We start from the raw sequence: 46,335 nt of genomic DNA, 5'->3' as shown, positions 1-46,335 counted from the left end.
CGCCGCACCACCGATAAAGCGGGAATAGCTCAGTGGTAGAGCATCGCCTTGCCAAGGCGAGGGTCGGGAGTTCGAATCTCCTTTCCCGCTCCAATCGGTCACCTGCAATAGGCCAAGGCTCGCGTCAGGAGCTGGATCGCCAGCCCGGTCGAATCTCCTTCCCGCTCCATTCGGTCCCTTCCCCCTATTCGATATCGATGCAGTCTGCCGGTATGCAGGCCATTTCGCGTGCCTGAGATCCGGGTGTGACCCTCGGTGGCTTGAACTCTGGCGGCTTCGTCCCCATATCGTCATGCCTTTGCGGCATGCCCGCACCGAACCCCGAACCGTTCCAAGGATTGCGCATGGCCGAACCGGCTCTGTCCATCCGTGGCCTGACCAAGGTCTACGGCAATGGCTTCCAGGCCCTCAAGGGCATCGATCTCGACGTCGCCGAAGGGGACTTCTTTGCGCTGCTGGGCCCCAATGGTGCCGGCAAGTCCACCACCCTGGGGGTGGTGTCGTCGCTGGTGCAGAAGAGCGCCGGACGGGTGTCGATCTTCGGCATCGACATCGACCACGACTTCGCCCGCGCCAAGTACCACCTCGGCGTGGTGCCCCAGGAGTTCAACTTCAACCAGTTCGAGAAGGTGCTCGACATCGTGCTGGCCCAGGCGGGCTACTACGGCATGTCGCGGCGCCAGGCGCTGCCCCGCGCCGAGGAGCTGCTGCGTGACCTGGGGCTGTGGGACAAGCGCAATGGCAGCGCCCGGATGCTCTCCGGCGGCATGAAGCGCCGGCTGATGATCGCCCGGGCGCTGATGCACCGCCCGAAGCTGCTGATCCTCGACGAGCCTACCGCCGGCGTGGACATCGAGCTGCGCCGCAGCATGTGGGAGTACATGCGCCGCATCAACCGCGAGGAGGGCACCACCATCATCCTCACCACCCACTACCTGGAGGAGGCGGAGAGCCTCTGCCGCAACGTGGCGATCATCAACCACGGGGAGATCATCCGTAACACCAGCGTGCGCGACCTGCTGATGGAGCTGGATACCGAGACCTTCCTGCTCGACCTGGCCCATCCCGTGGAGGCCACCCCCGAGGTCGAGGGCTTCGAGCTCAGCCAGCCGGAGCCCGCCCAGCTGGCGGTGGTGGTGCATCGCGGCCAGCGGCTCAACGACGTCTTCGAGGCGCTCTCGGCACGCGGCATCCAGGTGGTCTCCATGCGCAACCGCGCCAACCGCCTGGAGGAGATGTTCGTCTCCATGGTGGAGCAGGGCAACCAGGCCCTGGACCGGGCCGCCGAAGACAAGGGCAAGGACAAGGAGGCGCGCGCATGAACCCTCGTCAGATCGCCATCGCCCTGTGGACCCTGGTGGTCAAGGAGATCAAGCGCTTCACGCGCATCTGGCCGCAGACCCTGCTGCCGCCGTCGATCACCATGACCATGTACTTCATCATCTTCGGCAACCTGATCGGCTCGCGCATCGGCGAGATGGACGGCTACAGCTACATGGACTTCATCGTCCCCGGGCTGATCATGATGGCGGTGATCACCAACAGCTACTCCAACGTCGCCTCCTCCTTCTTCTCCAACAAGTTCCAGCGCAGCGTGGAGGAGATGATGGTGTCGCCGATGCCGAGCTGGGTGATCCTCTCCGGCTTCGTGCTGGGCGGCATGGCCCGCGGCCTCGGCGTGGGGCTGATCGTCACCATCGTGTCGCTGTTCTTCACCCGTCTCGAGGTGGCCCACCCGGTGCTGACCCTGCTGGTGGTGGTGATGACCGCGGCGCTGTTCGCCATCGGCGGCTTCATCAACGCCCTGTTGGGCAAGAAGTTCGACGACATCTCCATCGTGCCGACCTTCATCCTGACGCCGCTGACCTACCTGGGCGGGGTCTTCTACTCCATCTCGCTGCTGCCGGCGTTCTGGCAGGGGGTGTCGATGCTCAACCCCATCCTCTACATGGTCAACGTCTTCCGCTACGGCTTCCTGGGCGTCTCGGACATCCCGGTGGCCTGGGCGCTGGCCGCCATCCTCGGCTTCATCGCGGTGCTCTTCACCGTCGCCCTGCGCATGCTGGAGCGTGGCCAGGGGATCCGCTCATGAGCCGGCGTCCCGAGACCCTCGCCGACGCCCCCCTGGGGCGCGAGTCCGCCTACCCCGAGCGCTACGATGTCGGGCTGCTCTATCCCATCCCCCGCGCCGCCAACCGCGCGCCGCTGGGCATCGAGGAGGGCGCGCTGCCCTTCGTCGGCGAGGACGAGTGGCACGCCTTCGAGGTCAGCTGGCTCAACGCCCGCGGCAAGCCGGTGGTGGCCGTGGCGCGCTTCCGCCTGCCGGCGGCGTCGCCCTACCTGATCGAGTCCAAGTCCTGGAAGCTCTACCTCAACGGCTTCAACCAGAGCCGCTTTGCCAGCCGTCAGGCGGTCATCGAGACCCTGGAGCGGGACCTGTCGCGGGCCGCCGGGGCCACGGTGTCGGTGGCGCTCTTCGCGGTCGACGACGAGGCGCTCGCGCCGCGCCGGCTGCCCGGCGAGTGCTTGGACGACCTGGATATCGCCATCGACGACTACACCCCGAGTGTCGAACACCTGCGTGTCGGCGACGAGGTGGTGGAGGAGACCCTCCACTCCCACCTGCTCAAGTCCAACTGCCCGGTCACCGGCCAGCCCGACTGGGGCAGCGTGCTGATCCGCTACCGCGGACCGCGCCTCGACCGCGAGGTGTTGCTGCGCTACCTGGTGGGCTATCGCCAGCACCAGGACTTCCACGAGCACTGCGTGGAGCATATCTTCATGGACCTGATGGCCCGTGCCCGGCCCGAGCGGCTGCTGGTGCTGGCGCGCTACGTGCGCCGTGGCGGTCTGGACATCAGTCCCTGGCGCGCCACCCTGGGCGAGCGCCCGCCGGAGCCGCTGCGCCTGGCCCGCCAGTAGCGGCCGGCGAGGCGACGACAGCTGGCCGGCGCACTGGTAGAGTGACGAGAAAGATTCTCGTGGGACGACAGCCAAGGGAGAGACAGCGATGGATGCGATGACGCTGCTGCACGAGCGCAGCTCCATGGGCAAGCTGATGGGGCCGGCGCCGAGCCCCGAGGAGCTCGAGGCCATCTATCGGGCGGCGCTGCGGGCGCCGGACCACAAGGAGCTGCGCCCCTGGCGCTTCATCGAGTTCTCCGGCGAGGGGCGCGAGCGCCTGGGCGAGCTGTTCGCCGAGGCGGACTATCGCGAGGACCCCCACGTCGGCGACGCCGCCCTGGATGCCGCGCGCAAGAAACCCCTGCGCGCCCCCATGGTGATCGCGGTGATCGCCCGGGTCACCCCGGACGTGCCCAAGGTGCCGAAGATGGAGCAGGTGATCTCCGCCGGCTGCGCCGCCCACGCCATCCTGCTCGCCGCCCACGCCCTGGGCCTCGGCGCCATGTGGCGAAGCGGCAAGTACGCCTTCGACCCGGTGGTGCGCAAGGGGCTGGGCCTCGAGGAGGAGGACGAGGTGGTCGCCTTCATCTACCTGGGCCGTCTCGGCGGGCGCCACAAGCCGCTGCCGGAACACGATATCGGATCCTTCGTGGAGCGCTGGCGCTGAGATGCGCGAGGTCGGCATTCCCCATCCGCGACTCCCGCTGCCGTCCCCCGGCAGCGAGGACGACCCTGCGGCCTTCCTGGCCTGGCTCGGCCAGGCGATCCCCACGGTGGCGCATCTCGGCATCCGCGAGATGTACCGCGACGGCGACGCCCTCCACTGGTCGCTGGCCCTCACCCCCAGCCTCAACGACAAGGGCACCGGCTTCGGCGGGGCGCTGGCCGCCCAGACCACCCTGCTGGGGTGGTGCTGGACCACCCTATGGCTGCGCCGTCGCGGGCTCTCCCGCGACGTCGTCGTGGCCGAGGCGACCCAGCGCTTCCTCGCCCCGGTGACCGGCGACTATCGCCTGGAGTGCCTGCCCGAGGAGGCCGCGGGGCCCGAACGCCTCGCCGCCCGCCTGGCCGACAAGGGGCGCGGGCGCATCAGTCTCGTTCAGCGCCTGTGGTGCGGCGATACCCTCTGCCTGGAAGCCCGCGGCGACTATGCGGTATTGCCAGAGACTTGATTCAGATCATGTTGTTTTTATAACCCATTGTGAAACTTTCATGATCTGTGACAAGCTTCTCCCCCGGTTCATCCTGGGGTAATCCTGTTGTCATCCTCCCTGGCCTCCTCCGACGACGCCCCGCTGCGGGTGCTGCGGCGCCGGGCGCTGCTGCTCTACCTTGCCGTGCTGGCGGTCACCGCCCTGGCGATGGGCTGGTCCCTGGCCGAGCGGCGCCAGCAGTTGATCGCCGCCGAGACGCGCCATGCCGCCGCCGCCGCCGAGATGGTACGCGAGTGGGCGGAGGCGAGCTTCTACCAGTCCCGCATGGTGCTGTCGGGGACCGGCCAGTTGGCCCTGGAGGCGCTCACCAGCGGCTCACCCGCGGCACTCGAGGCGCTGCCGGAGAAGCTCGCCCGGCGTGTCGGCTTCACCCAGGTGGTCAGTCGACTGGTGCTGCTCTCGCCCCGGGGCGAGCCGCTGGCCGCGTCACGCAAGCAAGGGCTGGCCGAGCTGCTGGCGCAAGCCGGGCCGTCCCTCGCGGCCATGCGCAGCACTCCGCGGCGTCTGCACCATGTCTCCGGCGTGCTCGGCGACCGGCCGCCGCGGGCGGTGCACCTGCGGCGCCTGCTTGACCGCACGGGGCAGGAGCGGGGTGTCATGCTGGCCGAGCTCGACCTGAGGTACCTCGATGCCGGGCTTGCCCGGGAGACCTTCCCGCTGGGCGACAGCCTGGCACTGCGGGACGAGACCCTGACCCTGGTGGGGCGCTTCCCGCGGGTGCCGGGAGCAAACGTCGGGCTGCCGGTGGACGCCGAACAGCTGCGTGAGGCCCTGGCCCGGGAGGAGAGCCTCGACGGCCTGACGTTCGCCTCGCCGCTGGACGGCACCCCGCGCCTGTTCTCGGCCCGTCGCCTGGAGGGCGCCCCCTACCTGGTGGTGGCCGGCCGCGACCTGCGCCAGGTGCTGGCGCCCTGGTGGCAGCAGCTGGCGATGCTTGCCGCCGGCTGGGGGTTCCTCGCCCTGGTGGGGTTCGTCGCTCTGCGCCGCCACCTGAGCCTGCTGGCCACCAAGCGCCGCCTGCGCGAGGAGGCGAGCCGCCGCGCCGCGGCCCAGCGGCGCCTGGAGGAGAGCGCCGCGGAGCTCAAGATCGCCGCCATGGCCTTCGATACCCACCTCGGCATGTTCATCACCGATGCCCGTGGGCGGGTGCTGCGCGCCAACCGTACCTTCAGCCGTATCACCGGCTTCACCGCCGCGGAGGTCATCGGCCAGAACCCCCGCATGTGGGCCTCGGGCCGTCACGATGCGGCCTTCTATCGGGAGATGTGGCAGACCATCGCCGCCGAGGGCAGCTGGCAGGGCGAGGTGTGGAATCGTCGCAAGAGCGGCGAGGTCTACCCCCAGTGGCTGACCATCAGCGCCATCCACGACGACCACGGTGGGGTCCTGCACTATGTCGCCACCCTCACCGACCTCTCCGCGACCAAGGCGGCGGAGTGCACCATCCAGCGCCTGGCCTTCTACGACCCCTTGACCGGCCTGCCCAATCGCCGCCTGCTGATCGATCGCCTGGGCGAGGTGATCAAGTACACACGGCGGCGGGACCACTACGCCGCCCTGCTGCTGGTGGGGCTGGACAACTTCAAGGCCTACAACAGCACCCTGGGCCACGCCCGCGGCGACACCCTGCTGCGTCACCTGGCGGAGGGGCTGCGCGGTCGCCTGCGCGAGAGCGACACCCTGGCGCGCTGGGGCGGCGACCAGTTCGCCCTGCTGGTCCAGGATCTGGGTGATGAGCCGGCCCAAGCCGCCCGCGGCGCCGAGCGGCTGGGCGACAAGCTGCTTCACGAGGTGGCGCGCCTGGCCGGCGGCGAAGACGTGACCCTCCCCCTCTCGGCCAGCATCGGCATCGCGCTGTTCCACGACGACGAGCTGGACGCCGCCGAGGCGATCCAGCAGGCGGAGCTCGCCATGTACGAGGCCAAGCGGGAGGGCGGGGCGGCGCTGCGCTTCTTCGACCGCGCCATGCAGACCCAGGTGATCGAGCGCGCTCACCTGGAGGCGGACCTAGAGCGCGCCCTCGACGCCGACCAGCTGCGCCTCTTCTATCAGCCCCAGGGTGATGCCGCGGGGGTCACCGTGGGACTGGAGGCGCTGCTGCGCTGGGAGCATCCGGTGCGCGGCATGGTCTCGCCGGGGGTGTTCATCCCCCTGGCCGAGGAGGGCGGGCGCATCGTGGCCATCGGCAATTGGGTGCTGGAGCAGGCCTGCCACCAGCTGGCGCATTGGGCTGACCAGCCGGCGCGATGCGAGCTGACCATCTCGGTGAATGTCAGCCCGGTACAGTTCCGCGAGGCGGGCTTCGTCGACGGGGTTCGCGAGATCCTCGCCGCCACCGGCGCCGACCCGCGGCGGCTGGTGCTGGAGGTGACCGAGTCGCTGTTCCTGCAGGACCCGAAGCTGGCCCGCGAGACCATGCTGGCGCTCAGCGCGCTGGGGGTGCGTTTCGCCCTGGACGACTTCGGCACCGGCTACTCGTCGCTGAGCTACCTCAAGCGCCTGCCCCTGGACGAGCTCAAGATCGACCAGAGCTTCGTGCGCGACCTGTTGGCGAGCCCCGCCGACGCCGCCATCGTCGAGACCATCATCGCCCTGGCCGACCGGCTCTCGCTGTCGGTCACCGCCGAGGGGGTGGAGACCGAGGCCCAGGCGGCCTGGCTACGCGATCACGGTTGCCGCCACTTCCAGGGCTACCTCTTCGCGCGGCCGGCGCCGCTGGTGAGCGGGAAGGAGCCCCTGCCGGGGCTTCCGAGCTGACGCCGTCCCGGCCGATGGCGGCGGCGAGTCAGCGGCCGTAGCGCGACAGCATCACTGCGGGTTCCAGCGGCCGGGCGAACAGGAAGCCCTGCACCTCGTCGATACCCAGCGAGCGTAGCCACTCGGCCTGCTCCGGTTCCTCGACCCCTTCGGCCACCACCGCCAGCCCCAGGTGCCGGGAGAACTGCACCATGGCGGCATAGGCTTCCCGGGCCCGGGGATAGCGGTCGGCGCCCAGCAGTAGACTGCGGTCCATCTTGATCGCCGTGAAGGGCAGACGCTGGATCAGCTGGAAGGAGGTGTTGCCGGTGCCGAAGTCGTCCAGCGCCAGGCGCACGCCGTGGGCCCGCAGGTCGTTCATGTGTCGCTCCACCGCCTCCAGGTCACGGAAGTCGGAGTGTTCGGTGACCTCCAGCTCGATCATCGACGCCGGCAGCGCCAGGGCCTGCAGCCGTTCCAGCAGGCGGCGCCGGAAGGCCGCCTCGGCCAGGGTCGCCAGTTTGACGTTGATGGCCAGGCTGCCGAGCCCTGTCAGCCGTGGCCTGGCGGCGGCCAGCCAGGTGAGGCTCTCCTCCATCACCCAGTGGTCCAGCCGCGAGGCCAGCCCGAGGATCTCCGCCACCGGCAGGAACTCGCCGGGAGAGATCTCGCCCAGCACCGGGTGATGCCAGCGCAGCAGCACCTCGGCGCCGCGCAGCTCGCCGTCGGCCGCGGCCACCTTGGGCTGCAGCACCAGCCGCCATTCGCGGCCGGGGTCGTCGATCAGCTCCTCGAGGGCATCGGAGAGCTGGCGGAAGCGGGTGGCACGCTCCCGGTCGAGCGGCTCGACCCGGATCAGTGGCTGCCGCCAGCCCTGGCGCTCGAGGCGAAACAGCCCGTCGTCCAGGGCCGCGCGGCACTGAGGGAAGTCCGCCTCGCTGCCCGGCAGGCGCAGCAGGCTGGCGTACCAGGCCAGGCGGCGTATGCCGCCCTCGTCGCTGGCATGCCCCAGCGAGGTGAGCATGCGGTCGACCAGGGGCTCGACCTGGTCGCGATCGTGGAGCGGCAGGAAGCCGATCACCCCCAGGTCGGCGTTGAGGTAGAGCCGGCCCGCGCGGGGCAGCAGCCTGCGCAGGGTGGCAAGCTGTTCCCGGAACAGCGCCTGGGCGGCGGGCAGGCCGAGGTGCTGGCGGTAGTCACGCAGCCCCGGCGAGACCAGCGCGAACAGCCAGCCGCCGGCGTGGCGACGGCACAGCCCGGGCAGTTCGTTCTCCAGCACCTGGCGCGTCGGCAGGCCGCTGCCCGGGTCGATGGCCAGCCGGCGCTGGGCGCGCCTGGCGCGGCGCCGCGACAGCCCCATCAGCAGCAGCGCCGCGAGCAGCACGGCGGTGACCGCGCCACCCCCGCGGACCAGCAGCGAGATCCGGCTGTCGGCGTTGGCGATGGTGCCCTCCACCGCCAGCCACTCGATGGTGTCGCGGTAGGCCTCGGGGGCCTGGCGATGGAAGCTGGCGTGCAGTGCGTAGCGCCCCGCCCCGACCTCCTGGATGGCCGGCAGGGCCTCGAAGGCGGGGCTGATCAGCGACTCCACCGCCAGCCGTCCCAGGCGCCGGGTGTCGAGCAGGGCGCCTCCGGCGCACCCCAGCGACACCTGGTAGGGGAGGTGGCAGAACACCCGCACGCCGCGCTCGGCGAGCCGCTCCAGCCACTCCCGGGAGCCGGGATAGAGGTCCTGGGCACCGGTGGTGTGGCCCTCCACGAGGTAGACGCGGGTATCCGCCGGCAGGCGCTCGAGGGCGGCCAGCACGCTCTCCGGGCGCCACTCCCACAGCACCCGGGCGGCCCTGATCCCCGCCTCCTCGGCGATGCTGTCGAGGAAGTGCCGGGTCAGGTAGCGCCCGCTGCCCTGTTCGTCACCCAGCACCAGCAGCGACAGCGGCTCGCCGAAGAGCGCCCGCAGGAAGGCCAGCGACTGGCGCTCCACGCTGCGGGTGACGATCACGCGCACGCCGCGCTCGATGGCCCGGGCGAGCAGCTCGGGGTCGTTGATGCCGATCGCCACCACCCGGGTGGGGTGGTCCAGGGCCGCGGGGTGGCGCAGGTAGAAGCGCAGGGCGGCGTCGTCGATCAGCAGCAGCCGCTCGGCGGGGGCCACGGCACGCCGCTCGGCCAGGCGGCGGCGCTCGATGTCGAAGGCGGTCTCGATGCCCAGGCGGCGGGCATCCAGGTAGTCCACGGCCATGCCATGCGCCCAGTCGAGCTGGGTCACCGCCTGCTGGATGCGCTCGACCAGCTCGTCGGACCAGGGGCTGCCGCGGTGGTAGGAGGCGAGCACCTGGATGGTGTCGCTTGCGGCCTCGGCGGCGGGCTGGGCCTGGGCGCCCGACCCCAGGCTGCCGGCCAGCAGCAGCCAGGGCGCGGCCCAGCAGGCGAGTCGACGCAGGCCCCGGGGCATCAGGCCACCACCAGGCGGTCGCGACCGCTCTCCTTGGCGCGGTAGAGCGCCTCGTCGGCACGCTGCAGGGCGTTGCCCAGGGGCTCGCCGGGCTGCGCCAGGCAGGCGCCCACGCTGACGGTGACGCCGCCACCCGGGTAGTGGGCCTGCTCGGCGATCTCGCGGCGCAGGCGGTGGGCGATGGCGGTGAGCTCGTCGACCTCGCAGGGGGTCAGCAGCACCAGGAACTCGTCGCCGCCCCAGCGAGCCGCGTGGTCGTAGCGGCGCAGGCCGGCCTCCAGCACCCGCGCCACCTCGCACAGCGCCTGGTCGCCGGCGGCATGGCCCGCGCCGTCGTTGATCTCCTTGAAACGGTCCAGGTCGAGCCAGATCAGGCCGAAGGCGAGGTTGTCGCGGGCCGCCCGCGCGGTCTGCTCCTCCAGCAGCAGGGTCATGCCGCGCCGGTTGAGCAGGCCGGTGAGCACGTCGACCCGGGCCAGGCGCTCCAGCTCCTCGGTGCGCTCGCGCACCTTGGCCTCCAGCGCCTCGGTGTGGCGGGTGACCTCGTCGGCCATGTCCCCGAAGTGGCGGATCAGTTGCCCCATCTCGCCGCTGCCGCGGGGCAGGTGCACCTCGCGGCGTCCCTCGCGCAGGGCGCCCATGGCCTGGCGCAGCGCGGCCATGGGGCTCAGCAGCTGGCGATGCAGCACCCAGTAGAAGAGCAGCAGCGCCACCAGCAGGAAGGCGATCAGCAGGCCCAGGGCCGGGGCGAAGCTGGCCACCGGCATCACCTCGTCGAGGTCGAGCAGGGTGATCTCGAACCAGCCGATGCTGGCCAGGTAGGCGATGCCGGCCAGGTGGCGCTGGCCATCCACGGTGACGAAGTCGGTGATCACGCTGGGCTGCTCCAGCGGGGCGTCGCGCAGCCGGCGCATGCGCTCCATCACCCGCTCGCCGTCGGCGGGCAGGTCGAAGAGCAGGTCGAGGGTGCGCTTCTGCCCCTCCGGCTTGACGAAGCTGGCGAAGTCGATGAAGCGCGGGTCGCGGTAGAGCTGGATGGCGCCGTTGACGTCGGCGAACAGGGTGGTGATGCCGCGCTGGTCGATGTCGACGATCTGCTCGAGGATGTTCTCCAGGGCGATGCCGGTGCCCACCACGCCGAGGATCTCGCCCTCGGCGTCGCGCATCAGCACGTCGATCCACAGCTGGGTGATGCCGAGCTCCACGTCGGGGTTGACGTTGAGGTGGAAGTCGCGCCCCTCCTCGATCAGCTGGTAGAACCAGGCATCCGCGGGGCGGCTCTCGCGCAGGTAGTAGCGCAGCGGGTCATCGCCGAAGTCGTTCTCGGCGTTGTTGTGGTAGTAGGCGCCGTTACTGCGCAGGGCGACGAAGTAGTTGCGGTCGATGAAGTTGCGTCGGAAGCTCTCCATCTCGCTGATCGCCTGGGCGCGCAGCAGGGGCGCATCCGGGTTCTCCGCCCAGCGCCTGAGCACCTGGGAGTTGGCGAACTGGTGGGCGAGGGCGATCTCGCGCTCCAGCGGCTGCAGCAGGCGGGCGCTGTCGTACTGCACCTGCACCTCGGCCACGCGGCGCCCCCACTGCTCGACGATCCGCTCCGCCATGTACTGGAAGCTGAACCAGGCCAGCAGCGAGGCGCCCAGCATCAGGGCCGCCGCCACCAGCAGGAAGCGCAGTTTCAGGCTCACGGCGTTCTCCTTCGTTCTCCACCCGCGCCGGCGTGGCGGCGGCGCGGCATGCTCCCAGCTTAACCGCTCTGCCGCGACGAGGTTTCAGCGCTGGGAAGGAGGCTGTCAACGCGAGGCGTGTGTGCCGGCCTCGCGCCGGGCGTCCTGGCCGGCACCGTCGAGCAGGAAGTTTACCGTGGCGGGTGGGGCGCAGCGCCAGCCGGCCAGTCGGGCCTGGTCACGCAGCAGGGCCAGGAAGGCGTCGTGGTCGAGGCGGTCATGGACGCTGGGCCAGCGGCAGCCGAGGAAGAAGTGGGCCACGCAGAAGGCGAGCGCCTCGCGTACCTCCAGATCGGCGGTGTCGCGATAGGCGGCCAGGCGGATGCGCGCCGTGGGGTAGAGGGTCAGCAGCGCCCGGGCCTCCTCCTCGCCGATCAGCAGGCCGCTGATCGCGCTCATGAAGGCGGCGGCATCCTCGATCAGCAGCGTCTCGGGTTCGAGGTCGCGCAGCTCGTAATGGAAGCACGCCGTCTCGCGCCGCAGGCGCAGGCGGAAGGCGGCGTCGTTGCCGCCGGCGAGTTCGGCCAGGCTGGCCAGGTGCAGGATATGACGCGGGGTATCCACATGCATGGGCGTTGCTCCCTCAGCGCTCCTCGAGAATGGCGTGCAGCCCCTCCAGGGACAGCAGGGTCAGTTCGCGGTTGGCCACCTGCACCAGCCCCTGGCGCTGGAAGCGCCCCAGCACCCGGCTTACCGTTTCCAGGGCCAGGCCCAGGTGGCTGCCGATGTCACCGCGTGACATGGCCAGCTGGAAGCGGTAGCGGCTGCAGCCGCGCTGATGGAAGCGCTCGGAGAGGCCCAGCAGGAAACCGGCCAGGCGCTGCTCGGCGGTGCGCCCCGAGAGCAGGCAGAGCTGGCGCTGCTCGCTGCGCAGCTCGCGGCTCATATGGCGCAGCAGCGATTCGTTGAGGGTAGTGTTGTGCTGGCAGAGCTCGCGCAGTCGGGCGTAGGGCAGGGCGCAGACGAAGGCGGTCTCCAGGGCGACCACCGAGGCGGGGCAGGTGCGCTCGCCGATCGCCTCGAGACCCACCGCCTCCCCGGGCAGGTAGAAGCCCACCACGTGCTCGGCCTCGTGACCGAGGGGGCGCGCCACCTGCTTAAGGCTGCCGCTGCGGACCAGGTAGAGGGTGTCGAAGGGCTCGCCCTGGGTCACCAGCGCCTGTCCGCGCTTGAGCGGGCGGGGCTGGTCGAGCAGGGCATCCAGGCTCGCCTGCGTCTCCTCGGGCAGGTCGTGGGTCAGGCACACGCCGTGCAGGCTGCAGGCGTCACAATGGGTCCCTGGCGTCCGGGTGCCGGGAACCTGTTCGCTGGCGGTCATCTTTCATCCTTGGAGGTTGCCGATCGAACCTTGACCCGAGTCAGCCTAGTCCACCGAAGCGAAATTTAATAGGCGGATGCCATGAGGTGCGTCCAGGCCGGGGCCTCACCCGTCAGTGCGTGGGGCGGCCGGAAGGGGGGCATCGCTATCCCCCTTGCGGGCCCGCTTGCGCGTGTACATTTCGGCGTCCGAGAGCTGCAGCAGCGTCATGGCGTCGGTGTCGCTCGGCGTCGAGGTGATCACGCCGACGCTGGCCCCGGTGTAGGGGATGATCTCGCCGCAGACCCGGAACTCGCCGGCGGTCAGCGCCTCCAGCGCCGCCTTGAAGGCGTGGCGCTCGGCCTCGGAGGGTTCGCCGGCATGGCGCACGACCACGAACTCGTCGCCGCCGAAGCGGGCCACCAGGTCGTCCGGCCGGCAGTTGCTCTCCAGGCGGCGTGCCATCTCGATCAGGAAGCGGTCTCCCGCATCGTGGCCGTGGGTGTCGTTGATCTCCTTGAAGCCGTCGAGGTCGATGAAGGCCACGTGCAGGCGAGCGCCGGCACTGGCCGCCTCGCCGAGGCGCCGGGTCAGCTCCTGGAGCAGGGCGCGGCGGTTGGCGATGCCGGTCAGCGGGTCGGTGTTGGCGTGCTGGGCCAGGGTGCGGTTCTCGCTGACCAGCTGGCGCAACAGGCGCTCGCTGTCCACGTAGCGGGCGATCAGCTCGGCGAAGGTGTCCAGCGTCTCCATCGCCTCCGCCGACACCTCGATGGCCTGGTCGCTGGCCGCGCACAGGGTGCCCAGCAGCGTCTCGTCGCCCAGGCATATCGGCTCGCTGAGGTAGGTCTGGAGGCCCAGCGCCCTGGCCGCCTCGGAATCTCCCCAGCAGCTCGCCACGTCGGCGGTGTAGCGCCGTCCCTCGAGGATCGCCCGGCGGCAGAGGGTGTCCTCCCAGGGCACCGACAGGCCCTCGGGAATCTCCAGGCTGCCGCTGTTGCGGGCATACACGATCCGCTGCACGCCGCCGGCCTCGTCGATCAGGGTGAAGTAGGTGGAGTGCAGCCCGGTGACCTCCTCCAGCAGGCGCAACAGCGGGCGAATCACCGCCTCCAGTCGCGCACCGAACACCGGGGCCTGCAGCAGACTCTGCGGATCGGTTGTTTCGTTCATGTCGGCTCCTGCGCATCGTCGAGTGCCTGTTCCAGCCATTGCGCGGCGAAGGCCTCTGCCGGCAGCGGACGGCCGAAGTGGTAGCCCTGGGCCTCGTCGCAGCCCATCTCGGCGAGCGCCGCGACCTGCTCGGCGGTCTCGACCCCTTCCGCCACGGTCTTCATGCCCAGCGCCTGGGCCATGGCGATGATGGTTTCGACGATGGTGCGGTCGTGATGGTTCGCCAGCATATGCCGGACGAAGGACATGTCGATCTTGAGCGCCTGGGCCGAGAAGCGTCGCAGGTAGGCCAGCGACGAGTAGCCGGTGCCGAAGTCGTCGATGGCCAGGGTGAAGCCTGCCTTGCGCAGCGCCCGGGTGATGGTCACCGCCTGCTCGGGGTCGCGCATGAAGTCGCTCTCGGTAAGCTCCAGGGCGATGGCGGTGGCGGAAAGTCCGGCGGTCAGGCGCTGGATATGCTCGGCCAGGTGGGGGTCGGCGAACTGCTGCGCCGAGATGTTGAGCGAGAGCCGACCGGGCAGCGTCAGCTCCTGTTCGCCCCAGCCCAGCAGCTGGCGGGTGGCCTGCTCCAGTACCCGGTCTCCCAGCGCGCGGATCAGGCCGCGCTCCTCGGCCATGGGAATGAACTCGCCGGGACTGACCCAGCCCCAGGTCGCGTCCTGCCAGCGGCACAGCGCCTCGGCGCCGGTCAACCTGCCCGTACGCAGGTCGATCTGGGGCTGGTAGTGCAGTGCCAGGCGGTCCTCGCGGATCGCCTCGCCGAGGCGCTCGGTCATCTGCTGACGACGCTCCAGGGCGCGGTGCATGGAGACGCTGAAGGCGCAGACCCCGTCGTCCTCGCGCTTGGCATGATAGAGCGCGATGCTGGCCGCCTTGAACAGCTCCCCCGGCGTTCGCGCATCGCGTGGGTAGCCTGCCAGGCCGATGGAAACCCGCAGCGAGAAGGCGTGGTGCTCGAGATGGATGGGGCGGGCGATGACCTCGCGCATGCGGGCGACGCACTGCTCGATGCGCTCCGGGGTAGCCTCGGGAACCAGCAGGGCGAACTCATCGCCGGAGAGCCGCGCCAGCGCCTCGCCCGGCGCCACCGAGCGCTGCAGGCGTCGGGCCAGGGTGGCCAGCAGGCTGTCGCCCAGCTGATGGCCGTGGAGGTCGTTGATCTCCTTGAAGCGTCGGATGTCCAGCAGCAGCAGGCCCAGCGGCTTGAGGTCGCGCTCGGCGGCGTCGCGCATCGCCGCCAGGTCCTCCATGAAGCGCACCCGGTTGGCGAGCCCGGTGGTGCCGTCGAAATAGGCGAGCTGGCGCATGCGCCGGTGATCCTGACGACGCTCCACCTCCGCGGCGGCACCGCTGGAGAGAATGCGCAGCACCGCGGAGGCGAAGCCGTTGGTCTCCGGGGGGGCCCGGTAGAGCACCACGATGATGCCCACCGGCTCACCCTGAGTGTTGTCCAGGCGCCGGCCGATCCACGCCGCCTGCGGCGTGGCCAGGCCCGGCCAGCGCAGCGGCGAGTCCACCTGCTCGGCACACTCCGGCGTCGTCATCAGCGCCGCGAAGGGCGAGGTCGACAGGTTGAAGGCGTGCTCCTCCAGGCCCTCGCCATCCCCCACCGCGCTGACGGTGGTGAGGTGGCATGGCGCCACCGAGGCCTCTTCCTGCCATGCGGCACCCTGCTGGGTGAAGGTGGCGATGAAGCCCGCGTCGGCCTCGAGGATCTCCACCAGGTGGCGCACCAGCTGATGGAAGTAGCCGTCGCCGATGCGCGTGGTGATTGCCGCCGCCACCCGCGCCACGGCATCCTGCACCCGCTGGGCCTCGTGCTGCTCGGTGATGTCGCTGATGAACCCTTCCAGCACCTTCACCTCACCCTCGGTGTCGTAGAGCGCCTGGCCCTGCTCCAGCATCCAGCGCCACTGCCCGTCGGCGGTGCGCAGCCGGTAGACGACCCGAAAGGGACTGCGCGCGGCGATGCCCTCCTCGACGGCGGCCTCCACCCGCGCGCGGTCCAGCGGATGGATCAGCGCCGCATAGCTCACCTCGCGGTTGTGCAGCAGCGCCTCGGGCCGGTAGCCGGTCAGGGCCTCGGCGCCCTGGCTGACCACCAGCATGGTCCAGTCGGTATCGTTCAGGCAGCGGTAGGCCATGCCGGGCAGGTGGTTGAGCAGCGTCTCGAGGCGGCGCTCGCTCTCGCGGGCCACCGCCTCGCTCCTCTGCAGTGCCCGGTTGGCCTGGCTGCGCTCGATCTGGGCGCTCGCCTGGGCCGCGGCGATATGCAGGATCTCGGACTCCAGGCCCGCCGGCTGCATGGGGCGGTTGTTGAGCACCGCCAGCAGGCCCAGCGGTCGACCGTCCAGGGCATTGAGTGGCAGGCCCAGGTAGCCCTCCGCCCCGAGCCGTTGCAGCAGCTCGTCGTCGGGAAAGCGCCGCTGCACGCCTGCGGGATAGAGACAGACCTCCCGGCCTGCCACCGTCTCGCAGGGAGTGCCGGCCAGGTCGTAGCTGAGGTTGGGTGCCGGCTCACCCCGCGACCACACCGCCAGGGTATGCGCGCGATGGTCGTCGCCGACCCGGGCCACCAGCACGTGGTCCACATCGAGGATCTCCGCCAGCTTCGCCACCAGGGTGACGAAGAAGGTCTCGCCGGTGGCACGGCTCATCCCGTCTGCCAGTAGCCGGAAGGCGGCTTCGGCGGTCACGCGGGCTTGCATCGCTTCATCCTTGTTCGAATGGCACTCCGGGCACCTGACCACCATAGCATTTCGGCACAGAGAGCAAGGTGAAGCTTACTTCGCCCTGGCGGTGCCCCTTTGCGGCATGGGCCAGCGACCAATGGAGGCCTGGGCGATAGCCGAATGGCGGTCTTGTCTATCTGTCAGTGCCCGTGGATGGCGCTGCCGGCATCGTCCATTGGTCGTAGCTCAGCTAGCCACGCGGGTAGCGATAACCTTCGCCGACGCCGCTTGCGTCTTACCTTCGGCAAGCACGGGTTTATTGTACGCTTGCTAAACAATTGATTGTTATGGCTGCTTGCCAAGCTTTCGATTTTCCCGGGGATGAGCTGGGTATGCCTGCCAACCCCCTCGGTATTGGCCGCACCGTTGAGGCAGGGATCACACTGGCGAGTCTTCTCATCCGGACTCAGGTGAAGGTCATGTCACACGCCAACGCGGCGGCCGAACAGGCGCCCTATACCGAAGCTGCCGCCTTCAAGCCGGTCTCGCTCCTGCTGGGCCTGGTCATCGGCCTGGGGGTCTTCTTCCTGCTGCCCGAGTCGCTGGCCCTGAATGCCCGCATCGTGGCGGCCATCGCCATGCTGATGGCCACCTGGTGGATGACCGAGGCAATCCCCATCCCCGCTACCTCACTGCTGCCGCTGGTGCTGTTTCCCTTCTTCGACATCGCCTCGGTGGGGGCCACGGCCTCCCCCTACGCTCATAGCATCGTCTTCCTGGTGCTGGGCGGGGTGCTGCTGGGGCTAGCCACGCAACGCTGGAACCTGCATCGTCGCTTCGCCCTTCTGACGGTGCTGACCGTGGGCACCAAGCCGGCGCAGATCGTCTTCGGCCTGATGGCCGCCAGCTGGTTCATCACCATGTGGGTCAGCAACACCGCCACCGCGGTGATCATGGTGCCCATCGGCGGCTCCATCATCGCCCTGGTGAAGTCGCTGGGTAACGGCGATGACACGCCCAAGTTCTCGGCCGCCGTGCTGCTGGGTATCGCCTACGCCATCACCATCGGCTCCATGGCGACGCTGATCGGTCAGCCGCCCATGGCGCTGATGCGCGCCTACATGGAAGACACCCATGGCCTCTCCATCGGCTTCGGCCACTGGATGCTGATGGGCGTGCCGTTCTCCGCCACCATGCTGGTACTGGCCTGGTTCGTGCTGAACAAGGTCGTGTTCCGCGCCGAGGTCGAGGACATCAAGGGCGGTCGGAAGATGATCGAGTCCGAGTTCAAGGCCATGGGTAGGCTGACACCGGAAGAAGGGCGGGTGCTGATGGTCTTCGCCGGCGCGGTCTTCTGCTGGGTGTTCCTGCCGCTGATCGCGAAGATCCCGGCGGTGCAGGGCGCGCTGCCGTGGCTTTCCAACATCAACGACACCAGTGTGGCGATCCTGGCCGCGATCCTGATGTTCGTGATTCCCGCCCCCAGGGGGCAGGGCGCGCTGCTGGAGTGGACGGCCACCCGTGACGTCCCCTGGGGCGTGCTGATCCTGTTCGGAGGCGGCCTGACCCTCTCCGCGCAGTTCACCGCCACCGGGCTGAGCGTCTGGATCGGCGAGAGCGTATCGGGCCTGTCGGGGCTTCCGCCGATCCTGATCCTGGCCGTCACCGCCATCGTCATCATCCTGCTCACGGAGCTGACCAGTAACACCGCCACGGCGGCGGCCTTCTTCCCGATCATGGGGGCCATTGCGGTGGGGTTGGGCATCGAGCCCTTCCTGATGACCATCGTGGTGACCTTCGCCGTCAGCTGTGCCTTCATGCTGGCGGTGGCGACACCTTCCAACGCCGTCGCCTTCGCCACCGGGGACCTGCCGATCAAGAACATGTGTCAATGGCCATCAAAACTGACCCACCAGCGGTCAACAAAATTGACCCACCCGTGATCGTCAGCTGAGCGTCTTCTGCTTCAGCCGGTAGCTCTCCCCGCCGAGCAGGTAGAGGTGCGAGTGGTGGATGATCCGGTCGACGATCGGCACCGCCACGTTGTCGTCGTGGAAGAACTCCCCCCAGCTGGTGAAGTCCTTGTTGGTGGTGATGATCAGCGACCGGTGCTCGTAGAACCGGTTGATCAGCTGGAACAGCGCGTAGCGCGCCTGCCGGCTCATCGGCAGGTAGCCCAGCTCATCGATCACCAGGGCGTCGACCTTGGCGAGCTTGTGCAGCGTCTTCTTCAGCTCGCCCTTCATCTCGGCGAGTTCCAGCTCCTCGACCAGGTCCAGGGCGTTGCGGAACAGCACCCGGTAGCCGGCCTCGATGGCCTTCTGGCCGATACCGATGCTTAGATGAGTCTTGCCTACCCCTGGCGGGCCGATGAACACCAGATTCTCGCGGTTATCGAGGAAGGCGAAGTCCAGCAGGGCGTTGATCTGGCGCTTGGTGATGGTGGTCTGGTGCCGGTAGTCGAACCCCTCCAGCCGCTTGTCGCTGGGGAATCCGGCCTGGCGCCGGTAGAGGTCGATACGCTTTGCCTCGCGGGTCTGGCGCTCGTGCTCGACCAGCATGTCGGCGAAGGCCAGGTAGGAGACCTCGTTGGCCTCGGCCTGGGCCAGCAGCTCGGTGAGGCCGCCGGCGATGGCGCCCAGCCGCAGGCTGCGGTAGCGCCCGGCGGTCAGCTCAAGCTGCCCCATGGGTCACCTCCTGCTGGCCGCTGGAGTGGCCAAGCCGGCCGTACTGAGCCAGCTCCGCCGGTGTCGTACAGGGGCCGGCGGCATCACCGTCGTGATCCCAGCCCCGCGCCTTGGCGAGCCGGGCCGCCGCCAACCGTTCCTTGAGGCCAACGGCCGTGAGGCGTTCCCGGGTGACCCAGTCGGCGATCAGCGTCAGGTCCAGCTCGGGCTCGGCCTCCAGCACCTGCCGGGCACCACGCAACTGGTCCTTGTAGTGATACGGCACACTCTGGCGCAGCTTGTCACACAGTTGCCGACCCAGCGTTCTGCCGAGGTGGCGGGCAATGGCCTGCTCCAGGTCGGCCTCCTGCTGGCGGTGATCGCGGTAGTGGTTCTCGTTGCGCGAGGTGTGCCCTTTGCCCAGATGCAGGGCATGGGTAGCGATCTCCTCGCCGCTCTCCAGATCGTGGATCGCCAGGCGGTCGCCCGCTTCCCGGACCCCGACGCGACCCTGCTGGTAGGCCATCGGCACCGAGTACTTGTTGGCCTTCCAGGCGATCAGGCCGGTCTTGTCGACCCGGCGCGGGGCCAGGCCGCCAGCCTCGCGGCCCACGCAGGCCGGGGTCAGGTAGGGGCGCAGGTGGCGCCGTTCTTCGGCGTCACACAGCGCCCTCGGCTGCTGGCCGGTGGTGCCATGAGTGCGCACGTTGGCGACCTCGTCGAGCCACTGCTGCACATGAGCGCGCAGGTCGGCCTCGTTCCGGAACACCTCGCCATAGAAGGCATCCTGCTTGGCGTACTTCACCCCGGCCTCGACCTTGCCCTTGCTCTCCGGATCGTAGCCGCAGCAGGCATGGATCCGGAAGCCGGCGGTGGTGGCGTACTCGTGGAAGTGCTGGTTCACCTCCAGCTCGCGGAACTGCTCGCTGATCACCACCATCTTGGTCTGGTCGTAGACGCACTCCTCCGGCAGGCCGCCGAAGTAGCGGAAGGCCTCATCGTGCAGGCGGATGAAGATGGCGGTATCGAGCGGCGACAGGCTGACGCCGACGTAGGTCAGACGCGAGTAGGAGAGCACGAACACCACGAAGTACAGGGGACGCGGCTCGCCGCCGATCATCACCTCGCGCAGCTCGCCCGGATCCACCTGGCACTGCACGCCAGGCACCATGTCGAGTACCGGCTCGTAGTAGCGCCGCTGCCGGCTGGCCACGGTGCTCCTCACCTGCTGCACGTAGCGACGCAGAGTGCGCTCCGAGACCGCCAGCTCGCCGACCTTCTCGCGCAGCTTACGGGCCACTTTAACGCTGCTCAGCCGAGGAAAGGTGCGCAGCAGGTAGACGATGTAGTCGCGGTGGGCGTCGAGCTTCTTATCGCGATCCCGGTTTGACTGCGCCGCCTCGATGGTGGCCTCGTCCTGGCGCAGGTACTTGCGGACGGTGTTGCGGGAGATGCCCAGCTCCTGGCCGATGGCACGGATCGACAAGCCCTGTCCGTCATCGTGTAACGCTTTGATCTTGTGAATCATTCCCCAGTCCTTCACATCTCCGTCCCGACCCTTGGCTGAGCCGACACGGTAGGTGGATGGTGGCAGCGCCGCCACCTCGGGGGTGGGTCAGAAGCGTTGGCCGATACTGGGTCAATTTACTTGGCCATTAACATCGTGGGCGAAAATCATGCGCTGAATCGGCGCAATGAATCGATCAAGGCCGAACTGGACCGTCGTCGCCGGCTCGGCACTCCCTTCAAGCTGGCCGACATCAGTAGATGCTTAGGATTTAGCGTCGCCACCGTGTCGGGGTATTCGCGCCACTATGTGGCAACATTGGCCGATGAGCTCTTGAGCGCCCCAGTCGACAGTCGTGAGGCCTATGAGGGCTGGCGTCGGGACTTCAACACCTTTCGCTATTCCCTTCCCAATACGCGGCGTTCACGTGAAGTGCTTACGCGGCTCACACGTCTGACCATTGAGCACCTACATAGCGAGGGACATACGGTCGCCTACAGCGAGGTCCTGCGGATCTCCGAGCACAACGATCGTCACATTAAACAAGAAATCCGGCGTTGGGAAGAAGAAACGGGGCATCAGGCCAGGCCGCTGCGAGCATGGAAGGAGATCACGCTGGAGAGGGTGCTCGACAGGGTATCGCCGGCGCTCCATCACCTACCGTTGACCTTTCTGGAATCACCGACCATGGGACGGCCCTTCAATGAATCCCAACGACGGATGATTCACTCCATTTCGCAGCCGAAACTTCGGGATGTGGCATTCTTCGTCATGACCTTCGCCGATGGAAACCGGCCTAACGACATCACTTTCTTTTCCAACATGTCGCGCTATCTGAAACAGTTGAAGCTACCGGATATCGACGCACTTGACCCTGAGGTGTTTTACCAAAGATACCATGATGGTGAGGTGTTGCCGGAAGAAGGCTCCCCCAAACGCGGTCGGTTCCTGCAGACCTATTTTCGCCTGCTGCGCAAACAAGAGGATTACTTGCTTAGACTGACACCCGAGCAGCGCCGGGCCGTGGCGCCCTGGCAGCTCAGTGGATTGAAGGATGACCACTTCTGGCACCGCTCCACTATCCATCGAGACGTGAGAACCGACCAGAGGATGCGTCGCAAGGCAGCGACCGCCGTTGTACATGATCAATTCTATCTGCTTCGTGATGTGGCCGAGCGCCGAAGCATTCAGGTCGAGCGACTGCATACAGCCTTTCAGGACGCCATTGCCCATCATGAACGGGAAGGGGAAGCCCTGCCGATGTCATTCTCGATCACCGATGAAACGGTATCAACATCAGGCCGCACTCGACCGACACAGCAGCATTTCAGGCTCTGGGATTCCGCAACATTGCGTTCTGTGCATGAGCCCGTGGCAGAAGACTTCTATTATCATCAGGATCAGCGTCAGCGTATACGTGCGAAGGTAGGTAACCAGGCACGTTACTTCCTAAGCTATGAGGGTGGCCATGCTCGTGATGATGCCACTTTGATAGAGCCTTACTGGTTCATCGAGCTTTTGCAGGCCAATGTGCTTAAGTCTCAAGTTATCGATTCTGACTTTCTGAGGCATAACGGCTTCTCAAAGGCGGCTTTCCAACTCCCGCCACGATCAACTTGGGGGGTGTCTATATCCCATTGGCTGGAGCGAATCTCACGGGATCTTGACATAACCTTTATTCCACTGGAGGCACTCAGGCTAGCCGCTCTCGTCGGGCATGCGGCCATTCAGATCATGACCAAGACCGGGGCTCGCATGAACGAGTTCCTGCAGATAAGATTGAGTCAAGAGTACTTATCACGAGTGCTTCTCGCCAAAGATCGTGAAGCGATTGCCTTCCGCGCGATCCCCAAGGGACGCCAGGCAGAAGAGCCCTACTATATTGACGAGCGCTGCATGAGGGCACTACACGCCTGGTGGAAGTTCCAGCGTGAGCGAGGACAGTACCTGGAGACCATCCCGCCTACCAGAAGCTTGCGTCACAAACTTCGACCGGCGCCCTACTTATGGCAGCATGCCGGAAGGCATTTCAGTCATAAGGATGTCAATGCGACGATGTCCATCATGTTGCACGGCATCTCGTTGCAAACTGCTACCGGTGAAGCCGTGCGGGTCACTTCCCACCTGCTGCGCCACGGCTTTGCCACGGAAATGCGGGCGTTGAACACGCCCGTGGATGTGATCGCACTCCTCATGAAGCAGCGAGATGTGCGAGTGACCGAGTACTATTCCCAGCCGACGCCGGCCCGGCTAATGGAGTTGCAACAAAAGATCTTTGAAAGTCGTGTGGATCTGTCTCGTACCCATGTGCGATCCCCAGGACAGATCCGACGACAGGTCGAAGCCGCACAGGAGCAGGTGGGCGCACTGATACCGGTTATCGGTGGACGGTGCACCGTGGCCAGTCAGTGTCCCATCAAGTTCGCCTGCATCGGCTGTGCCGGGAATGCGCCCGACTGGCACAAGCGTGACCAAGTCATTGTCTACCGGCAGGCCTGTGCGCAGATGGCGGAGATGGCAGAAGCACAGAACCTGCCCGCCGAAGGGCGCAAGGCAAAGGAAGCCATGGCGAGCTGCGACGATGTATTGGCCGAGATGGAACTGCTGGAACAAGCTGATCAGGCGGCTGCCGATCCCGTCATACTGACCATCGGGAGGGAGGAGAGGTGACACCACAATCCCGTAAGGCGCGTCCAGAGGCGGCAATGGCCGGTTTGAAGCGCAGTCATCAGCAGCGACGCAATCGAAGCGTCACGATCGTGCGTCGAGCGATCAGTCGGTTGCAGGAGATCGGAAGTCCCGTGACGCTGGGACGAATTGCGAGAATATCGCGCGAACTCTCCGACACGGGAATGGGTATCTCCGAGTCCACTATTCTTCGAAATCCTGAATGCCATCAATTATACGAAGAAGCCGCCCAACCCGTTCGCCGGCGGCGTACCGTAGGGCGTCTACTGAATAGCGAGGTGGAAATGCCCACCGACACGGAACGGCGACGCATGCATTACTTGATGCGCTTGACGAAAGCTGAGCTGGGCGCTCGCATTATCGCTGTTGAGCGGGAGCTGGCTTGCTCAGAAAAATCGAATGGAGTCCTTCGCGACCGGATCATCCAGGAAAAACTGGGTCTAAAGTCATCTTTTAAAGAAGATCTAGATATAACAGTTTAGAGCCTTCTAACTATCCAGGAAGTGTTGGGAAATGATGAAACTTCATGCTTTTTCTCAACGCGATGTTACGCACTATTTTATCAGCCTAGTCGGCACCCAGCGCAGAAAGGCCACCATCCCGAGCAGTTCCACCAGCGACTGCAAAACGATCACAACGACCGCTGCGCTCCAGGCCTCAGGCAAGGAGAGTGCCAGTGGCAGCATGACGAAGGAGTTGCGTGTGCCGAGACTGAAGGTGAGCGTGCGGCCCGTGGCAGCAGGAAGCCGGAACACCTGGCTCAACAGCTTGCCGAGGGCCGCCGCGACCATCAGGTAGAGCACGAAAACCGCTACAACCCGCCACAGTAGCATGCCGCTGTCGACCACCAGGCTAACCTGGGAACCGGCAATCAGGAACACCACCAGTGCCAGCAGGGGGATGGGGAGCCAGCCCATCCCATCGACGGCTTCCTCGATGACGATGTGTCGCTCGGCAACCCGTTCGGTCAGCCAGGCCAGTATTAGGGGGGTGACAATCAGGCCTGAGAAGGCCGCCAGCAGGTGGCTGTCGGCTGTCAGTTCGATGGCCAGATCGCCAATCAACCACCAGACATACAGCGGCAGCATCACCAGTTGAACCAGCAGCAGCAACGGGGCGGCTGCAATCGCCCGCGCACTATCTCCTCTACCCAGATGGGCAAAACTGATAAACCAATCCGTGCAGGGGACCAACAGTACCAGGAGCACGCCGAGTCGAATGGCAGGCTGTTCTGGCAACAGCAGCGACAAGGCAGCAACGGCCAGCGGAACCAGCAGAAAATTGCCCACCATTAGCGCCATCATGAATCGCCGGTCGCGAAATGCCCGGGTCAGATGAAGCAGGGGCACCTGGGTGAAGGTGGTATAGAGCAGCACGCCAAGCAGTGGCCAGAGCCATATCTCCCAACGCTGGGTCGTATCCGGCGATCCCCAGCCGATCGCCAGGCCAGCCAGGATCGCGGTGAGATAGATCCAGACCTGATGCTGCTCCAGTGTGGCGCGCATGATGTGAACGGTAGCCTCGTCGCGGACTGAGCTGCTGCAGAAGAGAGCCAGTCACCCTAGGCCTCGCCGGTCAGCCTTTCAAGGTCGGCAACCACGGCCTCCATGGGGTCGCTGTCGCGGATCAGCAGGCGCGCCTCTCCCTGCGCATTGAAGGCGAAGACAGCGCTGGAGTGCGACACATCATAGTTGCCTTCGCTGTCTTCTTCGCCATATCCGTAGGTCACCCGATAGCGGCGTGTCAGCTTATCGAGTGCCGCTTTATCCCCCGTGAGGCCGACGAACTGGGGGCCGAAGGCGTCGGTGTAGCTATCCAGAGTCTCGGCGTCATCGCGGCGAGGATCCACCGAGACGAAGAGCACCTGGATTTCATCGCGCGCGGTCTCATCCATGCGTTGGGTGGCCGCGTCGAGACGCGATAGGGTGGTCGGACAGACATCGGGGCAATGGGTGAAGCCGAAGAACAGCAGCGTCGTCTTGCCGAGGAACTGATCGGCGCTCACCGTATTCCCGTTCTCGTCGATGAGTTCGAACGCCAGGGAAGGCATCAGCCCCGAGATATCCTTGGTCTGCCAGTCTGGATCGCTGCAGCCTGCAATCCATAACGTCACGAATAGTGCCATGATGCATCGGCGCATCCTGCTCCCCTACTGTGCTGTCGGCGCCACGGCGCGGAACGTGACACGCTGTCGCTGATTGCCGGCGAAATGAAGATTCACCTCGACGTCGTCACCAACGGCGAGGGGGCGAGCCCGCTTCATGAGCATGAGATGGTAGCCACCCGGAGCGAATTCGACCTGCTCCCCCGCCGCCAGCTCCAGCTGGGCGACGGGCTCCATGCTGGTGACGCCATCCTGATTGACACTGCGGTGCATCATGACATTACCGAAAGCGGGGCTATCCGCTCCTGTCAGGGTGACGCCCTTTTCGCTGGTATTGATGAGGGTGAAATAGCCTGCCGCGGGCAGGTCCCCGGGCAGGAGCCTAAGACGCGCCTCGCTGACCTCCAGTTCGGCAGCCGCCAGCGTGCCGGACGTCGCGATCAGCAGCAGGAAGGTCGAGCACCAGCGTTTCGCTAGTCGCGTCAGACTAGGGTGTGGCGTGAGAGACATCAGCGGCATCCTCCTTGCGGGCATCACGGAACAGAAAGCTGAGAATGATCAGAACCCCGATGGCACTCATCATCGTGGCCGGCACCCAAGTCAACAGGCCACCGAGGAGCTGGTCAGTCAGAGGGTCCAGCGGCCAGGCGCGCCCGCACACCTCATAGACATCGAAAATGACATTCTTGCTAAAGACGATATAGGCCCCCAGCACGATCTGCGGCGGAATCACCGCCAACAGGATGGCGATGCGCTTGCCGTAGCCGAGGCCGCCCTGCTGCGGCGTGCGGCGATCCAGGATCAACCACCAGAAAAGCAACCCATCCAGCGCCATGCTCCAGTTCATCACTTGATACAGGTCGGTACTCAGCATCGCATCGAAGTGGACCTCGGGAACCAACCAGAAATAGATCAGCCCGACGAACAGTACGGGAGCGATCAGTGGATGCTGAAGCGTCCGGTATACGGGGCGCAGCAGGCGCGCGATCGGCCTCCATCCTGAGAAGTGCCTGATTCGGATCGGCAAGCCGTCTGCCAGTACCGGCAGGGGGGCGGCCAGGGCAATCAGGAAGGGACCGGCGTGATGCAGTACCAGATGCTGTGCCCGGTGGGTAAAGAACATGTACTGGGCGAGGTAGTCGTAATGGGTCTGGGTGACGCCATAGATGGTGGCGACACCCAGCAGGTAGGCAAGGACTCGACCTGCGCCGGTGGCCTCGCCTCGCCGTCGGCGCTGCCGGAGGCCACGCAGGTAGAGCACGATGGCCAGCAGGCAGGCCCCCGACCAGGCCAGCGAGAACTCCCACGGCAGCAAGTAGCCCAGAGCAACGTCGAGGTCGATAGCCCGTCCCTCCCCAGAATCGGCATGCCAACGATGAGACTAGGAGCCCACCGCGCCATGCGGCAAGGTGGGACAATAAACGCAGATGAAGCCAGAGCCCGCACCTCGGTGCCTGGGAGGCGAGGAAGGCCGCGCCCCAAGGCAGGGCACCAGTTCAGTGGTTGGGTATACCGCCAACGCACCGCCAGTGCTCCTGCAGAGGGCGATAGATCCTGTATCAGCCACGCCTGAAGTCAGCGTCACGAGACTGACAGGACCCGCCATGTTGTCGTCGTCATGGCCTGCGCAGCGCAATTTCTGCGTAGATACCCTGGTAGTCAGGGTCAGGTGTTTTATCCGGCTCCGGCATGGGATTCAGGGCTACCATGCGACCGCTGGGGTCATCCAACAGGCCACGAAGCTGTTCGTAATCGAAGTTCCAGCCCTCGGCCTTGCGCTGGTTGAGGCGTGTGACGGTCTCTACCAACGTGGACATGCTGTGCCCCTCCCCCTCAAGGGGCGGGAATGCCTGAACCAGCGGTTGCCCTTCATGCCAGCCGATCTTGATGGGCTGGTTGACGATTCGGACCTGGGTGCCGGCGGGCACGCGGTCGAAGATCGACTCGATGTCCCCAGGGAACATGCGAATACAGCCACGACTGGCACGCATGCCGATACCATCCGGCTGGTTGGTCCCATGGATCAAGTAGCCATCGAAACCCAGGATAATGGCATGGTCTCCCAGCGGATTGTCCGGGCCTGGTGGCACCACGCTGGGCGCCTCTTCACCACGTGCCCTGGCTTCGCGCTGAACCGACTCGGGTGGGTACCAGGCGGGGTTCTTGATGTTCATGGTGGTCTTGGTCACACCGAGGGGGGTATCGAAGCCCTCGCGACCGATGCCGATAGGATAGGTCTCGACACGTGATGTCTCGTCGTCATCCACCTCGGGATAGTAATAAAGGCGCAGCTCGGCGATGTTGATGACGATACCAGTGCGCTCTGCGGCGGGCAGGATGAAGCGCCCGGGTATTGTCACCTCGGTACCCTCGCCGGGAATCCAGATGCTCACGTCCGGGTTGGCGCGCACGATCTCCCTGTACCCCAGGTTGTGTCGCCTGGCGATATCGAGCAGGGTTTCTTCTCGATCCTCCACCGTTATGCGGTAGGTGTCGCCGATCACATTGCCTTTTTCAGGCAGCGGATAGTGGCCGAGGGGCCACTTGTTCTCCTCCTGGGCCTGAGCAACGCCGATGAGCGCGAGCCAGCCTGCCAGCACTCCCATCAGCGTGCGTGTCCGGAGTTGCCACCCTGGAGATTTCCTCGCTGTGCCAGAGTGGGATTCGGATAACGTCATCATTCTCTCCCTTTTCGGCTGGACCCTTATCATCCAGACCGACGTGTGTTGAATCGCCATCCAGGCAGCACCAGTAAGCCGGCCAACAGCCAGGTCGGCCAGCTACCGGTTCGGGTGAACGGCGTGTTTCCCACCATGGGCATCACCTCGCCGCGAAGGCTCGTCGCCTGGAACTGTGGTGCGCGGGCCGTGACACGGCCCTGAGGATCGACGATGGCGGTCACACCATTGCTGGTGGCGCGGATCAGGTACCGGCCGTTCTCCAGCGCACGCAGGCGGGCCATCTGCAGATGCTGCAGGGGGCCGATGGAGCGGCCGAACCAGGTGTCGTTGGAGACCGTCAGCAACAGCTCGGCATCGCGCGCCTGCTCGGCGACACGATCGGCATAGATGATCTCGTAGCAGATGGCGTTACCGATGGTGGTTCCGGCGGCGTGGATCGGCCCCTGAGCCTCGGCCCCGGGGGTCATGACCGGCATGGGCAAGTCGAAGAAGGCGATGGTGTCGGCGAGCAGGCGCTTCAGCGGCAGGTACTCGCCGAAAGGCACCAGACGCACCTTACGATACTGGCCCTCGGCGTTACCCAGGCCGATCACGCCGTTGTAGTTGTCGCCGCCGTCGCGCTGCAGGATGCCTGTGAGCAGGGCGGTGTCGGGCGACAGTTTGGACTGCACCCGCTCCAGTATGGGCCGCGCGTTCTCCTCGAACATCGGCAAGGCCGCCTCGGGCCAGACCATCAGGTCGAGGTCGTTGGACTGGGCAAGGGTCAACACCGTGTAGATACTGGCCGCCTCACGCTGGCCCTCGGGCGTCCACTTGATCGACTGGTCCAGGTTGCCCTGCAGCAGGGCGACTCCCAGCGGCTCGCCGGCCGGGAAGGTCCACTGGGCCGGCAGGGCCAGGGGAGTCAGCCAGAGAGCGGCGATGGGCGCCGCGGCCCACCAGCGGCGGCGCAGGAGCTCCACGCCCAGGGTGCCGGTCAGGGCGGTGATCAGCGACAGGAGATAGACGCCGCCTACCGGGGCCCAGGCCGCCAGCGGCGAGTCCACCTGAGAGGTGCCCAGCAGCAGCCAGGGAAACCCGGTAAACAGCCAGGTGCGCAGCCACTCGCTGAGTACCCAGGCGCCGGCGAAGCTGAGGAAGGCCAGGCGTGGGCCCGCGACGCGGCGATAGAGCCAGAAGGGCACGGCATAGAACAGCGCCAGGCCGGCCACGAACAGACCAGTGAGGAAGAGCGCCAGGGGGACCCCGGTATCACCATAGTCGTGGATTGCGACAAAGACCCAGGAGGTCCCCGAGCCGAACAGGCCCACGCCATAGCACCAGCCGCGGAGGGCGGCCTGAGCAGATGTCAGGGCATGGAGGCCGACATAGACCAGAGCCACCGCTATCGGGCCCAGCCACCACAGCGTGAAGGGCGCGGCGCTAAGGGTGGTCAACCCTCCGGCGGTCAGGGCCAACAAACAGCCGAGGACCGGAGAGAGCCGTCCGACAGGCGTCATGTCCCGGACTGGCGGGTTCTGTGCATCCATGCCGTCACTCGGACAACCTGGGGGAGGGACGTTCATGCAAGGCCGCCATCGCAAAGGTAATGACCCCCAGGAACAGGGCGATATCCGCCAGGTTGAAGGCGGGCCAGTGCCACTCTCGCCAGTAGATGTCCAGGTAGTCGACCACATACCCTCGCGCCAGGCGGTCGATGCCATTACCCAGCGCGCCACCCAGCATCAAGCTGTACCCCAGCGCCTCCAGGCGGGGCCTGGGCCTGCACAACAGGAACGTCAGCACGATAGCCGCTATTCCTGTCAGGCAGAGGAAGAGGTAGCGCTGCCAGCCACCTGAATCGGCGAGGAAGCTGAAGGCCGCCCCCGTGTTCCACCAGTGACCCCAGTTGAAGAATGGGGTCAGCGGGATGGTCTGGCCATACGGCATCAGCGCCTGCACCAGTCCCTTGATGACCTGGTCGGCCAGGCCGACCATAACGGCCAGTGCCAACCAGTAGCGGCTCTGCGGCGCCATCGCTATCCGTTTCGTTGTCATGTCGTGGCTGCCTGATAGCGCGGGCTTGCCGAGCCGCTCATGGCGGTCCCTGGTGAGAAGCGATAGCCCAGCAGCCGCATGGCGTTCAGGGTCACCAGCACGGTGGCACCGGTATCCGCCATCACCGCGATCCACATGCCGGTGATGCCCAGCGCCGTGGTCACCAGGAAGATAGCCTTCAGGCCCAGCGCCAGGGCGACGTTGGTCTTGACGTTGCGCAGCGTGGCCCTAGACAGGTCGATCAGCTCGGCGATGCCGGTGACGCGGTTCTTGAGCAGGGCCGCATCCGCCGTTTCCAGTGCCACGTCGGTGCCGCCGCCCATGGCGATGCCGACATCGGCCGCCGCCAGTGCCGGGGCATCGTTGATCCCGTCGCCCACCTTGCCGACCGGCCCGCGTCCGGTGGCCTGCCATTGCTGCACGCGCCGGGCCTTGTCCTCGGGCATCAGCTCGCCATGGGCCTCGATGCCCAGCGAGCCACCGATGGCAGCGGCGGTACGCGCATTGTCACCACTGAGCATGACGGCCTCGACGCCGAGACGTGACAGGGCGGCGAGCCCCTCCCGGGCGTCCTCACGCGGCTCATCGCGAACGGCGATCAGTCCCAGGGGACGCTCGCTCTCGACCAGCAGGGCGAGACTCTTGCCGGCACCCTCCAGCTCGGCGATCCGGACGTTCAGGTCATGATCCAGCGTGACTCGCTCGGCCAGGTGGCGAGGCGTGACCAGGCCCAGCTCGCGCCCCTCGACCCGGCCGGCGACGCCCAAGCCCGACAGGGCGCGGCTCTCGCTGGCCAGGGGAAGCGACAGGCCCTGTTGCTGCGCATGGGCGAGGATGGCCGTGGCGATGGGATGGCTAGAATCACGTTCCATCGCGGCTGCCAGCCTCAGGATCTCGTTTTCGCCCTGGCCGGTGGCCCAGTCATCCACGTCGGTGACACGGGGAGTGCCGGCGGTGAGGGTGCCGGTCTTGTCCAACGCCACCGTGCGCAGCTTGCCCAGCTGTTCGAGTACCGCGCCGCCCTTGATCAGCAGGCCCCGCCGGGCGCCCGCCGAGAGGCCGGCAGCGATCGCCGCGGGGGTCGAGATCACCAGGGCACAGGGGCAGGCGATCAACAGCAAGGCCAGGGCGCGATAGACCGATTCCGACCAGGCCATGGTCGAGACCAGCGGCGGCACCACCGCCATCAGCAGGGCGAGCCCCACCACCGCCGGCATGTAGTAGAACGCGAAGCGATCGATGAAGCGCGCCACCGGCGCCTTGGCGGCCTGGGCCTCTTCCACCAGGCGGATCACACGGGCGATGGTGTTGTCCTCGGCGCCGCGGGTTACCTCCACCTCCAGGGCGGCATCGAGGTTGACCGTGCCGGCAAAGACGTCGTCCCCCGGGGCACGCGAGCGGGGCACCGACTCCCCGTTGATCGGTGACTCATCCAGGTCGGATTCGCCGGTCAGAATACGCCCATCGCAGGGCACGCGGTCGCCCGGTCGCACCAGGACTCGCTGCCCAGGCGTGAGCGAGGCGGCCGAGACCTCACGAGTATCCCCATCCTCCATCAGCCTCGCCGTGGACGGCGTCAGGTCCGCCAGGGCCGAGATGCTGCGTCGCGCCCGTGAGGCGGCCACGCCCTCCAGCAGTTCGCCCACGGCGAACAGGAAGACCACCACCGCCGCTTCGGCGGCGGCGTCGATAGCCAGGGCGCCCAGGGCGGCGATGCTCATCAGCATCTCGATGGTGAAGGGGTTGCGCATCTTCAGTGCGCCCCAGGCGCCCTGTGCGATGGGCACCAGTCCCACCAGGGTGGCGGCGACGAAGGGCCAGCCTCCCAGTACCGGCCAGGTCATGCGAAGGACCAAGGCCAGAGCCAGCAGGCCCCCCGTGACGAGCACCAGGCGTCCTTTCGCGGTCTGCCACCAGGGCGCTGGGGGGGTATCTGACCCATCCTTCTCGGTATCGGCGGCAAGCCGGTAGCCAAGCTCGTTAAGGATCCGTTCGATCGTCTGGTGAGACGGGGCCGAGTGTGGTTGGGGGTGTACGGTGACCGACCCGGTCACCGAACTGGCCGATACCGCCTCGATGCCCTCCAGGCGGCCCAGCGCGGCTTCGACCTTGCGCTCGCAGCCACCACAGTCCATGCCTTCGACTCGTAGCGTGAAGCCCACTGACGTTGCCGTGGATGTCGAATTTTCCATGGTGACACTCCTGGCGATGGGTTATCTTCTGAAGGATAAACCTTGTAGCAACTATAGATTCAAGCCATTCAGGAGGGCTTCAGGATGGCGAAGACGAGCGATGCAATCGGCATTGGCGAACTGGCCCGGCGTGCCGGCTGCAAGCCCGAAACGGTTCGCTACTACGAGAGCATCGGGCTGGTGAGCGACGCGACACGTACCGAGGGCGGTCAACGCCGCTACGGAGAGGAAGCGGTCAGGCGGTTGACCTTCATCCGCCATGCCCGGGACTTCGGCTTCTCGGTGGAAGCGGTGCGTGAACTGCTGGCCATGTCAGACCAGCCCGACATGCCGTGTCAGGAGGTCGACGCCATTGCCAAGCACCACCTGGAGGAGGTCGAGTCGCGGTTGCAGCGGCTCTCCGCACTGCGTAACGAGCTCAAACGGATGGTCAGCCAGTGTGCCGGGGGGAAGGTCGAAAGCTGCCGGATCATCGAAGTGTTGAGCGATCATCAGCTTTGTATCAGCGACCAGGCCCACGGAGGCGCTCACGACCTGGGATAGGCATCTGGACGGATCGGTATGCTAGCCCAGCGAGACATCCAGAAACAGCATGAGCACCAATCCCACCGAGAGCCCCAGCGTTGCCTTGTTCTGGTGGCCGCTTCGGTGGGTCTCGGGAATGATCTCATGGCTGATGACATAGAGCATGGCGCCGGCGGCGAAGGCCAGCCCCCAGGGGAGCAGCACTTGTGACATGCTGACGACTCCCGCACCCAGCAGGCCACCTAACGGCTCGACCAGTCCGGTGAGAGAGGCAATGGTCCAGGACCGCCAGCGGGAATAGCCCTCACCGAGCAGTGCCACCGCCACCGCCAGGCCTTCCGGTGCATTCTGCAGGCCGATACCAATGGCGAGAGGAAGGCCACCCTCACGCCCCCCAGCGCCAAAGGCCACGCCAACCGCCAGACCCTCTGGCAGGTTGTGGATCGTGATGGCAATGATGAACAACCAGATTCGGCGCAGCGATGCCGCCTGTGGCCCTTCACGTCCCTGCTCGAAATGCTCGTGGGGGAGTCGCTCATTCAGCAGGGCGACCAGCCCAATCCCCATCAGTATCGACGCGCAGGCAATGGCGGCAGGCAAGACGCTACCGCCATAGCGCAGTCCAGAGGCTTCCAGGGAGGGAATGATCAGTGAAAAGAAGGACGCCGCCAGCATGACACCGGCGGCGAACCCGAGTGCCAGGTCGCGAACGGCACGATCGGGCGCCTTGCTGATCAGGATAGGTAGCGCTCCGATCGCGGTCATCGAACCAGCGGCAAGACTACCCAAAAACCCCAGCGTGACTGGAGAGACACCTTCCATAGACCCTTCCACTTTGGAGGATTGGTACTGCAGGGAATGTTGAGTCACACGACGATAGCCATCACATGGCCACCGATGCGTGTCATACAACAAGTCAGCCTGGCGGCCTATCGATTATCCAAGGCGACCAGACCGGACGTACCGATGGCTTTTTGCAGACGCCCACGAGCCTCGAAGAGCACGCTTCGATAATCCTGGGGTGTCGGTGACTCCCCCAGAATGATGCGCTGCCCCTCCTCCAGGGGATCGACAGGACGGTCACCCACTCTCACTTCGTAGTGCAGGTTAGGCCCCGTGGTGAGTCCGGAGGCCCCGACTTCACCCAGCGTGTCGCCGGCATTGATGGCGTCCCCGACCGACAGGCCGGAGGCGAAGCGACTGAGATGCGTATAGCGACTGAGAGTGCCCATCTCGTGCTCTACCTCCACGACACGACCATAACCTCCCCGGCGACCGACGAAGGAGACCCGCCCCGGCGCCGTCGCCATGACTGGGGTGCCGCGAGGGGCGGCAAGGTCGACGCCGTCATGACGACGTACCCCACCGTAAACGGGATGGCGTCGATTGCCGAAGGCGGACGTCAGGCGTGCGCCGAGCACCGGGAACCGCTTCGTCTCCACAAGGCTACCGTCCTTGAAAAGCATCACGGTGGCTCTCTGGTCCGTCGGCCATACCATCTCCAGTCGTGCCGACGGGTCAGCCAATCCCATATAGGTCAGACGGGGAGGCCCGACTCGCGTGCCATCCTCTCGGCGATCCTCTTCCCACAGTAACTGCAGGCGCTCCGCGCCCGAGATATCTCGGGCTGTGTCCATGAGTCCGCCTAGCAGCACCTCGAGGTCCATGGCGAAACGCGTGGGTATCCCCTCTGCCGCCAAGGCGGCATAAAGTGACGTTTCGATGTCCACTTCACGGCCCAGAGTCAGGGTGTCGAGACGAGGCGGGACAATCCGCGTCGACGGCCGCTCCCCCAGCGTAACGACGTATTGAATACCCGAGTCACGCTCGATGGCCACCGACACCGGCTGTCCGGTCGTCAGAGAGGTGACAGTGAGACGGTCTCCAGGCCGCAAGCGTCTTGGGTCGAACCTCTCCGCCAGCGATGTCGACGCTTGGGTGCGCGTCTCGGCATTCACGCCAAGCTGCTGCAGCAGTGCGTTCAGGGTATCCCCAGGCGCCACGGTTAGCTCCTGGGCGACGCTCTCGGGTGGCTGAACGGCCAAGGGCGCTGAGCCCCTCTGTGTGAGAGCCTGTGCCCTGGTCGATGCCGGTTCGCTCGGGGATAGCAAGGTGTTCTCTTGCCAATGGGCCTCGGCCAGCAGAGGGCCCAGACCCACCAATCCTAGCAGCAACCAGCGCCGTGTCATGACGCATCGTCCTCGCCAGCGACCTCGGTCACCTCACGATTGACGGCGTCGACCAGTTCCTGCATGCCGAAGGGGTCCAACAGCTCACCATTGACGAAAAAGGTCGGCGTCTGGCGGATCTGGTTGGCCTTGACGTCTTCCTTGTCCTGGTCAATGACCGCTTGTACCTCGGGGGAGTCAAGTTGTTCCTCTGCTGCAGCCCTGTCCAGACCGGCCTCGCTGGCGATATCCAGAATAGCGGCCTCATCGAAGCTGCCATGAGCCGCCCACTGGCTCTGCCGGGCCAGCAACGCCTCCAGCACCGGCTGGAAGACGTCCTGGCGCCTGGCGACTTCCAGCACGCGAATGGCGGTATCGGACACGTCTCCGTGGAAGGGCGTGTAGCGCACCACCAACCGCACTTGGTCGGGATACTCTTCCTGGATGCGCTTGGTCAGCGGATAGAAGGCACGGCAGGCCTCACAGGCCGGGTCGAAGAACTCCACGATGGTCACCGGCGCTTCTTCCGGCCCCAGAACAGGCGAGTGTGAGCGCACCAACGAATTGTCGGCCTGCGCGCCATCCTGGCTGGCCGCCTCGGCGCCCATGCCCAACAGCGAGGGTCTCGCTACGATCACGATAAGGGCGATCAGCATCAACGCACCAACCAGGATAAACGTCGCTTTTTTGTACATTGACTTCTCCAATTCAAATGGTTAAGCGGAAAGCACGACCAGAGGACTGCTGAGTGGGTCTCAACCGCTGATGGGTGCCTAATTCGGGGAATAGTGGCGTATCATCCATGCCCATAAAGATTGGCTCCCTCGTGCGCATGATCAATATGCTCGAATTCCAAGCTGGAGTGGCCAATGTCAAAGCGCGCTTTCAGTTGAGCCTTGATATCCGCCTTGATCGCCTCGAGCTGCTGCCAGCCTTCTCTCGTCGTCACCACGTGGCAATCAAGTGCGGCGGTATTCTCCTGCATTTGCCATAGGTGAACATGATGCACATCCTCAACCCCTTCGACGCTGCGCAGGAGATCAATGACTGATTGACCATCGACATCGGGTGGCGAGCCCAGCATCAGTGTCCGGATAGGGGTACCTATCTCCGTAAAGGCAAGATAGAGAATATAGAGTGCAATACCGATCGTAATCGCGGGGTCTACCCAGCGCATATCGTAAAGCAGAATCAGCGAGCCCCCAATGATCACCGCGATGGACGCAAACGCATCAGACAGGTTGTGCAGGAAGAGAGCCCGAATGTTGACACTATGTTTTTGCATCGACCAGGTGAGCAAGGCCGTTAGCGCGTCGACAAGAAGAGCGACAATGCCGATGATGACGACTATCCAGCCCTGAATCTCTGGCGGATCGATCATGCGCATGACGCCTTCATAAATTAGATAAAGCCCAACAAGAATGAGGGTCGTGTAGTTGATCAGCGCAGCGACAATCTCGATTCGTCCATAGCCAAACGTCATCTGAGAGTCAGGTGGTCGCCTCGCGATCTTGCGGGCCGCAAAGGCAATGACAAGGGCAGCCATGTCGGAAAAATTATGCAGCGCATCCGCGATCAGCGCGAGGCTTCCGGCCAGGATACCCCCAACAATCTGAGCAACGGTCAATATCCCGTTGGCCCAGATGGCAATGCTCACCCGACGGTCACCAGAGGTGGGGTCAAGATGGGGATGATCGTGATGATGTCCCATGCGTCATCCTTGTGGTGTCACCTGATGACACGGCAGTATAAAACCTATACCAACTCAAGGTTCAAGCTCGAATTATAATGAATGCCGAGCCAGGGCTAGGCGTGGTGGAACTTTGCATAGTGGGCGCTGTACCAGACATGGTTACCATCTCCCATGCCCCGGAAGGAGCTCATTGTGATACCCAAGCCTCACTCGCACACCTGGCTGATGAGCCTAGCTTTACTCTTGATGCTGTCGACGCCAGTCCTCGCCGAGCCACGGCTGCCAGACTTCACAGCGCTGGTCGACAAGGCCGCGCCAGCCGTCGTCAACATCTCCACCTCACGGGAGGTCGAGAGGTCCATGACGTCCTCTCGGCAGTTTGAGGGGCAGGAGGTGCCAGAGATCTTTCAAGAGTTCTTCGGCGACCGCATCCCGATGCCACCCGGCGGTGCGCCCAATCGCAATGAGGAGCCACGTCAGTCACTGGGATCGGGCTTCATCTTCGATGAAGACGGCTACATCATGACCAACGCCCACGTGGTCAAGGGCGCCGACAAGATCCTGGTGCGACTCAACGACCGTCGCGAACTCGAGGCCGAGCTCGTGGGGGCCGACGAGAAGACCGATGTGGCGGTGCTCAAGGTCGACACCGACAACCTGCCTACCCTGGAGCTGGGCAACTCCGACGACCTTCAAGTCGGCCAGTGGGTCGCCGCCATCGGTTCCCCCTTCGGCTTCGACCACTCGGTGACCTCCGGCATCATCAGCGCTATCAACCGCACTCTGCCCCAGGACGTCTACGTTCCCTTCATCCAGACCGACGTGGCGATCAACCCTGGCAACTCCGGCGGTCCACTGTTCAACCTTGATGGCGAGGTTGTGGGCATCAACTCCCAGATTCTGACCCGCAGCGGCGGCTACATGGGCCTCTCCTTCGCCATTCCCATCGATGTGGCGCTGGACGTGGCCAACCAGCTGCGCGAAGAGGGCTATGTGAGCCGCGGCTGGCTGGGCGTCAGCATACAGCCGGTGTCAAAGGACCTGGCGGAGTCCTTCGGCATGGAACAGGCCGAGGGTGCCCTGATCGCCCAGGTCGAGCCCGGCAGCCCTGCGGCGGAAGGCGGGATCAAGGCAGGTGATGTCATTCTCGAAGTCAACAGTCAGGAAGTAGACCACTCCACCACGCTGCCGCGCCTGGTCGGTCAGACGAGTCCTGGTGAGGAGGTCGACCTCAGAGTGTTGCGCGATGGCCAGCGAGAGCGCATCACGTTAGAGGTCGGCGAGTGGCCGAATGCCGGCCCCGAGCAATCCGATGGCGACCCGGTGCGCCTCGGGATCGTGGTTCAGCCGCTGAGTAGCATGGAACAGCGCCGGCTTGGCATTGATCACGGGGTGCGCATCGCCAAGGTCGATCCGACCGGCCATGCCGCTGCCGCTGGCATTCGCCCCGGCGATGTGCTGGTCAGCCTGGGCCAGCAACCGATAGAGAGCCCGCAACAGCTGACGGAGTTGCTGACCAACCTGCCGGACGACCAAACGGTGCCGGTTCTGCTCAACCGCGACGGCCGTGCCTACTTCGTGGCCCTGCGAGTGGGCAATGGTGACTGAGCAAGATCACTGTTTCCCTACCAGACCATAGTGGAGGGGCTCAAGCTCAGCGCTCAGACTTTCACCAAGGAAGTGACGCAGTTGTTTTGCTTTGCCGGGTGAACGGGCTGGGCTTGAGGTTCTAGTGAATATCACTACTTGCACAAGTCAGGACACATACTTGATAGAGCTTTTAGTCAAGTTTGCGTTTCTACGGATAAGGCCAGGGTCCGTGTGGGGGCCACCCCGACGCTCACCGGAATGCCGGTGAATCGCCGCACCTTGCAGTGAAGCTCCCGGCAGTGGGCCAGCAGCTGGTCGTGGCCAAAGCCGTCGAAGCGCACGAACATCTCGTCGATCGAGTAGGGCTCCACGCCGGCGGAGAACTCCTCCAGCACAGACTGAACACGGGCCGACATATCGCCATACAGCTCGTAGTTGGAGGAGAGCAGGTGGATGCGCCCCTGCCGCAGCAGCGCCTTCAGCTCGAAGGCCGGGGTGCCCATCTCTACTCCCAGCGCCTTGAGCTCGTTGGAGCGGGCGATCACGCAGCCATCGTTGTTCGACAGCACACCGACCGGCAGCCCCTCCAGCCGGGGCTGGAAGACCCGCTCGCAGCTGACGTAGAAGTTGTTGCAGTCGATCAGGCCGATCATGGCTACACCGGGTACTCGTGGATTACCGAACGCACCACGCCCCATATCTGGCAGTCGAGGTCCTCCAGCGGGATAGGCGGATAGGCCGGGTTCGCCGAGCAGAGATAGGGCTGCCGCCCCTTCAGCTGGTAGCGCTTTACGGTGATCTCGCCCTCTACGAGCGCCACCAGGATGTGGCCTGGCCGGGGTTCGATAGAACGATCGATCAGCAGCAGGTCGCCGTCGTGGATACCCAGGGAGTCCATGCTGTCGCCGGTGACGGTCATGAAGAAGCTGGCCGAGGGTCGCTTCACCAGGCGCTCGTTGAGGTCCAGGGTCCGCCCCTCGTAGTCCTGGGCCGGGCTCGGGAAGCCAGAGATCCCGGCCCGCGTCCGCGCGAGGGGGTGTGGCAATGCCATAGGCGGCGGTGCCGGATCCGCGGGGGTGAATTTGGCGTGTGGCATGGTGGGCTCCTTCCGATACCTGATATTTATACAGTATCAAGCAGGAGGCGCGGCCTGCCAAGCCCATGCACCACGAAGGTCGCGAGCAGGCTCAGCATGATACTGCTAACCTGACTGAGGATTAGGCATAGCAAGGGAATGCGAAATGGAACCTCATACCCGCCAATGTAAAAGCCCTTTACTGGTTCCGGTGGTATGTCAGCTCACGACCCAAAGCAGTCATTCCAGCGAATGCATATGGTACGTTCATCCAATCATAAGCGTGCTATTTAAGACATATTGGGCATATGGTGAAATAAGAATGCATATCAATAAATATGATGAGGGAGTATGGATTTAGAAGAATTTAATGCTACCCTAGTAGAAATTAAAAATGACGAAGGTTTGCTGGATTTCTGTCGAAAATGGGTTCTTCACGGTACTCCTTATATATTTCATGCGCGAGAAGAAGAGCTTTATGAGTTTAGGAAAAAAATAGCTTGTGGCCTCCATGTGTCTTTCCACGAGATTTTCATCACCGGGTCGGCAAAATTAGGTTTCAGTCCACATAAAGGTACTGAGTTTTCTTACGATTCTGACGTTGATATAGCAATAATATCTCCTTCTTTGTTTGAAAGCATGATGGGCCATATTTATAAATTTCAAGTTGACCTTAGACGTTCCCGACGGGCCGTCGATGAGAGGGAGCTTGCCATGTATCATGAATTTTTAGAATATGCCGCTATTGGGTGGATTAGGCCTGATAAGTTGCCTTTGTCATTTAAGGCAAAAGAGTTAAAAGCTGGCTGGTTTGAGTTTTTTGATTCTTTGTCATATGGGAAATCCGAAGTAGGTGATTACAAGGTTGCGGCAGGTGTATTTAAAAGTTATTATTATCTCGAGCAGTATTTGGTTGGTGGGCTTAGGTCGGCTCGCTCTAAAGCGATTGTGGAGTTGAAAAAATGACGCAACAAATAAAGCCTTCGGTGACAAACCCAACAATCGCAGATATATATGAAGATGTCAGTTCAGAAAGATTGATATTGAGGCCAGCCTTCCAACGGAAGTTTGTTTGGACGCATGAACACCAAGAGGAGTTCATCGACACGATACTTCACGGCTATCCGTTCCCCGAAATTTACGTCTGTGAAGGCGAGGTTGATATAAAAAGATTGAAAACAACTCGCCATGTAATTGATGGACAGCAAAGGTTAACGACAATAAAAAAGTATATTGAGGGGGATCATGACAAGCCTCTGACAAAGGTTCCAGTATATGACTCCTTATCAGATGAGCAAAAGCATGAATTATTGTCCTATCAAGTTGTAATGCGAGATATTGGGAAGGTTTCTGATGAAACTATAAGAGAAGTTTTTCGTCGAATAAATCTTACTAAGTTCAAGCTTGAAGACATCGAGATCCATAACGCGGTTTACGATGGTCAGTTCATTCAATCCGCTAGAAATATCCTTGACCATGCAGGACTTGAAGAATACGGTGTTTTCAAAGAGTCAGAATTTACCCGCATGGCTGATCTGCATTTTATTCTCCTTGTTATGGCAACATTGGAAAATGGAGGTTACTTTGCACAGGATAGAGAAGTAGAGCCGAAAGTTGCTGAGTTTAACGATGAATATCCAAATAAGGATCATATGATTGCAACCATACTAAAAACTTTTGCTGTCATAAAAGATTTGCAGCTGGAACCTGACTCTATCTGGCTGAGGAAGTCAAATTTCTTTACATTAGTCGTTGAAATAGCAAAAAATTTAGCTCGATTACCAAAAGACCTGAGGAGGAGGTTGGACGAACTAGAGGATAATATAATTCAGAATAAAAATAATTCAGGATCGAAATATAGTGAATATTACGCTTATATGTATCAAGCGACCCATGGAAGAAAAGCACGAGTGGTAAGGGCAAAGTTTTTTGATAACGATGTTATAGGAGCCAGTTGAGAAGAATTAGCGTCTCTGAATTTGATTGGGCATAATGCATGTCCAACAAGTAAGTTAAGCCGACTGGTGCTACGCTGCGCTCATCACTGGCGGTTAACCAAGGCATAAGGCGTCGTAATCGGCGCGAAAATTTTTAGCCGGAGAGCATATGGGTGATTCGAATGTCAATTTCAATGCCGCTGAAAATGCAATCCTTTTGTTAAAGGATTTCCGTGAGCGGCGGGCGGCATTTCAAGCATTTGATGAGTACGATAAGGCGATGAGCCAGATGCGTACAAACGCAACTGAAAAAATTGATAAGCTAGAGGAGCCACTTAAGTCTATAGCTTTTCGTCTGTTCTCGATTGCGGACAAAGGGTTCTTCCTTTTTCAAGTGTGTGAATGGAAGATCGACTATCTTTGTGAGGCACTTATTCACGCCATTGAGGCTAAAAATCCGATATCTCTTGCCAATAATGCCCGGGCTCTCGTTGAGCACTTGGCCACATTGGTTGCAATTGCAAAAGAGCTCGAGAAACTACAAGAGAGACTGCGCGGACAGGGGCAAGAAAAGGCAATATTTAAAGCTATTGAGACAGCGGAAACTTTCATATATAGGGCTTACTATGGGAAAAGCCCGAAAGTCGCCACTGAATCAAACGAGCAAGCTCTTCATGTAAATGACTGCCTAAAAACACTGAAAGAAGAAGTCTCAGACATTGAAGATGTGTATGATTTTCTGTGTGAGTACGTTCATCCCAACCATGGCAGTAACGCGTTGGTTTCAACAGGCCAGCTTGCAAGTGGGCGTTTGAATCCACCCGAAGCATACCATCGGGAAACTCTTGATCGCCTACGGCGATATTGCACTCTCTGCATGTTGTTTTTAAGAGACCGTGGCGTAGAGCACGGCACTATATTTGTCAAAATTAATAACTTGTTTGAGCTATGCTGTGCTAGGGGGGCAAAAATTAGTAACGTATTCTCGATTAAGGCCCCGAATCCGGATGGCAATGGTAAGTCTAAGGAAACAGCTTACTTCTTCCGCAAGGCACGGACTGCGTTTGAGGCGATGAGCCTTTGCTACGAGTTTCTCGAAAAGGAAGGTTACGAGGTGCGGGGCAGACAAAGCGGGGGTTTTGGCCATGGCGTGATCTATGACATATATAATACAGACAAAGGCAAAGTTTGGTTTAAGGTGCCAACAATACAGAGTTAGGAAAACACTGTTTGAATCCCGCCACAGTTGCCTGCCAGCCATCGGCGGCGGGATTCAAACAGTGTTTTCCCCTAGAAGGCATTGAAGATTTAATAAGATAATAAATTCATCCAGTCGACGCTCGAAGCTCGCGCAGTTGATGGCTGGCGTAAAATTAGTTCTCGCTTATCGTCCGCTCCTGGCCGAATGACGAATTTCAGCTTATACTGATGAAAATATAATAGAAGATGGCGATATAATAAGCGTGAGCAGGCAGGGTGGTATTCGCGCTCATTGCATAGCAGAGCATGCACAGTTAGGAATTAAGATAGAGGAACACATGGACCCCATTTCAGCCCTGTTCGCAGCGTTACTGGATAGCACTTCAAGTGCTGTAAGCAATCACATACAAGAGTCCGTGGGAACTGAGGTGAAATCTGTCGTAGTTGATCATAACGATCAGCTCATCTCGTATCAGCACCAGATGTGGCGTATACGGGTTGACTCTGTCTGTGCAGATAAAAGAGAACGTATTGACGAGTTCTCAAAATGCACATTGGCGGCAAAAGATCATTTTTTCAACGCATGTCAATATCTTCAGGAAAATAACGAAGGTGGTGTTAGATATGATCAGCTGAAGAATATGTACTGCTCAGCATCTAGCTCTTTTCGGCCTACAATAGCTTCTATTGCATCTTCCAGCAAAGCTTCTCCACTTGAGCTGGCGAAAAGGAAATGCAGTAGACTTACATTTGATAAAACTGCAAGCGCGGAATCTCGCAATCAGGCATGCGCGCGCTATCGAGCGTTAAAAAGTGAGGAGCATTAAAGGTAGGGCGCTCAAAATGACAGGCATTCGTAACGGAATTTATTTGTTAAAAATGTTCCAGTGAGATAAACCATGGATCATTATTTATCCATAAATGAAGTATTAGGGCCGTTGTGGTGGGTCATTCCCGTAGCTATTCTGATTGGTCTCATCAAATCACCATGGTTCAAGGGCTTTTTCGGAGAGGCTTTGGTTAAAGCGGCCGCCAGGATTCGGTTGTCAGCGGAAACATACAAACCGATCCACAATGTGACCCTACCTACGCTGGACGGCTCAACTCAGATTGATCATATCTTTGTGTCCCGATTCGGGATCTTCGTCGTGGAAACAAAAAATATGAAAGGTTGGATCTTTGGTGACGAATATCAGGCACAATGGACCCAAAAGATTTATCGGAAGTCATTCAGGTTCCAGAATCCGTTACGCCAGAACTACAAGCATGTAAAAACTCTAGAGAGCGCCCTCGATGTTCCTTCGGCAGTCATTCACTCTATTGTGGTGTTTACTGGTAGTGCGAAACTAAAGACCAGGATGCCGAAGAGCATCACTCGTGGCGGTGGTTACGTGAATTATATCAAGTCGTTTCAGGAGGTCGTTCTATCTGAGACGGAGGTTGAAGAGGCCTTCATGAAAATCCAGGCTGGCAGGCTTGCGCCCACACGTGAGACCCACCGAACACACGTTGCACAACTTAAAACTAGGTCTGATCCTAATGCTCATCGAAAATGCCCCAAGTGCGGAAGCAGCATGGTATTGCGGACATCCAAAAGGGGTAAGAATGCTGGCAATCAGTTCTGGGGGTGTTCTGGTTACCCGGAGTGCAGGGTGGTGCAGGAGGTTGGGTAGTTGTGGTGACGATAGATTTGCGGTTGGCTGATATTGGCCGAAAGCTGACTTGCCCACCGGTAGTCCAGTGGGCAGGAGTGCGTATCTCAATCTTCAGTTCTTACCAGCCAGCTTTCTACGGTGTCGGCCCCAAATTCTTCTTTCCATGCCTTCAGCGTCTTCTGGTTGCCGCCACGGGTTTCGACTACCTCACCCGTGTTCGGGTTCTCGTAGATTTTGAGCTTGCGCTTGGCGCGACCCGAGGTCTTGGCGCTGCTTGATGACTTGTTGGCAGTAGGTGTCGGATCGAGCAACTTGATGACGTCGGACGCCGACTTATCGAACTCGCGCATCAGGGTTTCAAGATGGTTCTTGAAGTCGAGTTCGGTCTTAAGGCGTTCGTCATTCTTCAGCTTGTCTAGCTCATCTTGAAGCTGCTTGAGTTGCTGCTCTTTCTGCATGTAGGTGTATAGCAGTGACATAGTGTATCTCTACGAGTTGTGCTCAGTTTTGGGAGTTGTCCGTTACCTTGGTTCTTGGTCACGGCATGATCTTACTATCAACAATCTTATTCTTGATTGGCTGGCTATTCAATAGACTGCATCGTGTAAAAAGCTTGCTTCCTAATGTCTTTGCTTGGAATCATCGTTTTAGCGCCGATTGGATTAATTTATCTTAGGCTTTGCAGCATACTGCTGGGGCACAATAGTGAGATTTTGTTGACCCGGGCGTTGGGCTGGAGCATCGATGTTCTTGCCATCGGTGACAGCTAGGGGGGGGTAACTTGAGGGGCTCCCTATGCGTCAAGGTAGTTGTCACCTAAACCGATTGAGAGGTGATCAACGTGCGTTACCCCGCAGAGCGTAAGGAAGCCATCCTCAAGAAGATGGCACCGCCCATGAGCATGACCATCCCGGAACTGGCCGCGCAGGAAGGCATCACAGCAACAACCCTCTACAATTGGCGGAAACAGGCCAGAGCACGAGGACAGGTTTTGCCATCACGTTCTACCCAGCCAGATCAGTGGACCAGTCAGGAGAAGTTCCAGATCGTCCTGGAGACAGCTCCGATGAACGAGGCTGAAGTCAGCGCCTACTGCCGCGAGCGCGGGCTCTACCCCGAGCAGGTGGAGGCCTGGCGGGATGCCTGCATGAACGCCAACGACGATGCGGCAGCGCAGGCCAAGCAGCTTCGACAGGCGCGTAAGGCGGAGCAGAAGCGGCTCCGTAAGCTGGAGCGCGAGCTGCACCGCAAGGACAAGGCCCTGGCCGAGACGGCGGCGCTGTTGGCCCTGTCAAAAAAAGCCGAGGCGATCTGGGGCACGACCAACGACGAGGACGACTGACCAGCCTCCCGGATCGCCAGCGTATCGTGACTCTGGTGCAAGACGCCCAGCGTGACGGTGCTCGGCTGGCCAAGGCCTGTCAGGTGATGGGCATCCATGTGCGAACCTATTACCGCTGGGTTGCGGAAGGCGAGGTGACGGCGGATCGCCGCCCCGACGCCGATCGCCCGGAGCCGGCCAACAAGCTGTCGCCCGAGGAACGAGAGGCTGTTGTGGCGCTGTGCAACGCCCCGGAGTATCGGAGCCGCCCTCCCGCCTTCATCGTGGCCGATCAGGCGGACAAGGGCCACTACCTGGCCTCTGAGTCGACGATGTACCGAGTGCTTCATGAATATGACCAGCAACACCATCGGGGCCGACAGCAGGCCCCACAGCGCAAGCGACCGCCGACCACGCACCAGGCCACAGCGCCAAACCGGCTTTGGTGCTGGGATATCAGCTGGTTGCCGGGCCCTGCACGCGGTACCTGGTGGTACCTGTACCTGATCATGGACGTCTTCAGCCGCAAGATCGTTGGGCACGAGGTCTATGAAACCGAGACCGGCGAGCTGGCCGCCGAGCTGATCCAGAAGGCCTGCTGGCGAGAGCACCTCACCGATCGTCACAAGCCTTTGATTTTGCATTCCGATAACGGCAGCCCGATGAAGGCGGCGACCTTCCTGGAAAAGCTCTACGATCTGGGCATCACCCCGTCGTACAGCCGGCCAAGGGTCAGCAACGACAACGCCTTCGCCGAGTCGGCCTTCAAGACACTGAAGTACCGGCCGGGGTTCCCCGCCGACGGCTTCGCCACACTGGCCGAGGCACAAGACTGGGTCCAGCAATTCACCGAGTGGTACAACCATGAGCACCGGCACAGCGCCCTGCGCTACGTCACGCCGAGCCAGCGTCATAACGGCGAGGCAAAAGGCATTCTGACGCAGCGCCGAGAGGTTTTTGAAGCCGCGAAGCAGCGCCACCCGGAACGGTGGTCAGGTGACATCCGGAAACTCAGCCTGCCGGATGTAGTGCACCTAAATCCCGAACGGGACCCAGTGCCACAGGCCGCAGGATTTTAAAGAGCTGAAGTCATTTTATATGGCAACTATGTTGACAGACTCCGG

38 protein-coding genes, 1 tRNA gene and 1 pseudogene are annotated in these 46,335 nt (G+C 63.1%); 17 read left to right on the top strand and 23 right to left on the bottom strand.

The window, feature by feature from the left end:
• Positions 1 to 18 precede the first annotated feature (18 nt).
• From BLP95_RS15615 to BLP95_RS15585, 7 genes are all read left to right on the top strand, one after another.
• Positions 19 to 93 (top strand) — tRNA-Gly (locus tag BLP95_RS15615).
• Between the two features lie 251 nt (positions 94 to 344).
• Positions 345 to 1,322: an ABC transporter ATP-binding protein gene (locus BLP95_RS15610; protein ID WP_089680951.1), complete on the top strand. Its 978-nt coding sequence runs from the start codon at positions 345 to 347 to the stop codon at positions 1,320 to 1,322.
• Positions 1,319 to 2,092, top strand: coding sequence for an ABC transporter permease (locus BLP95_RS15605; RefSeq protein WP_089680950.1), 774 nt, complete (start codon positions 1,319 to 1,321; stop codon positions 2,090 to 2,092). Before BLP95_RS15610 ends, BLP95_RS15605 begins: the two co-directional genes overlap by 4 nt.
• The gene (gene queF / locus BLP95_RS15600) at positions 2,089 to 2,922 is read left to right on the top strand and encodes an NADPH-dependent 7-cyano-7-deazaguanine reductase QueF (RefSeq protein ID WP_089680947.1); all 834 of its coding nucleotides are present in this window, start codon (positions 2,089 to 2,091) and stop codon (positions 2,920 to 2,922) included. Before BLP95_RS15605 ends, queF begins: the two co-directional genes overlap by 4 nt.
• 88 nt (positions 2,923 to 3,010) lie before the next feature.
• On the top strand, positions 3,011 to 3,571 hold the full coding sequence (locus tag BLP95_RS15595) for a nitroreductase family protein (RefSeq protein WP_089680945.1): 561 nt from the start codon (positions 3,011 to 3,013) through the stop codon (positions 3,569 to 3,571).
• 1 nt (position 3,572) lies between these two features.
• A complete protein-coding gene (locus BLP95_RS15590; RefSeq protein WP_089680943.1) occupies positions 3,573 to 4,076 on the top strand; it encodes a YiiD C-terminal domain-containing protein in 504 nt (167 codons plus the stop codon).
• An 87-nt stretch (positions 4,077 to 4,163) separates the two neighbouring features.
• Positions 4,164 to 6,875, top strand: a complete 2,712-nt coding sequence (locus BLP95_RS15585) for a bifunctional diguanylate cyclase/phosphodiesterase (RefSeq protein ID WP_089680941.1) — start codon at positions 4,164 to 4,166, stop codon at positions 6,873 to 6,875.
• A 28-nt stretch (positions 6,876 to 6,903) separates the two neighbouring features.
• On the opposite strand, the gene BLP95_RS15580 is transcribed toward BLP95_RS15585, so the two are convergent.
• From BLP95_RS15580 to BLP95_RS15555, 6 genes are all read right to left on the bottom strand, one after another.
• Positions 6,904 to 9,309, bottom strand: a complete 2,406-nt coding sequence (locus BLP95_RS15580) for an EAL domain-containing protein (RefSeq protein ID WP_089680939.1) — start codon at positions 9,307 to 9,309, stop codon at positions 6,904 to 6,906.
• Positions 9,309 to 10,994: a sensor domain-containing diguanylate cyclase gene (locus BLP95_RS15575; RefSeq protein ID WP_089680937.1), complete on the bottom strand. Its 1,686-nt coding sequence runs from the start codon at positions 10,992 to 10,994 to the stop codon at positions 9,309 to 9,311. Before BLP95_RS15575 ends, BLP95_RS15580 begins: the two co-directional genes overlap by 1 nt.
• A gap of 105 nt (positions 10,995 to 11,099) precedes the next feature.
• Positions 11,100 to 11,603: a hypothetical protein gene (locus BLP95_RS15570; protein ID WP_089680935.1), complete on the bottom strand. Its 504-nt coding sequence runs from the start codon at positions 11,601 to 11,603 to the stop codon at positions 11,100 to 11,102.
• 13 nt (positions 11,604 to 11,616) lie between these two features.
• On the bottom strand, positions 11,617 to 12,351 hold the full coding sequence (locus tag BLP95_RS15565; protein ID WP_089680933.1) for a helix-turn-helix domain-containing protein: 735 nt from the start codon (positions 12,349 to 12,351) through the stop codon (positions 11,617 to 11,619).
• A 105-nt stretch (positions 12,352 to 12,456) separates the two neighbouring features.
• Positions 12,457 to 13,500, bottom strand: a complete 1,044-nt coding sequence (locus BLP95_RS15560; RefSeq protein WP_089680932.1) for a GGDEF domain-containing protein — start codon at positions 13,498 to 13,500, stop codon at positions 12,457 to 12,459.
• On the bottom strand, positions 13,497 to 16,208 hold the full coding sequence (locus BLP95_RS15555) for a bifunctional diguanylate cyclase/phosphodiesterase (protein WP_089680930.1): 2,712 nt from the start codon (positions 16,206 to 16,208) through the stop codon (positions 13,497 to 13,499). The genes BLP95_RS15560 and BLP95_RS15555 overlap by 4 nt, the downstream gene beginning before the upstream one ends.
• 443 nt (positions 16,209 to 16,651) lie before the next feature.
• Between BLP95_RS15555 and BLP95_RS15550 the strand changes: the two genes are divergently transcribed.
• On the top strand, positions 16,652 to 18,115 hold the full coding sequence (locus BLP95_RS15550) for an SLC13 family permease (protein ID WP_089680928.1): 1,464 nt from the start codon (positions 16,652 to 16,654) through the stop codon (positions 18,113 to 18,115).
• A 3-nt stretch (positions 18,116 to 18,118) separates the two neighbouring features.
• Here BLP95_RS15550 and istB read toward each other — a convergent pair whose 3' ends face one another.
• Entirely contained in the window at positions 18,119 to 18,859 is a 741-nt protein-coding gene (gene istB / locus BLP95_RS15545) for an IS21-like element helper ATPase IstB (RefSeq protein WP_089680926.1), read from the bottom strand.
• The gene (gene istA, locus BLP95_RS15540) at positions 18,846 to 20,366 is read right to left on the bottom strand and encodes an IS21 family transposase (RefSeq protein WP_089680924.1); all 1,521 of its coding nucleotides are present in this window, start codon (positions 20,364 to 20,366) and stop codon (positions 18,846 to 18,848) included. Before istA ends, istB begins: the two co-directional genes overlap by 14 nt.
• Positions 20,367 to 20,486: 120 nt before the next feature.
• Here istA and BLP95_RS15535 point away from each other — a divergent pair, with 120 nt between their 5' ends.
• Positions 20,487 to 23,015, top strand: a complete 2,529-nt coding sequence (locus BLP95_RS15535; protein ID WP_143004440.1) for a site-specific integrase — start codon at positions 20,487 to 20,489, stop codon at positions 23,013 to 23,015.
• On the top strand, positions 23,012 to 23,515 hold the full coding sequence (locus BLP95_RS16775) for a hypothetical protein (RefSeq protein WP_143004439.1): 504 nt from the start codon (positions 23,012 to 23,014) through the stop codon (positions 23,513 to 23,515). The genes BLP95_RS15535 and BLP95_RS16775 overlap by 4 nt, the downstream gene beginning before the upstream one ends.
• A 72-nt stretch (positions 23,516 to 23,587) precedes the next feature.
• Here BLP95_RS16775 and BLP95_RS15530 read toward each other — a convergent pair whose 3' ends face one another.
• The 8 genes from BLP95_RS15530 to BLP95_RS15495 form a co-directional block, all read right to left on the bottom strand.
• Positions 23,588 to 24,538 (bottom strand): arsenic resistance protein, encoded by a 951-nt coding sequence (locus BLP95_RS15530; protein WP_027962123.1) that lies wholly within the window; start codon positions 24,536 to 24,538, stop codon positions 23,588 to 23,590.
• A 56-nt stretch (positions 24,539 to 24,594) separates the two neighbouring features.
• The gene (locus BLP95_RS15525; protein ID WP_245678778.1) at positions 24,595 to 25,158 is read right to left on the bottom strand and encodes an SCO family protein; all 564 of its coding nucleotides are present in this window, start codon (positions 25,156 to 25,158) and stop codon (positions 24,595 to 24,597) included.
• Between the two features lie 24 nt (positions 25,159 to 25,182).
• The gene (locus BLP95_RS15520; protein WP_089680918.1) at positions 25,183 to 25,647 is read right to left on the bottom strand and encodes a copper chaperone PCu(A)C; all 465 of its coding nucleotides are present in this window, start codon (positions 25,645 to 25,647) and stop codon (positions 25,183 to 25,185) included.
• Positions 25,625 to 26,452 carry a cytochrome c oxidase assembly protein gene (locus tag BLP95_RS15515; RefSeq protein WP_241697514.1) on the bottom strand — a complete coding sequence of 276 codons (828 nt, stop codon included), beginning with the start codon at positions 26,450 to 26,452 and terminating at the stop codon, positions 25,625 to 25,627. Before BLP95_RS15515 ends, BLP95_RS15520 begins: the two co-directional genes overlap by 23 nt.
• 301 nt (positions 26,453 to 26,753) lie before the next feature.
• Complete coding sequence (locus BLP95_RS15510) at positions 26,754 to 27,743, bottom strand: L,D-transpeptidase family protein (protein ID WP_043488184.1); 990 nt, start codon at positions 27,741 to 27,743, stop codon at positions 26,754 to 26,756.
• A gap of 101 nt (positions 27,744 to 27,844) precedes the next feature.
• Positions 27,845 to 29,347, bottom strand: a complete 1,503-nt coding sequence (gene lnt / locus BLP95_RS15505; protein ID WP_425402570.1) for an apolipoprotein N-acyltransferase — start codon at positions 29,345 to 29,347, stop codon at positions 27,845 to 27,847.
• 4 nt (positions 29,348 to 29,351) lie between these two features.
• Positions 29,352 to 29,834, bottom strand: a complete 483-nt coding sequence (gene lspA, locus BLP95_RS15500) for a signal peptidase II (protein ID WP_023007119.1) — start codon at positions 29,832 to 29,834, stop codon at positions 29,352 to 29,354.
• A 17-nt stretch (positions 29,835 to 29,851) separates the two neighbouring features.
• Positions 29,852 to 32,047: a heavy metal translocating P-type ATPase gene (locus BLP95_RS15495; RefSeq protein WP_089680913.1), complete on the bottom strand. Its 2,196-nt coding sequence runs from the start codon at positions 32,045 to 32,047 to the stop codon at positions 29,852 to 29,854.
• A gap of 84 nt (positions 32,048 to 32,131) precedes the next feature.
• On the opposite strand from BLP95_RS15495, the gene BLP95_RS15490 reads away from it, so the two are divergent.
• Entirely contained in the window at positions 32,132 to 32,590 is a 459-nt protein-coding gene (locus BLP95_RS15490; protein ID WP_089680911.1) for a MerR family transcriptional regulator, read from the top strand.
• A gap of 21 nt (positions 32,591 to 32,611) precedes the next feature.
• Here BLP95_RS15490 and BLP95_RS15485 read toward each other — a convergent pair whose 3' ends face one another.
• From BLP95_RS15485 to BLP95_RS15470, 4 genes are all read right to left on the bottom strand, one after another.
• On the bottom strand, positions 32,612 to 33,394 hold the full coding sequence (locus BLP95_RS15485; RefSeq protein ID WP_089680909.1) for a ZIP family metal transporter: 783 nt from the start codon (positions 33,392 to 33,394) through the stop codon (positions 32,612 to 32,614).
• A gap of 107 nt (positions 33,395 to 33,501) precedes the next feature.
• Positions 33,502 to 34,575, bottom strand: coding sequence for a M23 family metallopeptidase (locus BLP95_RS15480; protein ID WP_176475857.1), 1,074 nt, complete (start codon positions 34,573 to 34,575; stop codon positions 33,502 to 33,504).
• A 182-nt stretch (positions 34,576 to 34,757) separates the two neighbouring features.
• Positions 34,758 to 35,435: a DsbA family protein gene (locus BLP95_RS15475; RefSeq protein ID WP_089680905.1), complete on the bottom strand. Its 678-nt coding sequence runs from the start codon at positions 35,433 to 35,435 to the stop codon at positions 34,758 to 34,760.
• A 101-nt stretch (positions 35,436 to 35,536) separates the two neighbouring features.
• On the bottom strand, positions 35,537 to 36,451 hold the full coding sequence (locus BLP95_RS15470) for a cation diffusion facilitator family transporter (protein ID WP_089680903.1): 915 nt from the start codon (positions 36,449 to 36,451) through the stop codon (positions 35,537 to 35,539).
• Positions 36,452 to 36,658: 207 nt separating this feature from the next.
• On the opposite strand from BLP95_RS15470, the gene BLP95_RS15465 reads away from it, so the two are divergent.
• A complete protein-coding gene (locus BLP95_RS15465; RefSeq protein ID WP_241697515.1) occupies positions 36,659 to 38,041 on the top strand; it encodes a DegQ family serine endoprotease in 1,383 nt (460 codons plus the stop codon).
• Between the two features lie 200 nt (positions 38,042 to 38,241).
• Here the strand turns inward: BLP95_RS15465 and BLP95_RS15460 are convergent.
• Together BLP95_RS15460 and BLP95_RS15455 are read right to left on the bottom strand one after the other, a co-directional pair.
• Positions 38,242 to 38,676, bottom strand: a pseudogene (locus BLP95_RS15460) (Y-family DNA polymerase); the annotation flags it as partial.
• 2 nt (positions 38,677 to 38,678) lie between these two features.
• On the bottom strand, positions 38,679 to 39,119 hold the full coding sequence (locus BLP95_RS15455; protein WP_089680899.1) for a LexA family protein: 441 nt from the start codon (positions 39,117 to 39,119) through the stop codon (positions 38,679 to 38,681).
• Positions 39,120 to 39,449: 330 nt separating this feature from the next.
• On the opposite strand from BLP95_RS15455, the gene BLP95_RS15450 reads away from it, so the two are divergent.
• From BLP95_RS15450 to BLP95_RS15440, 4 genes are all read left to right on the top strand, one after another.
• A complete protein-coding gene (locus tag BLP95_RS15450; protein WP_089680897.1) occupies positions 39,450 to 40,064 on the top strand; it encodes a hypothetical protein in 615 nt (204 codons plus the stop codon).
• Entirely contained in the window at positions 40,061 to 41,056 is a 996-nt protein-coding gene (locus tag BLP95_RS15445; protein ID WP_089680895.1) for a DUF262 domain-containing protein, read from the top strand. The genes BLP95_RS15450 and BLP95_RS15445 overlap by 4 nt, the downstream gene beginning before the upstream one ends.
• Before the next feature lie 148 nt (positions 41,057 to 41,204).
• Entirely contained in the window at positions 41,205 to 42,254 is a 1,050-nt protein-coding gene (locus BLP95_RS16770) for a hypothetical protein (RefSeq protein ID WP_143004438.1), read from the top strand.
• Positions 42,255 to 43,134: 880 nt separating this feature from the next.
• Complete coding sequence (locus BLP95_RS15440; RefSeq protein ID WP_089680893.1) at positions 43,135 to 43,908, top strand: nuclease-related domain-containing protein; 774 nt, start codon at positions 43,135 to 43,137, stop codon at positions 43,906 to 43,908.
• Positions 43,909 to 43,994: 86 nt separating this feature from the next.
• Here BLP95_RS15440 and BLP95_RS15435 read toward each other — a convergent pair whose 3' ends face one another.
• Complete coding sequence (locus BLP95_RS15435) at positions 43,995 to 44,369, bottom strand: histone-like nucleoid-structuring protein, MvaT/MvaU family (protein WP_089680891.1); 375 nt, start codon at positions 44,367 to 44,369, stop codon at positions 43,995 to 43,997.
• Between the two features lie 404 nt (positions 44,370 to 44,773).
• On the opposite strand from BLP95_RS15435, the gene BLP95_RS15430 reads away from it, so the two are divergent.
• A protein-coding gene (locus BLP95_RS15430) for an IS3 family transposase (protein ID WP_089678271.1) occupies positions 44,774 to 46,290 on the top strand; the annotation gives its coding sequence in 2 pieces (ribosomal slippage) (positions 44,774 to 45,208 and positions 45,211 to 46,290; 1,515 coding nt in all).
• Positions 46,291 to 46,335: the final 45 nt, after the last annotated feature.

It is taken from the genome of Halomonas shengliensis (assembly GCF_900104135.1).
Classification (GTDB): domain Bacteria; phylum Pseudomonadota; class Gammaproteobacteria; order Pseudomonadales; family Halomonadaceae; genus Halomonas; species Halomonas shengliensis.
The sequence above is the reverse complement of the archived record's forward strand: the minus strand, read 5'-3'. Positions and strand labels throughout refer to the sequence as shown.

Coding starts and splice junctions, on each gene's coding strand:
- BLP95_RS15550 (WP_089680928.1), top strand. CDS start 16,652: ATGTCACACGCCAACGCGGCGGCCGAACAGGCGCCCTATACCGAAGCT.
- BLP95_RS15465 (WP_241697515.1), top strand. CDS start 36,659: ATGAGCCTAGCTTTACTCTTGATGCTGTCGACGCCAGTCCTCGCCGAG.
- BLP95_RS15435 (WP_089680891.1), bottom strand. CDS start 44,369: ATGTCACTGCTATACACCTACATGCAGAAAGAGCAGCAACTCAAGCAG.
- BLP95_RS15590 (WP_089680943.1), top strand. CDS start 3,573: ATGCGCGAGGTCGGCATTCCCCATCCGCGACTCCCGCTGCCGTCCCCC.
- BLP95_RS15470 (WP_089680903.1), bottom strand. CDS start 36,451: ATGGGACATCATCACGATCATCCCCATCTTGACCCCACCTCTGGTGAC.
- BLP95_RS15610 (WP_089680951.1), top strand. CDS start 345: ATGGCCGAACCGGCTCTGTCCATCCGTGGCCTGACCAAGGTCTACGGC.
- queF (WP_089680947.1), top strand. CDS start 2,089: ATGAGCCGGCGTCCCGAGACCCTCGCCGACGCCCCCCTGGGGCGCGAG.
- BLP95_RS15565 (WP_089680933.1), bottom strand. CDS start 12,351: ATGACCGCCAGCGAACAGGTTCCCGGCACCCGGACGCCAGGGACCCAT.
- BLP95_RS15490 (WP_089680911.1), top strand. CDS start 32,132: ATGGCGAAGACGAGCGATGCAATCGGCATTGGCGAACTGGCCCGGCGT.
- BLP95_RS15530 (WP_027962123.1), bottom strand. CDS start 24,538: ATGCGCGCCACACTGGAGCAGCATCAGGTCTGGATCTATCTCACCGCG.
- BLP95_RS15525 (WP_245678778.1), bottom strand. CDS start 25,158: ATGGCACTATTCGTGACGTTATGGATTGCAGGCTGCAGCGATCCAGAC.
- BLP95_RS15510 (WP_043488184.1), bottom strand. CDS start 27,743: ATGGGAGTGCTGGCAGGCTGGCTCGCGCTCATCGGCGTTGCTCAGGCC.
- BLP95_RS15580 (WP_089680939.1), bottom strand. CDS start 9,309: ATGCCCCGGGGCCTGCGTCGACTCGCCTGCTGGGCCGCGCCCTGGCTG.
- lspA (WP_023007119.1), bottom strand. CDS start 29,834: ATGGCGCCGCAGAGCCGCTACTGGTTGGCACTGGCCGTTATGGTCGGC.
- BLP95_RS16770 (WP_143004438.1), top strand. CDS start 41,205: ATGGGTGATTCGAATGTCAATTTCAATGCCGCTGAAAATGCAATCCTT.
- BLP95_RS15495 (WP_089680913.1), bottom strand. CDS start 32,047: ATGGAAAATTCGACATCCACGGCAACGTCAGTGGGCTTCACGCTACGA.
- BLP95_RS15440 (WP_089680893.1), top strand. CDS start 43,135: ATGGATCATTATTTATCCATAAATGAAGTATTAGGGCCGTTGTGGTGG.
- BLP95_RS15570 (WP_089680935.1), bottom strand. CDS start 11,603: ATGCATGTGGATACCCCGCGTCATATCCTGCACCTGGCCAGCCTGGCC.
- istB (WP_089680926.1), bottom strand. CDS start 18,859: ATGGGGCAGCTTGAGCTGACCGCCGGGCGCTACCGCAGCCTGCGGCTG.
- lnt (WP_425402570.1), bottom strand. CDS start 29,347: ATGGATGCACAGAACCCGCCAGTCCGGGACATGACGCCTGTCGGACGG.
- BLP95_RS15520 (WP_089680918.1), bottom strand. CDS start 25,647: ATGTCTCTCACGCCACACCCTAGTCTGACGCGACTAGCGAAACGCTGG.
- BLP95_RS15595 (WP_089680945.1), top strand. CDS start 3,011: ATGGATGCGATGACGCTGCTGCACGAGCGCAGCTCCATGGGCAAGCTG.
- BLP95_RS15485 (WP_089680909.1), bottom strand. CDS start 33,394: ATGGAAGGTGTCTCTCCAGTCACGCTGGGGTTTTTGGGTAGTCTTGCC.
- BLP95_RS15445 (WP_089680895.1), top strand. CDS start 40,061: ATGACGCAACAAATAAAGCCTTCGGTGACAAACCCAACAATCGCAGAT.
- BLP95_RS15455 (WP_089680899.1), bottom strand. CDS start 39,119: ATGCCACACGCCAAATTCACCCCCGCGGATCCGGCACCGCCGCCTATG.
- istA (WP_089680924.1), bottom strand. CDS start 20,366: ATGATTCACAAGATCAAAGCGTTACACGATGACGGACAGGGCTTGTCG.
- BLP95_RS15555 (WP_089680930.1), bottom strand. CDS start 16,208: ATGCAAGCCCGCGTGACCGCCGAAGCCGCCTTCCGGCTACTGGCAGAC.
- BLP95_RS15560 (WP_089680932.1), bottom strand. CDS start 13,500: ATGAACGAAACAACCGATCCGCAGAGTCTGCTGCAGGCCCCGGTGTTC.
- BLP95_RS15605 (WP_089680950.1), top strand. CDS start 1,319: ATGAACCCTCGTCAGATCGCCATCGCCCTGTGGACCCTGGTGGTCAAG.
- BLP95_RS15475 (WP_089680905.1), bottom strand. CDS start 35,435: ATGTACAAAAAAGCGACGTTTATCCTGGTTGGTGCGTTGATGCTGATC.
- BLP95_RS15450 (WP_089680897.1), top strand. CDS start 39,450: ATGGATTTAGAAGAATTTAATGCTACCCTAGTAGAAATTAAAAATGAC.